A 46906-nucleotide genomic window follows, 5' to 3' on the forward strand; every position below is an offset into this window, starting at 1 on the left:
ATTAGAAAAAGCCAGCAACTCAATGCCACCTATCAAGCCTATAAAGTAAATAGCAATACCATTGCAATCAATCAAGGCCTAAACACACCTGGAATTCGAATCGTAAGAAACGGTGAAGGCTTTCAAGTTGTGAGCAATTTAACCGCTAATGCCACTCCTTCAAATACAGCTAAAGAAAAAAATCTAATAACGACCTTAGATGCATTAAAGTCAGCGCTGCAAACACTTTGCAAGCAAGTAAAAGAAGAAGTTAAAAACGACAAACAAAAGGAAAATTGCTTAATTCAATAAGCTGTTTGCTCTCTATTTCAAGGCCGTGCTGTAGCACGGCTTATCATTATATAGCAATAGGCGCTTTAATGCCTGGATGAGCTTGATAATTTATAAAGCTAAAATCTTCATATTTGTAATCAAACAAGGTCTCTGGCCTGCGATTAATGATTAATTGCGGTAAAGAAAAGGGCTCTCTTGTTAACTGCGTGCGCGCCTGCTCTAAATGATTTTTGTATAAATGACAATCACCTCCCGTCCAGATAAAATCACCTACCTCAAGATCACATTGCTGGGCAATCATATAGGTTAGTAGCGAATAGGAAGCTATATTAAATGGGACACCTAAAAAAACATCAGCAGAGCGTTGATATAATTGGCAGGATAGTTTTCCTTGCGCAACATAAAATTGAAAAAGCGCATGGCAAGGCATTAATGCCATCTTATCAAGTTCACCGACATTCCAAGCACTGACTAAAAGCCGCCTTGAGTCCGGGTTAGTTTTAATCTGCTTTAATACGTCAGTTAATTGGTCGATAGTGTGACCATCAGAAGCCAGCCAACTGCGCCATTGCTTGCCATAAATAGGCCCTAAATTACCCTGGCTATCAGCCCATTCATCCCAAATGGTAACGCCATTTTCATTTAAATAAGCAATATTAGTATCGCCACGTAAAAACCATAATAATTCATGAATAATACTACGTACATGCAGCTTTTTTGTAGTCACTAATGGAAAACCTGCCGCTAAATTAAAGCGCATCTGGTAACCAAATATTGATAATGTACCCGTGCCAGTCCTATCGGTCTTATCAACACCGAATTGTAAGATATGTTCTAAGAATGCTAAATATGTTTGCATCGTTTATTCCACCATAACCAAAAGCCCGCAGCAAGCATAGGAATGGATAATAGCTGTCCCATGGTTAGCCAATTAAAAGCAATAAACCCGATTTGCGCATCCGGTTCCCGAAAAAATTCAATAATTAAGCGACTACATGCATAACCAATTAAAAAAATCGCAGAAACACAGCCAGCAGGCCGCGGCTTTGCTGCATACCACCAAACTAAAATAAATAAGGCAATGCCTTCTAATCCAAATTCATATAATTGAGAAGGGTGACGCGGCAAGCCATCTGAGTGTGGAAATACCATGGCCCAAGGTGCATCGGTAACCCGTCCCCATAATTCACCATTGATAAAATTACCAAGCCTACCCGCAGCCAAGCCTAAGGGAACTAAGGGCGCTACAAAATCGCCAACTTCTAAAAATGGCTTTTTTATTTTACGCGCATATAATGTCAATGCGATAGCAACACCTAGTAATCCGCCATGAAAAGACATCCCACCTTCCCATAATTTAAAAAACATGAGGGGATTACTGATAAATTGCTGCGTGTTATAAAAGAGCATATAACCTAATCGGCCACCTAAAATCACACCTAAGGCGGCATAAAAAATAAGATCGCTAATCTGCTCACTTGTCCAATTTAATTTGTAATGCTTGGCACGCCACTGCGCTAATCCCCAAGCAATAGTAATTCCAACTAAATACATCAAGCCATACCAGTGTACTTTCAATGGCCCGATAGAAAATGCAACTGGGTCAATGGCAGGATAAGTTAACATGTTCTTGCCTCAATTTATTTATAAATAATGCCGTCATTTAACTATTTATAAACACTCAAATTATAATAATAAATGAAGACTCGTTATAAGCAAAACAATAATAAAAATATATTCTAATTGTTTTTGTGATAATACATAAGTCAGTTTAACCCCCCAAGAAACACCGATAACACTGGGAATGGCAATCGCTAACACTGCTGGCCAGTAAATATAACCAGTCGTATAAGCAGGTAAGTTAGCTTGGTAAAGGCCCGTTATCATAAACATGATTGTCCCAACCACTGCGACTGTCATAATACATAATGCTGAAACAGGTAGAATCTTTTTCATTTCTAGGCCACAAGAAGCTAAGTAAGGCACAATAAATATACCGCCGCCTATCCCTAATAAACCAGAACTCAACCCAATCAAAAAACTAATGACTTTATTTAACAAGGGCGAAGGATTAAACTGGCCAACCTTAAAATTAAACATCATTCTAGCAGCTAGAATCAGCAGAAAAACAGCCAATATCCTTTGCAACCACAGGGCGGGTAAGTAATTAGCTAATAAAACACCAAAGAAGGTTCCTAAAAAAATGCCAACCGCTAAACGGCGATAAACAGACCATAAAATATGGCCTTGTCGGTAATGAGCGCGAACCGCTGCCTGCGAGGTCAACATGATAATGGCTAATGATGTTCCTGAAGCCAGGTGAATAGCAAGGGGTGCCGGTAAATTCACCACATGTTGAAAAATAATCAATAAAGCAGGAACAATAATAACACCCCCGCCAATGCCTACCATGCCAGACATTAATCCAGCTATAACACCAGCAAGGCTATAGAGAATACCATTCGTGACCAACGCAAGCGATATCATATTCGCCCAGCTCTAATTAAACCACCTAAGCCTTCATCTTCAAGTGCTTTTTGCAAATAGAGTCTTATTTCAACCGCATGCTCTAATTCCAAGACATCAGCAAGTACTTTACGCGCCTTAGCTAAAGATACATTACGAATAACCCATTTCACGCGTGGTAAACTGGTTGAGTTCATACTTAAAGTGTCATAACCCATGGCAATTAATAAAACAACAGCCAGTGGATCACTTGCCATTTCACCACAAATACTCACTTCAATGCCTGCTGAATGACCGCCTTCCACAATTTTTATTAACGAGCGTAACATGGCTGGGTGAAAAGCATCATATAAATTAGCGACGCGCGAATTATTTCTATCAACAGCTAATAAATATTGTGTTAAATCATTGCTGCCTACGGACAGAAAATCAACGCGCTTTGCCAAGTCGCGCGCTAAATAAACAGCAGCAGGGACCTCAATCATCACGCCAAGCTTAGGTTTTTCAATCTGGCAGCCTTCTTCTAATAATTCCTGAAAGGCTTGTTCAATTAGCAAAGAGGCTTCTTCAACCTCACTTAAGCTGGTAATCATGGGTAACATGATACGTAAATTATTTAAATCTTCGCTTGCCCGCATCATGGCCCGAACTTGAATTAGAAAGACATCAGGATGATCAAGTGTTACGCGAATACCACGCCATCCTAGATAGGGATTATCTTCTTGTACCGGAAAATAGGGCAAAATTTTATCACCGCCAATATCTAATGTACGCATAGTGACTAGGCGGGGAGCAAACGCTTTTAAGATCTGGCGATAAATAATGTGCTGCTCATCTTCAGAAGGGAAACGATCCCTGCTCATAAAGGGAACTTCTGAACGATAAAGGCCGACTCCTTCTGCACCAACGCTCATAGATAGGCCCGCATCCATAGCAAGCCCCGTATTGACCTGCAATGATACTTTATAGTTATCCAGTGTTTCTGCAGGCTTATCGCGTAAAACCTCAAGGCTTTGGTTTAATTCCAGTTCCTCGCGGGCAAGCTTCTTAAATTCCGCAAGTAACGTCCGAGAAGGTGATACATAAACATGACCCAGAAAGCCATCTACGATCACCGCTCGATTAACTAAAGACTCTAATTTAAGGCCACGCACACCCATAATTGTAGGCACACCTAACGCGCGAGCTAAAATAGCGACATGCGAATTATTAGAGCCTTTGGCAGAGATAATACCAACTAATTGACCTTCAGGAACTTCTGCTAAAGCAGACGCGGTGATTTCTTCACCAATTAATACGGTGCGCCGCGGATAGGTAATTTCTACGCGCTGTGAAAGTTGTAATTCAGCAAGCACACGTCGGCCTAAATCACGGAAATCACTGGCGCGTTCCTGCAGGTAGTCATCTTCCATATTTTCAAATTGCTGAACATGCCTGCGAATCACCACGGATAATGCAGCTTGGGCACTTAATTGCTCAGCCTGAATAACAGCGATGACTTCAGCGCCTAGGCTTTCTTTATCTAAAATACGTATGTAAACATCAAATAAAGCTTGTTCATCTTCAGCAACGGTTGCTTTCATCCGTCTGCTTAAGCGTTGCATGTCTTCGCGGGCAGACTGTAGCGCTTTTAAAAAAATATCTATTTCTGATTCAATATCCTCAGCAACATGACGTGGCACCGAATCAATATCAGCTGGCGCATAAATAACAACAGCGCGCCCAATACCGACACCCGGCACACAACCAATCCCATTTAACGCAATAGGTGATGAGGGTGGGGCTTTTTTCGTACCGATTGGTTTCGGCTGCGTCAGCTGATTTAATTCACCAGTTGCTTCTGCATGCGCAATAATGCCACCTAATTGAGCAGCCAGCGTGATTAAGAAGGCTTCCTCAGCATCATCAAAATAACGTTGTTCGACTTGCTGAACAGTAATAACACCATATAATTTACGATGTTGAATAATAGGCACACCTAAAAATGCATTTAGGTGCTCTTCACCTAAAATAGGGTTTTTATGAAAATCAGGGTGCAAGGGCGCATTAATAATGTTAATCGGTTCTTCACGCCGGCCAATTAAGCCTATGATACCGCTATCTAAACCTACTCTAACTTTTGATTCCGCATATTTATTTAAGCCCTCAGTAGCAATTAGAACATATTCAGCATGTTTATTGTCTATAAGATACACAGAGACAGCGTCTGCTGCCAATGCCTTGTGCAAGCGCTGCACAAGAATAGATAAGGCTTCAGTTAAATGATTAGCGGTTGTAACGTCTTGTACAATTCGTTTTAAAATTTTTAACATTTATGAACTATGATTACCTCGCTTGCGACGCATACCAAAAGGTGTGCGCCGTTTTTTTAACAGGTGCTCTAATTCCTTCATGGCCTGAGCATAGACTTGCCTTTTAAAAAAAATAACCTGTTCCTGAGGTTCGTGATAATCAATCCAGCGCCAACTATCAAATTCTGGTGAGTCACTTAAATCAAGACGCACCTTCTGTTCACAAGCAGTTAACCTCAGTAAATACCATTTTTGTTTCTGACCAATGACTAACGGCTCACTACCATGCCGTAAATATTGCTTGGGCAAGCGATACTTTAACCACCGTTTAGTCACACCTATAATTTCTACATCGTCCTTATCTAAACCAATTTCCTCACGTAATTCACGATACATTGCCTCAAGTGGCGTCTCGCCTGCGATTAAACCGCCTTGCGGAAACTGCCAAGCATCGTGCCCATTACGTCTTCCCCAGAAAACTCGCCCAGAATCATTAACTAGGATAATGCCAACATTAAGCCTATAGCCGGCTCTGTCAATAACCATTTCATTTCTATTTACACTTAAGCCATTAATTCGTGATTTTTCCATAAAGTGCAAGACTTTGGCAATTATTCTCTTGTTTAATTTAAGCATAACGCAAAATATTGTTGGCTGTTAGAAATAATCGCGGTATTTTCAAACATGCTCTAACGATTAAATTTACAGTTTTGTAACAACTTATTGAACATATTTGTTTCAAACAAAATAATTCTTTGCTATGATGCCGAGGATTTTTTCAAATCATATGGAGAATAATAATGGCATTAATAAACAGAAGAACCATTCAAAACAATTGGAAACTTTGGGCAGCATTGGGCTTAACTGGCTTAGCTGCACTTGGTGTTGGCTTAACTTGTGCTTTTTTCCCACCTGCAATTCCAGCTATCGCTGGCATTAGCATTTTTGGCTTTAAAGCGTTTGCTGGTTTAACGACCATGTCGGTTGTTGCTGCATCTTTCTCAGGTGCGGGAATTGCTGCTGCTGCAACGCTTATTGGAGCTGGTCTTATTAATGGGTTAACTAAGGTTTCTAACCTGTTTGATAACTTATTTAAAACTAAGAAAACGCACGTTACTGATATGGCGCGTGAGTCTATCGTACCTACTTTTGATCCACGTGAAAGTAGTTCTACAAAACTTTATGGTCATACACATCTAAAACGTAATACGCACCGTCATGAATCTAAGCATGAGGCAGCAAATGATGAGGCACCTAGAGTTGAGGTAACTAGCGCTCAGGGCAGCACTGTATCTCCTTTAAGAATACCAGAGCAGCCAACAACAGCAGCAGTAACTACTAACTCTCAATATGTTGAGCCTGTTAGAGCAGTTAAAAAACACAATCTTACTACTACCACTCTCACAACTGATAAACCAGAAATTGAAGTTGTTGATGAAAATCAACGTGGGTTTGGCATGTAACTCTATTATCCAGTATATGTTGAGCTTGCCTCAACATATACTGTTTTTCCTCACTTCCCTTCTTTTAATTCTTACTACCCCCTAACAATTAGTAATTTAAGAACCTTAAGCAAGCATTTTGCTAATAAATACATTATAATTTGTCACTTTCTTAACTACTTAGGTTTAGACACAGATGACTCGCAAATTAGTGGTTACCAGCGCCCTGCCTTATGCTAATGGCCCCTTGCACTTAGGGCATTTAGTTGAGCATATCCAAACGGATGTGTGGGTTCGTACCCATAAAATGCTTGGCCATGCATGTATTAGTGTGTGCGGTGATGACGCCCATGGCACGCCTATTATGTTAAAAGCAGAGCAATTAGGCATAAGCCCTGAGGAATTAACCGCTCAAATGAAGCAAAGCCATGAACAAGATTTTCGTGATTTTGCTATTCATTATGATTACTACCACACCACGCATTCTGCTGAAAACCAAACACTTGCTAATCATATTTATCAACAATTAGAAGCTAATGGTGATATTGTTAAAAAGACCATACGACAAGCGTACGATCCCGTTAAAAATATGTTTTTACCCGATCGCTACGTTAAAGGTACTTGCCCTAAGTGTAAGACCCCTGACCAATATGGTGATAATTGTGAAGCATGTGGCGCAACTTATGCGACCACCGATTTAATTGATGCAATTTCTGCGATTTCTGGCGCCAAACCTATTGAAAAAGATTCTGAGCATTACTTTTTTGACTTACCTAAGTATGAGCAATTATTAAAAGAATGGACGAGCCAAGATCATTTGCAAGTGGAAGTCAGTAATAAGCTTGACGAATGGTTTGCAGCAGGTTTAAAACAATGGGATATTTCGCGTGATGCGCCCTACTTTGGGTTTCCTATCCCAGGGACGGTGGATAAGTTTTTTTATGTCTGGCTAGATGCACCCATCGGCTACATGGCAAGTTTTAAAAAATATTGTGATTTAAATCAATTATCCTTTGAGGAATATTGGGGTAAACAGTCAACGGCTGAGCTATATCATTTTGTAGGCAAAGACATTGTTTATTTTCATGCCCTATTTTGGCCTGCTATGCTCGCAGGCAGTAATTATCGCCTGCCAACTGCCATTTTCACCCATGGTTTTTTAACCGTAAATGGCCAGAAAATGTCTAAGTCACGCGGCACCTTTATTGAAGCACGAACTTACCTTAATCATCTGCATCCTGAGTACTTACGTTATTATTTTGCTGCCAAATTAAATGGCCGCGTTGATGATTTGGATTTAAATTTTGATGATTTTATTAATCGGATTAATGCGGATTTAGTGGGTAAAGTCGTTAATATCGCTAGCCGCTGTGCCGGCTTTATTAATAAACGTTTTGATAATCAGTTAGCAGAGACATTAAGTGAGCCTACGCTTTATCAAGACATTTTATCTGTGCGTGGCGACATTATTAGTGCTTACCTTAACCGCGACTATGCCAAAGCAATTCGGCAAATTATGGAATGCGCTGATCGCATTAACCAATACATTGATGCCAAAAAACCCTGGGTATTAGCAAAAAATTCTGAGCAACTGCCGGAAGTACAAGCCATTTGTACCATGGGCTTAAATTTATTTCGCATTTTAATGACTTATCTTAAGCCCGTACTGCCCTTAATGGCAGCACAAACTGAAGTATTTTTAAATTGTGAGCCCCTGACCTGGGCTAACTTAGATACCCCGTTAGTTAATCGAGCAATTAAACCTTTCACGCCACTGATGGTGCGGGTAGAGCGCGATAAAGTGACAGCATTACTTGCAGAAACTGCAGAAAATAAGGCAAATTTAACCATGACTAAACAACCAGAATCAGCTTCATTACTACCTGAAGCAGAACCCATTAGCATTGATGATTTTAGTAAAATAGATTTACGAGTTGCTAAAATTATTGCTGCTGAAGCAGTAGAAGGTGCTGATAAATTATTGCGTTTACAGCTCGATTTAGGTAGTAGTCAAAGACAAGTTTTTGCGGGTATAAAATCAGCCTATGCCCCAGAAAACCTTATTGGCCGTTTAACAATTGTTGTTGCAAATTTAGCACCACGAACCATGCGTTTTGGTGTATCCGAAGGAATGGTGTTAGCCGCAGGTGATGGTAAGGGAATTTTCTTATTACAGCCTGATACAGGCGCAATACCTGGTATGAAAGTAAAATGACCGTTTCGATAGACAAGCTTGACGCAGTACTACCTCAAACACAATGTGGTGAATGTGGTTTTTCTGGATGTATGCCCTATGCAGAAGCATTAATACAGGGTAGTGCGCCTATTAATTTGTGCCCACCAGGCGGTGAGCAAACGGTGATAGCGTTAGCTAATTTATTACAAATTGACGCAACACCTTACCTGGACGCAGCTAAAGCGAATAAGCGCGCGCCAAGTGTTGCTCAAATTCATGAAGCAGATTGCGTAGGCTGTACAAAATGCATTCAAGCCTGTCCCGTTGATGCAATTGCTGGAAGTGCAAAATTAATGCATGTTATATTAACAACCGAATGTACCGGCTGTGGCTTATGTGTTGAACCGTGCCCGGTAGATTGTATTGAAATGCAAGTTATCGATAAACCAACTTATGACCGCAATCTGGCTCGTGAGCGCTTTCAAGCTAAAAAAGTAAGAGAGCTACGTGAGCAACATGAACAACAACAGCATTATCGAGAAAAAAAACAATTGGCGCAAAGAACGCAATTAACACAAGAAATAGAAGCAAAACAGAATTATATTTTACAAGCCCTTAATCGCGTTAACGATAAAAAAAAGAATCATGGATAATTTAACTCGCCGCGAAATTTTTGAACGTTTTCAAGCGGCTAACCCAAATCCAACGACCGAATTACATTTTAACTCCTCCTTTGAGCTATTAATCGCTGTTATTTTATCTGCACAAGCAACTGACGTCAGTGTGAATAAAGCAACAGATAAGCTCTATCCTATTGCCAATACACCACAAACCTTATTGGAGTTAGGTGAGGAAAGATTACAAGAATATGTTAATAAAATTAATTTATATCGCGGCAAAGCTAGAAATATTATTAAAACCTGTCAAATGTTAATTGATAAGCACGCAGGCGAAGTACCTACTACCCGAGAAGAGTTAGAAGCATTACCAGGTGTTGGTCGTAAAACAGCAAATGTGGTTCTTAATACTGCTTTCAAACAACCAACGATGGCAGTCGACACTCATATTTTTCGCGTAGCCAATCGCACGGGCATTGCGCCTGGCAAGAATCCCTTGGAAGTTGAACTAAATTTACTAAAAGTCGTCGATGAAGAATTTATTCTCAATGCTCATCACTGGCTACTTTTGCATGGCCGATATGTTTGCGTAGCACGCAAGCCCCACTGTGGCGTTTGTTGCATTCGTGATTTATGTGAATACAAAGAAAAAACGCTATAAATTTATCGCTCGCCAAGACAAATCTCTTCATAGCAAAAGCCGCCCGTCATTGCGAATCTTTACGAAGTAAAGGTGAAGCAATCCAGATCGTTGCTACTTACAACACCTGACCTGGATTGCTTCGCTTTGCTCGCAAAGACGAGGTTTAAATATTTCTAAAGCTACAGAATTGAATAGAAAGTCACTCAAATTAAAATAATTAAATTTTATCAACAAAATGTCTAGAAATTAATGTGTTTTCCTCCTAGAATAAAAATTCCACTTAAGCAGGAGGCGTTATGAGTTGGTGGGAAACAATAAAAGGATGGGGCAGCGCTTTATGGCACAATCAAACAGTTACTCAAACTACACAGCATATTAGTAGCTTTACCTATAACACCATTTTAAAATCAGTTGAACTTGCACCCGCAACGGTTAAAACAGTTGCATCAGGAATCATGCACCCGCCTACTAGGCAAATAGCTTACCATATAGGCCGTATTTTCGTTGAAGACATCATTCCTTCAATAGCTGTTAATTATGTGTTTGACACGTTAAAGAAATACGCAGAAGATGAGCTAATAGACGAAGAAGCGAGCTGGATAAGTGCAAGCACTCTTTTACAAACTTCATTATTATTACTGCAAATGGGTGTATGGACTTATAACGTACGGAGAAATACACAAGCGACCGTACGCATGGCAATCGTAACCCTTGAAGCTGCAAAATCACTCAATTTAGTTAACACTGAGCTTCCTAAACAAGTTTGCATTGATGAAAAATGTGATTTATTACGCTATGTAAGAGGTAATTTTCGCGATCTCACCACCTTTTGGGCAACTGAAGCAGCCCTATCTTTAGTAGGGTATGTTCGTTATGGTAATACAATTGCCGCTGTTTTATCCGTATTTCATCGCGGGCGCTATGCCTTAACCATGGTTTTACCGGACTTATGTCAACGCCACCAAGTAGAGTACTTAAAAGAAAATGCTGAACTTCCTGTGGCACTGGGTATTCATCAGTTAGTATCAACATTTCTAGTAAGCTATGGCATTCAAGCATTGACTAGTTTACCTGCACAATACTTCGGTATTGAAACATTTACTGGTATACCAATACAGTATTATCAACCTTTTATAGCCCAAGCCATGCTCTTAACACAGATTAGTGTGGCAGCGCATGTACATTTACCACCACCTATTAACCAATCACAACGAAGAGTTATTGATCCGGTAGGTGCTTACCAAAGCTTGATTGGCTTTATTTTTGATATCATTGCATCTGGACTTAAAAAACAAATTCCAATTTTACTTAAGGGGCCTCCTAATAATATTCCTTGGAAAAAAATATATAATCTCGCTAGAGAGGTACAACAACATCCCTATACACAGAAGGTAGGAACGATTGTTTTACCACGTATGCTACACAGCCCAGAAGCATTTGTTGTTGACCCTGTCATTCAACCTTATTGGCGCTATTTACGTGAGCGCTCAATCATTGCTTTAAAAGCACTGGAAGATAGAAGCGAAAGCTTTTTAGTGCGTGCAGCCACTTATGACCCTAAAAAAGCCGCGAAACTGTTATGGTTATTATTTGGGATACCAAAATCCTTAGCGCGGGAAGCATTAACTTTGCTGGGTAATCAAGATTTTATACTTGATGTGGGTTCGATGCGCAGACGATTAGAAGCATTAGAAGTTAAGCAATCACTTAAAGAAGTAGACCCAACGCCTCTGGCTATAGAATTAAGACAGCCAGAACCTAAAGAATGTCCAGCACCATTATTGGCTTTAGAAGATAATGAAAAAAAGGTAGATGCTAAAGCAATTATTAAACCTTTAAGAAATCCTAATAACCCTAGTCCTGCAAAAAATATTATTATTACAGTACCAAGGCGTACTGTAATTAAACCTATTCAATATGAGCAGGCTAGCCAACTAAGCCCTAAACTTCCTGTAAAATCTGCGACCTTAACACGGAGGTTAGGTGTATTTAAGTCTGAAGAAAAGCCTCCTATGGAACAAGAACAAGCAAATTCTATGGATAGATTCGATATATCTTATTAATGGCTATATTGCTGCAATTTCTTTATTAGGCACAAATTAGTTAATCAAGCTACTAAATTGTGCCTATTTGCAGTTTGCGACTAAATAAAGGAAGCCAGCAGATAGATGCAACCGTTAAATTTGACATCAGATAAATTTGCCAAATAAATAATGAAAGTGGTATATTGCCGAGCAATTAAACTAGTTTAGATACTAGACTAGTTTAGCAACGCTTCGAATAAAATCTTTATATCCAATGATTAGTCTTTTATTTAAGTGTTTAAAGTAGAGCTTAATTAACTCTCCTAATTCAAGAAAATTTATCAAATGTAATTTGCAATAAAATGGCTTGTAACATGACTTTAATTGCTACTCCCCTTCCGCCTCGAAGTTATATGCCTCTTACGGTGGCAATGGTAATTTGCCTTATTCTTTTGATTAATGTTTCTTTCAAAATAATTGTCATTCAAGGATTATATTTTACAGCCAACAGCATACTGTGTTCTTTTGTTGCTGGATTATATCTTTTAGTTTTAAAAAATTGTAATTTGCAACAACAACGTCAAGTTTTAAATCAATCGCTACTCGCTTTATATTTATTTTCTATTGGCATCTACCTTTTGTTGAATTTACCTTCGACAGAAAATATGCGTAATACAATTGCTTATCAAATTGTTTGCGAAGAAATTCCACGTAAATTCTTTTCTTCAACAACTGCCTTTGGCCTTAGTTTTTATTTGCCCCACTTTTTCTTTTCTTCGCGCTACCCTAAAATTTTTAACTCACCGCATAAGTGTATGTTACTGGCATTATTAGGTGGCTTTTCTTTTTTTTCTATAGATTTTTTATTACTGTTTGCTGATCCATATACTAAGAATTTTGGTTTAATTTATATGGATTCATTACTTATCGATTCTAGTATTCTTTTACTTATAGGAATTAGTTATTTAATTTACTTATTACCTAGGCAAAATAAAGAGATTAAGTTTAAGAAAAAACCTGATTATTTTTTTAATCCTCAGTATCATTATTTAACGGGTTTTTCGGTCATTATTTTATTAATTTGCTTAGCCTGCGAATACCGTTTAGTGTCTTTTAGTGAGCATTGGATTATCGTCGCCAGTGGTATTTTTTTTCCTTTCACTATGCTCGTAAGTAATTTAGTAGGTGAATTATTTGGATATAAAGCTAATTTACGCTTAACAGGTGTTATGGTATTAGCTGAATTAACGTTTAATTTATTATTAATATCTACTATTTTATTGCCTTCTCCTGACTTTTTTAATTTAAATCCTTTCTACTCATTTATTATGCCAAGGCATATTCCAGCCGCCACATTGGCAATTCTAGTGGCCTTCAGTAGTAATGCCTTTTTACTTGAGAAATTTAAAAATAGTATGTATGGCACTAATCGCGCTGTGCGTATTTTTGCGGCTAATGTTCTAGCAAATACCCTGTTATGCATTATTAATTATACTATTTTATTTACGGGTATTTACCCTTATGAAGAGATTTTTAATTTATGCTTAGGCGGGTGGATTTATAAATTTATCATTACCGTAATCAGCCTTCCTTTAGTACTACGCTTATATAATAACTTACACAAAAAACAACCAAAACTTGCTGCAATTTAGTGTGTTTAGAAATTTTAAATAACTATATTTTATTGTCATCCCGCGCGGCACTGTTGCGCAGATCAACTAAGTGGCCGATATTATTAATTAAACGTTAAACCACCTAGTCAGCTTGGCCTTTTAAAACCGCCAGTTGTTTTAACCCATTTGCTCGTCTTTGCGAGCGCAGCGAAGCAATCCAGGTCGGATACTGTAAGTAGCACCGCTCTGGATTGCTTCACCTTTACAGTGTAAAGGTTCGCAATGACGGGGAGTTGTAGCAAGCTACAAGGCCACTTTAACCGCTTAGTTTATCCACGCAACATTGCCACACGGGAATAACAATATTTAATAGGTAGTGAGCCAATAAACTTATTGCGTTAGTTTATACTGAATCTTATTTAAAAAAATAATATATTATCAACAACTTGAAATATATAAAATGATGCTCGCAGGCATTAGTAGGACTCATAATGCCTTAGTCATTTACACAGTAATTAAAAAAAGTTGCACCTATTTATAAGGATTGATAATGCGATATTTATTTAAGTTCATAACAAAGGGAGTTCAAGGCTATGTGTATTTTGCAGACATAGAAGCTAATAATATTTTAAAAATACAGTTAGATGATAAACCTTGGCACGAATTATCTATAGAGTACATTGTCATGTCTAAGCATTTCGGAGAAAAGCACATTCACTTAGATAGAAATAATCTTGGTTGCGAACACATGTATATCCCTTCAACCTCTTTAGAAGACGAATTTCCCTGCATTTATATAAACAAAAGAATGTTTGCTCTAGAAAATTTAGATATTAAGGAATTTAAATTTGATGAAGATAATAATCCTATACCGCCACCTAGTTCCATAGAGCATCATGCTACTTTAGAAAATTATTATGATTTTGATGGCTTTAAGCATTGGATGGAAAAAAATCTAAGTCGCTATGAAGTCGATTTTTCATCAAATATTTTTGAGCACACGATGATGCAATTAGCAGGCATCAAATTTCCTTTTTATGGTAGATATAAGCGCTACGGTGACACCTATACGCCACATTCCTTCTTTATCAAATTAGACTTATTTAAAGAAACTACCGCAGCCTTGGCCCATTATTTTAACCAAACCTATGGGGAGGGCATAGCTGAATATGACCCTGGTTTAAATAGGGTTAGGTTTCCCATTAAAGTATTTATGGAAAAAATCTTACCTGATTTTGAAAAAAAACTAGCAGAGACCTTCTTGGTGCCCAGAATACAAGAAATTTATCAAAAGCCATATAAGCGCTTAGATAAAGCCTTAAAAAATGTTTTGGTAACTAGATTCCCTCCTGTTGATCAATATAGCTTTGACAATCTTGTAGAATACCTTAGATTAATTTTGCAGAAATATAAGATTACGCTTGCCTCAGATGTTATTGAACACACCATGTTGCAATTAGCAGGAATCACCGCCTTTCCCTTTGATGGCAAGTATATTATCGATCAGAGCGCCCAAGCTCCAGAGTACTTACGTCTGAATTTAAGTATATCTCAAGAAAAAATGATTACATTTATTAATTATTTTAATCAAAACTATGGCGCGGGAACCGTTGAGCTTACGCCGCAATTTGATAATGAAAGCGCCCTTGCTGTTCAGTTTCCAGTAAAGGCATTCTTTGAAAAGATCCTACCCGATTTAGAAGATAAATTTGCTGATATTTTCTCAGATATTAAAATGCAAGAAGCTTATCAAAAACCATTCAAATACTTAGATAATAACTTAAAGCGACATTTGTTAAATAAATTTTCTACTTCCACAAATTGGCTTTCCTTTAGTTTATGGGGCGAAGAAAATAAAAACCTCCCGCAGGAAGAAGCCGTTAATAACACGTATCAATCAGGAAGCTGGTGTAATTTGATATAAATAATCACCTTTTAAATACTTAATTGAATTTCAGTCAGCCCATTCTTTCCAAGAATGGGCAACTCATAGTTAGAATTTACCCTTGCTCTAATGGCAGCTTTATTCTTCTTTCTTAACAGGCCTCTTCCAGCCCAAAATTGTTTTTTGTCGGCTTTCACATAACGTTAGCTCACCAGCTGGGACGTTTTTACGAATCGTACTGCCAGCACCGATTGTTGCATAAGCCCCTACCGTCACTGGTGCAACTAATTGCGTATCAGAGCCTATAAACACCCCATCTTCAACGATGGTTTCATGCTTATTTACGCCATCATAATTGCAGGTAATAGTACCCGCGCCAACATTAACTTGCTTCCCTAAGGTTACATCACCTAAATAACTTAGATGATTGGCTTTGCTGCCCTCAGCAAACACAGCTTTTTTCGTTTCAACAAAATTACCTATTTTACAGTAAGGACCTAGCTCTGTGCCTGGGCGTAAACGAGCAAAAGGACCTATTTGACAAGACTTACCAATCTTACACTCTTCAAGCACGCTATGGGCATACACGTCAGTGCCTGCATCTAATGTTACGTTTGACAGGAGACAATTAGGGCCAATAGAGCATCCTTCGCCTACTATTACTTTACCAATAAAAACACAATTAACATCAATAAACACATCCTTACCACAAATCAATTCACCACGGATATCAATTCGACTAGCATCAGCAATAGACACACCTTGCAGCAATAATTGCTCCGCTTGCCGTTGTTGCCAAGCCCGCTCCAATTGCTGTAATTGCAGCCGTGTGTTCACACCTTGAATTTCCAAAATATCATCCACAGTAAGCGAAGTAAGGCGATACCCTTCTGCAACAGCAAATGAAATGATTTCTGTAAAATAATATTCCTTTTGAGCATTATTATTACTTACTAACGGCAACCAGCGTGCTAAATCTGCTCCTTCTACACAGCAAATACCAGAGTAAATTTCATTGATTTGTTTCTGTTCTGTATTCGCATCTTTTTCTTCCACGATAGCGCGTATTGCACCTGTTTCATCGCGAATAATACGACCTAGCCCAGTTGGATTAGCTAATTTAGCAACTAAAAGTGCTAAGGAAGTTGATTGTTGTGAATTGCCCTGAGAATCTTCTACTAATTTTTGTAACGTGTTTACCTGAATTAAAGGAACATCCCCTAAGAGGATTAAAACCTGTGAATTGAGTGAAATATAAGGCAGCGCTTGCTTGACCGCATGGCCTGTACCCAATTGCTCTTCTTGTAAAATCCAAGTGACATCTAAGTGGCCTAATTCTTGCTTCACTTGTTCGCCGCCGTGGCCATAAATGACATAAATGGCATCAGGATTTAATTGTTGCGCCACATTAATAACGCGCGCTAGCATAGGCTGACCCGCAACTGTATGAAGCACTTTAGGTTTATTAGAATACATTCGCTTTCCAAGCCCTGCGGCAAGAATAATAATTTGTAAGGCCATAATTTTTGTAATTTCCTTAAGCTAATTGGCATCATCCTAGCTGGTAGATACCGGAATTAAGCAGTCTGATTTGATGTTGATTATATTAGAATTACTGATATCATAAAAAAATTGCGCCACAAGGAGTAGTGAAAAATGACTATTTTTTTAAAAATAATTCGCGATTACTTAACTAATGAATTAACAGACTATATAGGCACTTCATCGTCTTCAGATAAGTCGGTTATAAATTACCTTTCTCAAACATTATATGCAGGAAGAGAAAAGCAACTCTCTAACCAAAAGCGAGCCATTGCTAGCGAATTAATTCAGGAGTTAAAGACATTTAAACTGCCTGAGCTTGCTTTACCCAAAGAAGATAGCTCGGAAGGAGAAGGTGCTAATAAAGACAATGACTTAGACGTAGAAAACGATAAAGGCAAAGAGAAAGAAGTGGCAGAGCTTGCAGAAGAGGTCAAGCTTCCCACTACCTCAAACGCTTCGGACACGTCTATAGCTACAGAAATAGCCCAACCTTCTCAGGATTATCTTAATACGAATCAAATTATTAGCCTATTGCTTGCGGCAAAAGCAGCGGCAAAAAAAGAAAGTGATGCACTCAATTACGACGAAGGAACGTTTGGTCCATTAATAATTGACATGATCAAAGTAATAAATAATTTTCTAGGAAAACTAAAGGACATGCAGCTACAAGATATACCTGATGATAACGATCCCTACAATAAACTTTGTTATTATCTTGCTACCTACCTCTTTAAGAATACCTTAGGAGAACTACATCCAAGTGCGCTTGCAAGAATAACTACTAATCCTAAAATTACTAATTCGCGTAAATTAACCCGAGAAAAAGAATTACTTGTTAAAGAGAGAATTATTGCTTGTAAAGAAGACCTAGAAACCTTAGATATACACCATACTAAATATCATCAGACAAGAAGAAGCCGCGTATTAGCTCATATACATGAGTTAAAAGAGCTAAATCAAGGAAAAGTTAATGAGTATGGCTTAAATATTACTATACCTATTACTTTAGCATTCTTTTCTACCCTCAAAATCAATGGCCCTAAACTAGGACCTGAAGCAGGAATGCTCAATGATTGCTTAACTGAAGCTCAAAATGCTATAAAAAAGGAAAACTTAGAGCACGTTGTAGAGCAAATCTCTTCGGTAACTTTAACATAGCACCTTACAACGCACTAAGCTCACCACAAAGATTAGTTTCCATTAATTTTTTTATGTGGGTGGGCTTAAGATTCTTACTTAATAAGTAGAGTAGCTTACAATGAGCAGCTTCAGGCGTCATATCTCGCCCACTAATTAAGCCTGCCTGCTTTAAACCATGGCTTGTGGCATATTGTCCCATTTCTACTGAGCCTTGCTGACATTGGGTACAATTAACAATAATAATGCCGCGCTCACACGCTTTCGCTAACAGCGTTAAAAACGTCTGCTCATTATTCGGCGCATTTCCAGCCCCATATGTTTCTAACACCAGCCCATGCAATGGCTGCTGCAGCAAATAAGCTAGAATATCTGTTAAAAACCCTGGGAATAAGCGAATATTAGCAATAAAATGCGGTGAAATAGTTTGTAATTTTAATTCCTCTGCAGGTAAAGGAAGTAATAAATGGCGATGGATATTAATAGCAATACCAATACTTGCTAGATGTGGGTAATTAGGCGAATCAAAAGCCTTAAAGCGTTGTGCACTGATTTTTTGGGCCCGATTACCACGCAATAAATGCTGATTAAAATAAATGCATACTTCATGAATAGGTGTATGCGCACATAACCATAATGAAGTAATAATATTATCGATTGCATCATTTCTTACTTCGGATAAAGGAATTTGCGAACCAGTTAAGATAACAGGCTTAGCAAGATGTTCTAACATAAAAGATAAGGCTGAAGCGGTGTAAGCCATGGTATCTGTGCCATGAAAAACAACAAATCCATCATAAGCCTGATAGTTTTCAAATATATCTGCAGCTATTTGATTCCAATCATTCATGGTCATATTAGAAGAATCAAGTAACGGCTCATACTCTTTAATATCATAGCTAGGCATATCAGCATGATTTAAAGCAGGGATTTGAGCTAATGCCTTATGAATATACCCAAGCTCAGGCTCATAACCATAACTTGTTTTAACACTACTAATAGTGCCGCCGGTATTGATAATTAATACACGTTTTTTCATCTTTTTAATTAATGCTTTTAAAAGCTTATCAGTTTATCATATTGGCCTATTTTTTTGACTGTATTCGGATAGTAATTAAACAAGTTTTTATCTACTAATGCTTGAATTTATACAAGTAAATTGCAGTTAAATGACAGGTAAAAACTGTTAAATTTTCACACAAATTGCTAATATGAAAATTTATTTTCCAAATCTATTGACAAAAAATAAAACATAGTGTTTTAATATATTTCATATAGAGAATAATTGAATAGGGATGCAAGAAGAGATAAAAAAAATTATAACCTTAACTAAAAGTAAATTAGGTTACAAAAATGTAAAGCTTCACCCTCAATTCTTGTTTCCCAAATGCATATTATGATATAAAAAAAATCATATTGAACGATAATAAATTACATAAAATTCAATATCATTAGATTAACTTTAGGCGCTGAGGTGTGCTATGGGCAATGATATCCTTCTTGGGAGTCAATTATTAGGCCAGGGAGGAATAGAAAGGGCAGACGTATTAAATGGATTAGATGCAAGTATAAAAGAGCTGTACTTAAACTCAAGTTTAGACACCCTTCACCATTTACGAAAACAATTGCCTACAGTAGCAAATTATTACAGCAGCCAATTAGCTCAAACTAATCCTGCTTACTTTAAATTTTTAAATCCCAAACAACGGCAAGCGTTAGAAGACAAATTATTATTCGCATTTTATATTCTTTCTTTAGAACACAAACGCCATACTATGGCCCAACGAAAAGCTAAAATTGCTGAATTAGAAGCAAACTTACAACACTGTAGTCTTTTATTAAGTAAACTTAGAGCAAGCGCCGATCCTTTGTCACCCCAAAATCAATTAAATGCAGAACTTAATGAATCACCCAAATACTTAAAATTCTTTGGCTACGTTATTGTAGCGCCTTATATCGTGCAACAAATAATGGCATTTGTTGATAATAAGGCACAGAGCATTAACAATGCTAAGACTGGCACTATTATTGAGTCTTTATCTAATATCAATGAAGCAAGGCTCTTTTGGGTATGGGCAGGTGGCATGCTAACCAGCATTTTTGAAATGCTGCCAGATAGCTTTTACAATAACCAACAAGCAAAAGATCATATTGGTGATGCTGCACCTATCACCGGCTACATGAGTTTTGTTCTTTATTACACACGCTTTGCTATTAATTTTTTACTGCTTTTAAAGCATACCTTTAAAGGCCCGTGGATGAGTGAAGAAGAAAAAAGTCTCAATCTCTCAACGTGGGAAAGGTTTAAAACCCAATGGAATCAGCGTAAATTCGCTTTATTAAATGATTTAATCTGGGCTTCAGCGAATATGGCCTGCTTTTTCTGGCTTAAAGGTACGGGGCAGCTAGGTTATATAGGTAATGTTGTTACCGCTGGTTTACTGGTAATGGATTTGGTATTAACAATTTGGCGTTTTTGGGAAGAAAATACGGTGCATAATAAGCAGATACAGGCATTAAAACAAGCCCAAGCAGAACTAAAAGCACAGCACGAACGTTTAGAAAAAAGATTTAGCGCGTTATGTAAGATTAAACAATTATCTGACGAAGACGCTTTAGAGAAGCAGAAATTATTACAGCAATTGCAATCATTAGAATATAAGATAAATGACAATCTTAAACTAGAAGAAGAAATGAATTTTGATTGGAAATATAAGCGCTATAGTCACATTAATAATATCGTTTATGCTGCGGGCTTATTATCATCGTTTGCATTGATGTGTTGTTGCTTTGTGCCAGCAACGCTAATAGCGCCTGCTCTTGCAATGACTCTTGGTCTTGTTGGTGCAGCTTTATGCTTTGTTTTAACAACAGTCTATGCGGCAACTAACTTTGCTATTGAAGTAAGTAAATTAACTGAATCAAAGCGCCTCATTGAAAAAGAGAGAGAACGACTCTACCAAGAATTTAAAAATTTACTAAGCGGTGATCAAACTAAAGAAATAAAAGATCAGCAAAGATTAATTTACTTACAGATTGTAGGCTTAGATGCAGACTCTGAATACAAACAACGTTTGATTGCCTTTGAGCGCATTAAATTAGCTAAATCTATTTTAGTAGACGCGTTAATTCCGGCGATTGTTTTTGTGAGTCTAGTTTTTATACCAACAGCAGGAATAGGTATTGGTGTTCTAGCTGCTGGTATTGCGTTAACCTTGCTGATTAATACCTTAATTAATCGAATGGGACCTAAAGAAGCTAAGGCACCTGAATTTGATGACAACGCCTTTGTAGCATTTAAGGAAGAAGCATTAGCTCCCCCGGTTATTCCGAAAAAAACAGGAATCAGCAACCCCTTTAGATTCTTGGGTGATTGGAGGAAGGCAAAAGAGCAAGAAGAGCGGGACGCTCTATTAGCGCATGACCCTTTTGCACAAGTTCCAGTTTAGTAATAGGCGCTGTTATAAAGCCGTCGCTAAATCCTCTTAAAATTAGCCAACTGTGCGCAAACTAGTCCTCCTAGTTCTGCGCCTTTTATCTATTATTATCTTAAACCTTAAGACGTTAAGCATTTTATAGGTAAAATAAAACTCAGTTAAATTAATTGACTATACTGCTAGAAAGATTATTAAATACAAATTTTCTTAAATGGCTAAGGAGCAGCTCATGTGTGGTCGATTCGTTTTAGACATTGATGCAGAAGCCTTAAAAAAACAATTTGACATTGTGGCTGATGAATCATTAGCACAAGGTTATAATATAGCGCCAACAGAACAAGTTCTATGCTTAAAGCAAACTGATAAAGGCTTGGTAGCCGTTAATATGAAATGGGGTATTACAGCCTGGTATCCAACTAAAAAAAGTACTTTATTATTTAATGCTCGCCAAGAGAGTGTTGCTGAAAAGCCAACGTTTCGTCAAAGTTTTAAACATCGACGCTGTTTAATGATCATGAGTGGCTTTTTTGAATGGCAGCATACAACACAAGCAAATACGGCTAAAAAGCAGCCCTTTTATATTACCAGAGCCGATCAAAAACTGATTGCAGTCGCTGCCATTTGGCAACAAGACCAAACAAATACAGCTTCACCCCCGGCTTGCTGCTTACTAACCACAGATGCTAATGATGTAATAAAAAAGCTTCACAATCGCATGCCCTGGATTTTAAATGAAGACCAGCAAGAACAATGGTTGCAGCCTAAGCCTTTCGATTTAACCGACCTTGAAATCATTAAACAGCTTAATCAACCCCTAGAATTAAACTACTTTCCAGTAAGTACAGCCACTAATAATGCCCGCTATAAATCAAAAGATACGATACAGCCTTTATAAGCTATAGTAAAAATAATTTAGATTTCTCTCTAGTTGCTCGCGCTCATTCTGCATAATTTATTTTCAATTAATAATTTCTTAATATTTTTACTGTATCTTATCCAAGAGAGCCAATTTTTTTGATGTTAATAAATTGGCCTAATTAAAATTGTGTAAGATGCTTAAAATCACTAATCCTGGAGAATTAAAATGAGAAAGCTTATCGAATTAAATACTGCAAAAGAAAACACTATCCCCACTAAAAAAGAAATCCGTCAACCTCATTACCAGGACTATCTTTTTAGCAACTAATCCACCATCCGCATGTCCCTTTCATACTACAATTATCGATAACAGCCACCCTACTAGTCAGTGTCAGCCAGAGGGGCAAGATCCCGGCGCATTATTAGATGAGTTAAATTATCAATTCCTTTCGATTCATCAATCAACATCTCAATTGAAAAGCAAAGCGATAGACTATGTTCTTGTTTATATAGGTAATGACTTATCCTTATGGCAAAAAAATAATGAAAATCAGTATAAAAAAATAAAAAATGCAACCACACCCGCTGCTCAAGGTCAATATACTCGCCTCAAACAAATTAGCCATATTCCTTTAACTATCCAAGCATTAATTAAAAACTACCGAAAAAGCGATGAAACAGAGGAAAAATTTGTTAATCAATTAAGTCAAATGCACGCGAAGTTAAATACTATCCTAGCAAGTATTGAGAAGGTGCTGATGAATAAAGGCTTGATAGCAACACAGCAAGCAATTCTTGAAAAATCAATTAACTTACTTGCAGCACTGATTAAGCAGCCAGAGCCTGCTCAGGCAAAGCAATTATTAGCGGCTTATCTAGCTTCTCTTGGACCTTATCTAAAACAAAATATGTTAGACAGTACCAAAGCTCAGGTTCATGAAATTGACCAACTGCTAGAGGGCTGGGGATTAAAAAATACCTCCGTTTTGAAAAATACAAGAGTACTGGTAGTGGGTCCACATGGGCCAAGACAAGGCCAAGTAGATATGCAATATTATACTAAGTTATATCAAACGGTTGGCGAGCAGCAACCTGATGATATAGAAAATAATTATCTGTATTATATCGAGATGCTACCTTGGCAGATGCAAAATTTGGACATAGAAAAACACTTAATACAAAACTTTCTAATGGGTTCTGAGTACAATAAAACCATAGGTAAGAAAGTTCTAAATAACCGGTATGGCATGTTCAGAGATATACTTGAAAAAAGTGCGCCAGAAGCGATTGATGAAGTCCTTTTAAATAAGAATTAATAAGGTCATGCAATCATGCTGTAATTATAAAAGGCAGGTGATATGAGGTATTTTTCACTCTACTCTGCCTGATTTAACGTATTTAACCTGCTATTCCATTACTCAAATTGGCAGGATGCAAAGAAATTAGTTATTAAATATGAGTTGCCTCATCAACAGTTTTAATTATTCCTTTGTCCACATATACCGGCGCTGCAATGCGGCGGATTGCAGGAAGCTTTTGTATATACCAACCTAGAGCTAATAATAAGATTATTGCAGCAATACCAAACGCTATCATCACATTAAAAACACTGCCTACTAGACCATAAAATAATGTACTACCAATAGGAATAGTGCCAAAACTTACCATGGTTATAATACCTATTACACGACCTTGAAATTCGGCAGGTACGAGTTGTTGGATAAACACCATGCCTGCTGTTAAAGTTAGCATTAAACCAAGGTCAATAAAAAATAACATTGGCATTGCCCAAAGGATTGAACGACAGAAAGCAAGCCCTAGCATACTTATTATCAGAATGGCAGTTGCAATGATGAAAATACGATTTAATCCTAATACCGATTTCCGTGCTGACATATAAAATGCTCCAAGCGTCCCACCTATCCCACCTACAGCCAATAATAATCCTAACGTACCTGGCGTACCGCCTAAATAATAGCGATTAACAACTGGGACTAAAAATAGATAAGGCCATCCTAATAGCCCTATGATGCCTAAAAGTATAACAATAATAAAAACAGGTAATGAATTTTTAACATAAACTAAACCTGCTTTCATTTCTTCGAGAACCGACTTTTTAGTTTCAGTTATCGTCGCTTTATTGTGAACAGCTAATAAGCAAACAAAACTTGCTAAAAATAGCAGTGCATTAAACCAGTAGGTCGCCCCTTCACTACAGTAACTAATTAAAAACCCTCCTAATCCATAACCAAAAAACATAACCACGCGATTGGTAGAATTAATTAAGCTGGTAGCATTTCCTATGGTATTTTGATCAGGAATAATATCTGCTACATTCGTCACGATGGCGGGAAAGTAAAAGCATTGGCTAAAACCATAGATTAAAACTAAAAATAGCATAACCCAGAAATTTGGCCAGCCAAATAATAATATTATTGCCATCGCTAGTGCCGCAGCGAATCCTGATAGCGAGACTATCCTCATAATTATTGGACGTGAATACCTATCTACAATCGCCCCGCTTAAAGGACCTAATAGCATCGGTAAATTAAAGCCAAAACCAATCAAGCCGGCATAAAATGGTGAGTTACCTTTAATATGAGTAACGATTAAGCCAAAAACCATCCCCGCCATCCATACTGATGTAAAAAAAAATAGTTCTGAGGCGTATAAAAAACGAAATTCTTTGTAAGTAAATGGCTTTATAAAAGGCAGGTGCGCAAATTTCATAAATTTACTCTTAATAATTAGCGTAACTGCTGCTGTTAAATAAATGTTATCCTGTAAACATGCATTAATTACAGAAGCTAGATTAAAATTAATTACCCCTGTTTTAATCTAATCTTAGCAGCTTTAAAACGCAATTTCTGACCAAGAAAAATCAAAATAGATTACTTTGCTTCGCTTCGCTCACAAAGATGAGTAAATGTGTACTAAATTAAATTGCTGCTTATGGCAAAGGAATAAAGAGAATATTTATAAATTAGCTAAATTGCTCTTATAAATAAAATGTGTATAAATTTATTAATACTTGTATTGAATGAAATTTTTTTAAGTTAACTTGTTGATATTAAATGATTATTAAATAATCCTATCTGTGGATAAATTGTGAATATCATTGTGAATAATATGATTAAGCAATCATGGATATGGTTTTACAATTAGAAAGACAGCTCGTGCTCACTATTGGTTAATGAACACGAAACAAACTATAAGCTATTTTTTTACTTAAGACTTTGTCTTAATTTTTGGATAGCGCGAATCTGAGCTACAGCACGTGCTAATTCGGTCGCGGCCAAAGCGTAATTTAGTTCAGCATTTTTATTAGTCATTGCTTCTTCTGCACGAGCTTTAGCTGCAAGCGCTGCTGCTTCATCTAAATCTTCAGCACGCTCAACAACATCTGCTAAAACAGAAACGTGATAGGGCTGAACCTCAAGCATACCACCAGAGACATAATAAATATCTTGCCCACCGCCTGGATGAGTGATTCTAATTTCTCCAGGCTTTAATACGGTAAGTAATGGTGCATGTCCAGGTGTAATACCTATTTCACCTAGCTCACCGGTAGCTATCACCATTTCAACACAGCCTGAAAAAATTTCTTGTTCTGCGCTGACAATATCCAAGCGAGTTGTATTTGCCATACTATCACCTTGCCTCATAATGTTTTTGCTTTAGCGACCGCTTCTTCAATACTACCAACCATATAGAAAGCTTGCTCAGGTAAATCATCATATTCACCAGCAAGAATACCTTGGAATCCTTTAATAGTATCTTTTAGTGAAACGTATTTTCCTGGTGAACCTGTGAATACTTCAGCAACAAAGAATGGTTGTGAAAGAAATCGTTGAATCTTTCGGGCACGAGTAACGATACGCTTATCTTCTTCAGATAATTCATCCATACCTAAAATAGCAATAATATCTTTTAATTCTTTGTAGCGCTGTAACGTTTGTTGAACCCGACGAGCTGTGTCGTAGTGTTCTTGGCCAACAACTAATGGATCTAACTGGCGTGATGTAGAGTCTAATGGATCAACCGCAGGATAAATACCTAGTTCAGCAATCTGACGTGATAACACCACAGTTGCATCTAAGTGAGCAAACGTTGTTGCAGGCGATGGATCAGTTAAATCGTCCGCTGGCACGTAAACAGCTTGTATTGAGGTAATAGAACCCGTTTTAGTAGAAGTAATACGTTCTTGCAACATACCCATTTCTTCTGCAAGCGTAGGCTGATAACCTACAGCAGAAGGCATACGACCTAATAAAGCAGATACTTCTACACCCGCTAGAGTATAACGATAAATATTATCAATAAAGAGTAATACGTCTCGGCCTTCATCACGGAATTTTTCAGCCATGGTCAAGCCTGTTAAGGCAACGCGTAGACGATTTCCAGGTGGCTCATTCATCTGGCCGTAAACGAGTGATACTTTATCAAGTACATTGGAATCTTTCATTTCATGGTAGAAGTCATTACCTTCCCGGGTACGCTCCCCAACGCCTGCAAATACTGAATAACCACTGTGCTCAATAGCAATATTACGGATTAATTCCATCATATTAACTGTTTTGCCTACACCAGCACCACCGAAGAGACCAACTTTACCACCTTTCGCAAATGGGCAAAGCAAGTCAATAACCTTAATGCCTGTTTCTAATAACTCTTGACTACCGGCTTGATCTTCATAACTTGGGGCTTTGCGATGAATTGGTAAATATTCTTCCGCATCGATTGGGCCCATTTCGTCTATTGGACGGCCTAATACGTCCATAATACGACCTAATGTCTTTTTACCCACAGGCACTTGAATGGGTTTACCTGAGTTAGTAGCCTGAACGCCACGTTTAAGCCCTTCAGTCGAACCCATAGCAATCGTACGAACGACGCCATCGCCTAATTGTTGCTGTACTTCAAGCACTAGCTCGTTATTTAATTGCAGTGCATCATTAACTTTAGGGACGTTATCACGATCAAATTCAACGTCTACCACTGCACCAATTACTTCAACCACAGTACCTAAACTCATAAAATTTACCCTCTTATAAAGCCGATGCGCCACCGACAATTTCTGCTAACTCTTGTGTAATGGCAGCTTGTCGAGCTTTGTTATAGGCCAATTGGAATTGTTTAATTAATTCACCAGCATTGTCAGTCGCGCTTTTCATTGCAATCATTTTTGCTGCTTGCTCACAAGCAATATTCTCTACAACAGCTTGATAGGCTTGTAATTCAAGATAGCGTCCTAATAGAGCATCCAATAACTCTTTAGCATCGGGCTCATAAATATAATCCCAGTAGTGACCTAGTCTTTGATTATCTTCTTCTGCAATAGGAAGAGGCAGGAGCTGTTTAACTAGAGGCTTTTGAGTCATTGTATTGATGAATTCATTATATACAATGTGCAAAGCATCAATCTGACCGTTGTAGAAAGCATCTAACATGACTTTAACTACACCGATTAAGTCTTTCACTCCTGGCTTGTCACCTAAATGATCGACAGAAGCAATAATATTACCACCTACACGTTTGAAAAAAGCCTTACCTTTGCGACCAATGACGCCTAGATCTATCTCTTTATTTTCAGATTGCCACTGGCGCATGATACGTACTGTTTCACGCAATAAATTCGCATTTAAACCACCCACTAAACCTCTATCAGAAGTAACAACGATTAAACCAACTCGTTTAATCTCCCGGGCAGTCATAAATGGATGCCTATATTCAGAATTAGCACGCGCAATATGTTTTACAACATCATATATTTTAGTGGCATAAGGTTTAGATGCTCGCATCCTATCCTGCGTTTTACGCATTTTACTTGCTGCAACCATTTCCATCGCTCGCGTGATTTTTTGCGTGTTTTTTGTACTCGCAATTTTCGAACGAATCTCTTTTGCTCCAGGCATATCATCACCTTAATCTATTTGTTGGGCTTTTTTAGCCCATCTGCACACTTAAAATGTTTTACCAGCTACCAGTACGCTTGAATTCTTCTACGGCATTTTTTAACTCTGCTTCGATATCATTATCATAAGCACCAGTTTCATTAATTTTATTAATTAAAGATGCATAAGAAGAGCTCATAAACCCTCTCAACGCTGCTTCAAAACTGCCAATCTCAGCTAAAGGAATATCATCTAAGTAACCTTTTTCAACAACAAATAAAGAGATACTCATTTCAGCCACAGACAGTGGGGAATATTGCTTTTGCTTCATGATTTCAGTAATCCGTTGCCCTCGCTCTAATTGTTTGCGAGTTGCATCATCTAAGTCTGAAGCAAATTGAGAAAATGCTTCTAATTCACGAAACTGAGCTAATGCTAAACGTGTACCACCACCGAGTTTTTTCATAATTTTAGTCTGAGCAGCACCACCTACACGCGATACAGAAAGACCTGAGTTAATTGCAGGACGAACGCCTGAGTTAAATAAATCCACATCAAGAAATATCTGACCATCGGTAATTGAAATGACGTTGGTAGGTACGAAAGCGGAAACGTCGCCTGCTTGCGTTTCAATAATTGGCAACGCAGTCAATGAACCTGTTTTCCCTTTTACTTCGCCATTCGTTAAACGCTCAACCTCTTCAGCATTAATACGTGAAGCACGCTCTAATAAACGTGAATGTAAATAGAAAATATCCCCAGGGTAAGCTTCACGACCTGGAGGACGTCTTAATAGTAGAGAAATTTGGCGATAAGCCCAAGCTTGTTTAGTTAAGTCATCATAAACAATTAAGGCATCCTCACCACGCTCCATAAAATATTCACCCATAGCACATCCGGCATAAGGTGCAATAAATTGTAAAGCTGCAGAATCAGAAGCACTCGCCACAACGACAATGGTATGCTCCATTGCCCCATGCTCTTCAAGCTTACGTACTGTATTAGCAATAGAAGAGGCTTTTTGGCCAATAGCCACATAAATACATTTAATACCAGTGCCTTTTTGATTGATAATGGCATCAATAGCAATAGCAGATTTACCTGTTTGACGGTCACCAATAATCAGCTCTCGCTGACCACGACCTACTGGAATCATAGCATCAATTGCTTTTAATCCAGTTTGTACAGGCTGATCAACTGATTGACGAGCAATAACGCCTGGGGCTACTTTTTCAATAGGTGACATTTTTTTAGCATTAATTGGGCCCTTGCCATCAATAGGATTACCTAAAGCATCAACAACGCGGCCTAATAATGCTTCGCCTACGGGCACTTCAAGAATACGACCTGTACATTTGCCCTTTTGGCCCTCTGATAAACTTGAAGCGTCTCCAAGAATAACAGCACCAACCGAATCGCGCTCTAAGTTAAGTGCTAAACCATAGATGCCACCAGGGAATTCTATCATTTCACCCTGCATTACATCCGCTAAACCATGAAGGCGAATAATTCCATCTCGTAAGCTAACAATTGTACCTTCATTTCGAGCTTCTGAAGCAACATTAAATTGTTCAATTTTCTGCTTAATTAGTTCGCTAATTTCAGATGGGTTTAATGCAACTTGTTCTGACATGAAATCTATCCTCTTAATTTATGCGGCCAAACTGGTGCTAAGTTTATCTAATTTGCCACGAACCGAGCCATCTATCACTAAGTCGCCAGCAAGAATCACAGCACCACCTATCAGCTTTTTATCAATAGTAATTTGCAGAGTTACTTTGCGCTGCAAGCGACCGCTTAGTGTATTAATCAATTTCTGCTGCTGATCTTTAGACAATTCTGAATAGCTAATAACATTTGCTATGAGTGTTTTTTCTTGTTCTGCACGCATTGCTTCAAATAAATTGTAAATATCAGGCAAAGCCATTAAACGTTTATTCTCAGCCAGTAGCGTTATAAAATTTTTTAGGTAAACTGCATCCTCAGAAGCAATTTTATTAGCACTCATTAATAATTCAACGTGCTGCTCTACTGTGGACGCAGGGTTATTAATAAAGTTTGCTGCGTTTTTATCTAACACTACTAATGCTAAATTGTGCAAGTATTCTGACCCCTGGCGTAATTTCCCAGCATCAAAGGCATATTTAAAAATAGCTTTGGCATAAGGCCTAGCAATTGTTACGCTCTCAGACATGTCCAATCTCTTTATTTAATATTAAATTTCTTCAATCAAGCTATCTAATAATTGATTATTTGTCTTTTCATCAATGTTTCGCTGAAGAATTACCTCAGCTCCCGCTACTGCAAGCTGAGCTACTTGTTTACGCAAGCTATCTCGCGCCTGATTAATTTCTTGTTGAAGTTTCTCATGCGCTATTTTAGCTTGTCGCTCCGCCTCAAGCTTTGCTTCTTCTCTGGCTTCTTCAATTAACTGTGTGGCACGTTTAGTCGCTTTTTCAACGATTTCTGAAGCTTGCGCTTTAGCATGCTTTAGTTCATCTTTGACACGATATTGTGCTAACTCTAACTCTTTACGGCCTCGTTCAGCCGCAGCTAGTCCGTCTGCAATTTTATTTTGACGCTCTTCCATAGCTTTTGCCAGAGGAGGCCAAACAAATTTCATCGTAAACCAAACAAACACTGCAAACACAAGCATCTGTATAATTAGTGTAAAATTAATATCCAATGCTGTCTCCCATAGCTTTTAAAATGCAAAGGCACCTTTTATGTTATCAAGCACCTAAATTACTTAGGAAAGGGTTAGCAAAGGTAAAGAATAAGGCAATACCCACACCAATCATCGTTACCGCATCAAGTAAGCCCGCAACAATAAACATTTTTACCTGTAACATAGGTACCATTTCAGGTTGACGTGCAGAACCTTCAAGAAATTTACCACCCAAAAGTCCAAAACCTATTGCTGTACCTAAAGCACCAAGGCCAATTAATAATGCGACTGCAATAACAGTCATACCTTGAACTTGCGCGATTAAATTTGCAGCTTGCATAGAAATCCCCTTAAATGAACAATGATGTTAAAATGAACTAATGATCCTCATGAGCTAAACTAAGGTAAACAATCGTTAAGACCATAAAGATAAATGCTTGTAAGGTAATGACCAATATATGAAAAATTGACCAGCCAAGCGATAAAAGAAATTGCGCCACGCCTAATGTTGCAGTGCCTGCTATCGATGACTGGGCTGTCACATTCAGTGTGAGTAAAGCAATTAAAATAAAGATTAACTCGCCTGCATATAAATTTCCAAATAGTCGCAATGCTAGTGAAATAGGTTTTGCAATTAACCCAACTAGCTCTAATAGCATATTAAAAGGAATAAACAATGGATGATTAAAAGGCTGCAAGGTTAATTCTTTAACAAAGCCTTTCATACCTTTAATTTTAATGCTGTAGAAAATTATTAAGAAGAATACTGATAATGCTAACCCTAGCGTTAAATTTAAGTCATTGGTCGGGACAACTTTAAGATAGTGGATACCAAGTGATTTAGCCATAATCGGTAAAACATCAACCGGTACAATATCCATAAAATTCATTAAAAATACCCAGGTAAAAATGGTGAGCGCTAATGGCCCAATCAATTTATTTTTACCATGAAAACAATCTTTTACTTGGTTATCAGCAAACTCAAGCATAAGCTCGGCAAAGTTTTGTAATTTACCAGGGATGCCTGTAGTAATCTTACGGGTAGCAAAATATAAAAGCCCTAAAACGGTAAATCCTAAAACCACGGAGAAAAATAACGTATCAAGATTAATGGTCCAAAAACCACCTGAAGACCCTAAAGTCATGGTTTTTAGATCATAGGTCAGATAAGTTAGATGGTGTTTAATATAATCTGTACTTGATGCCATTTCAGTCACTTTTAGGCCTATTCTGTCTATTATCAACGAGCAATGGTGAAAACCAATGTATCATAACCACTACTATATATGTTAAAAAAAACGCCAGAGGAGTTACCTCAAAATATACAAAAACCAAGGTAAACAGCGCGATTGATGATATTATTTTTAGAAATTCTCCAAGATAAAAACTTCTAATTATTTGTCTTGCTGCTCTTGCGCCCTGATATTGAAATAACTTTCTTGCAAATATCAGCGAGGGCAAGAAGGCGACTAAACCACCTAATAATGCAGAAAGAGCTGCTTGCTTACCAGCGGTAATGAGCATCCCTAGCGCAATTAAAGCACCAACTATTAGCTGAGCTAACAGCAAGCGCCAAACCGGGCGCAAACTACGATCATCTTTCACGAGTATACCTATCTTTACAGGCGCGGATTATAAAGTAATCAATTTGGATAAGCAACGCCAATTTATAGTTTTGCTAGCCTTTACTATAAATTATTACCTTGCTTAACCAGAAAGGGTGGTAAATTCAGATCAAATTGCCTATATTTTAAATTGAGGTTGTTATTTTTAAGGCCATTGAAACTACTCACTTAATTCAAAATAGATGTTAAGTTTGTGTTTATGATGGCAACTTTAATTAATCTCATAGATAGGAATAAGTTATGTCTGAAAAGCAACAAGGTACAGCGTACAGCATGCGCGAAAAAATGCTCAACCGTTACGGTGATAGTATATACCATAAACACAATAAAAACCACCATCCCTACCGTAAACATTCTAAATCCCACCCAGTTCGACAAGAAGAACTTCTAATCGAAGAAGCAGATCAAGATTCTACTGGCCTGCCACGTACAATTAAATTAAGAAAAATGCGTAAACGACTGGATAAAGGTCGTTACCATTGATAAAGTTAGCATTAACCTCCAGGTTAGCCACTTCCTGGTTTGGGTCGGTTGCCCTGTGGCCTTTAGATAGGCCACAGATCTTAACCGGCAGGTGTCTCGCTTAAATTTAAATAACGCATCAGCTTTACCACACGTACGACCCCTTCTGTATTCCTAGCTATACTCAAAACTTGATCGGCTTGTTTAGGCCTTACATCCCCCATAATATACACGATTTTATCTATAGTAATAATTTTAAATGCGTTAGGGTCAATGTCTGCATCTGCAAGAATTTGGCTCCTTATTTTAGTCGTTAACCAAGTGTCAATTAGATCATTTGCTTGCCCTGAATAAACGGCAACTTGAAAAAATATCTCACGATAGCCTGTTAATGATTTTAGGCGCATATGTGCTAGATGACGCAGTTTCTTTGAGGGTAAATGACCCGCTAATAAAATATCGCCTTTAAATACAGCTAAATCCAGGTAGCATCCCTCTTGTTTCAACATTCTGTCTTGAAATAATAAATGATTTGCCTGTACAGCAAGTTGATAATCATAGAATTTTTTATAAACATTGTGACGATCGTAGACGAGGGTTGCACCAGTCCATAAGCTGCTAATGCAACCATTTAACATAAAGATTGGAATTAGGAATAATACATAAAGCTTTGATCGATACATATTTAGTAAATCCTTTACTTTAAAGTACCAGCTAGCTTTTAATTCAAGAGAATTAAGTAATGTACCGAAATACTTTAACTACTTTGCGAACATCAGTTACATGTCTTGCTACATCGACCGCAAGATACGCCTGCTCATGAGTTACAGTTCCCATTAAGTAAACAGTTGCATTTTCAGTAACCACTCGAATTGAGCCTGACTCTAAATCTTTTCGACCAAGCATATAGCTACGAACTTGCCCGGTAATAAAAGTATCTTGTGTCTTTTGCTTAAGCGATAAGGGAAGTCCTATGGTTAATTCATTATACACCCGCCGAACTGCAGGAGTATTTTGGGCAATCTTCTCAGCAGCAACGCGCAAAGAAGGAGACGTAGTTTGGCCTACTAATAAAACGACCTGATTAAAGCTAATGACTTCTATGTGCGATCCTCTAAAACGAGCGTCTTCAACCAGCGCTTTATGGATAAGGTGAAATATACGCGCATCACTTTCCATTGTCTTTAACGTTCTACGATCATAAACAATCATTCCTGCAGCAGCACCAGCGACTACTACAGCTACACAACTACACAGCAAACTACTAATTAACACATACACCAAAGCACGATACTTCATTATTACTCCAACATCTGTCCAAACAAAGATTGATCGATTAAATCGCAAAAACAATGCAAGATAAATAAATGAGTCTGGCGAATTAAAGCTGTATTATCAGCAATTACTCTAATTTCAATATCCTCAGGGCCTAAGTGGTTTGCTAAAACACCTCCGTCGCGGCCACTTAATGCAATTGTATCCATTCCTCTATCGTTCGCTGCATTAACAGCATTTAAAATACTATCAGCATTCCCCGAAGTGGAGATAACTAACAAGATATCTCCCTCTTGGCCCAACGCTTGTATTTGACGAGCAAAAACATGCTCATAGTGGCTATCATTTGCTATTGCGGTAACAGATGATGTATCACCAGTAAGTACAAATACAGGTAAAGCAGGTCTTTCGACCACAAAATGATTTAGCATGGCAGCAGAAAAATGATGGCAATTAGCAGCAGAGCCACCATTGCCACATAATAATATTTTGCCATCATTTAATAAGCAATTGACTAAACGAGCACCTGCTTTTGCTATGAGTGCTGATAAAGAATCTGCAGCAGAGATCTGTGTTTCAATACTCATGCCAAAAAGCTGTTTTACTCTTTCTTCCATCTGTGACATAACGAATGATTCCAACGTTTATACATCGTAACCGACTTTTAATTTTTTTAACAAGCGCATTTTACGGGATAAAGGCATTCTTAATCCACTCAATGTTTTGTAAACGGCTATCAATGCCAACTACATCAAACCGAACAGGGTATTTATCGCCCCATTTTTTAGTTAGAATAAAATGGTTTGCTGTCTTTATAATCTTTTGCTGTTTTGTAAGTGTAATACTTGCAAAAGGACCGCCAAACATAGATGAACTGCGCGCTCTTACTTCGATAAAGACTAAATAATTACCATCTTTCATAATTAAATCTATTTCACCCCAGCGGCAACGATAATTATTAACAAGCAATGATAAACCTTGCTTGAGAAGATAGTGGCAAGCCTGTTGTTCTGCAGCAAAACCTAATTGTTGTGACATAAACTTTCCAGGATAATTTAAATTAGAAAAATTAGCTGCAGCCATTTACATAATCCATTCGCTCGTCTTTCCGATATTGCGTGGATAAACTAAAATGTAGCTCAGGCGCAGGCCCATAGGACCAAAACCCGGGTTTCACTTCGTTTCACCCAGGCTACAAAGTCATTTTGATCACTTATTCTATCCGCGCAACCATGCCTTGTGAGCAAGGCAAAGCGTACTAGGAGTTTGATTGCTTTTTCCAGCTTTAAGCATCACTAATTTTTTGGGCAATACCATGCTTAAATTTACCCCAACTTAAGACGCGCGAAATTTGCTGGGCATTGTTTAAATAAAGTAAACCACTATTGTTATTAATTGGCTTTTGTGGCGACGAAACAAGCTGGTTTAATTGGGCTGATAGCGCGTAGGCATCTGTACCTAAGGCATAAAGACGACTATAGCTATTAAATTGCTCAGGCCAATTTTTATTGGTTAAGTGGTGTTGAAAAACCCAGGGCATATCACAAAAAATTAAGCCATCTAAATCCTTATCCATTTTCTGATTTTTAGTTCCCGCATAAACACTGGAGGTAGCATAAACAGGAATATCGCCGGCAAAATAATATTTTAATAAAGGCATTATTTGGCGAGCCTTAGATGGATAAGCAAGCAAAAAGATCATATCAAAATCTTGCCTGCGTTTACTTATAACCAAGCCTTCCTCCCCGGGTTTAACCTTAAATTGCTTTTCTTTAGCGGCTTGCTCAGAAACATGTAGAAACTTGCGAACCGCTTGATTTAAATCAGTCGTATTATCATAAACTAATTGTTCAATTAAGCTGCCACCATTAGCTTCCCATTGGCTTATAAAAGCTGACGCTATTTCGCTGCCCCAAGCGCCAGCAGGTGCAATGATTAAAGCTTTGGTTAAGCTATTTTTACTGGCTTTAACCGCAACCTGCTTAGCTTCATCTAGGGGTGATAAGCTAAAATGATAAATGTTATTTCGATTGTTCTTAATGGTTAACCCTGATTCATTGATATCGTTTAGTAGTAGTGTGGGAACAGGATGCTCTAAAGCCGCGACTTTTAAAACATCTGTTTTTGTCAAAGGGCCTACGACATAATCAGCACCATCTGCTAACGCTTTTTGATAAAGCTCTGTTACATCTTCTGCAGCTGTATCATAGACACGAAGGCCCACTTCATTATCAAGTTTGCTGTTATTATAAGCTGCCATAAATCCATCACGTATCGCCCCACCGGGGCCCGCTAAGGGTCCGGTAACCGGTAAAAGCAATGCCATTTGCTGCGGCGCGGTATAAGCTGTCATCCTTGTTGTTAATTTATAACTTGCTGCCATTTGAGAAGCTAGAATAGTATTCGCTGGGTGCGTTGGGTAATCTTGCTGCCATCCATTTAGCTCATGCGATAAGCTGGTATTATCTTTAGCTGTTTGCCTAGCTATTAATGCTAACTTCAACCAACCTTGTAATTCGGTACCCTCTTTCGCTTCTATAGTGAGTGTATTTAATTCTGCAACAGGTAGCTTATTTAATACCAACCAAATAAGCTTGCGATTCTGCTGTCGGCTTGCAAAATCAGTTAACAAATGCTCAAGTTTTATACGTTCATTGGCTGCATAAACAATCTTATCTAAAGCCTCATAAGACTTAGCTAATGTCTCATGGAATTGAGCTTGATAAAACATAGGTAGCTCACTCGGATGCTTTACGCTAGAAAGTTTTGCAATAGCCTCTTTAGGCTGCTGGTGTATTAAATCAATTTTAGCTAGAAAAATCTTTTTAATATATGCTTGAGTAGCTGATAATTTTGCAGTTTGCGCTAAAATAGCAGCTGTTTGCTGCCAATTACCATCGAAAAAAGAACGGCCTGCAGCCATAATTAGCATATTTTGCTTTTCACTTCCCTCTTGATTTTCTGCCCTAGCTAGATAAGCTGCAGCTGACATAGTATAAGGTGTAGATTTTGATAAAGTAGTCCTGGCAGTGCTTTCAGAAATAGTGGTGCAACGTGAGAAAAAAACGACTGAAATAATGATACAACTTAGTTTTAAAACCAAGAATTTTGGTAGCATATAAAAAGTCCAGAGGGCGAGAACGCAATAGGATAAACTATGGAAAATGCTTCAGCAACTAATTATGGCACACTTTATATTGTAGCGACGCCAATAGGTAATTTAGCAGATATTAGCGAGCGGGCTATCAATAGCTTAAAAAGTGTTGATACCATTTTAGCTGAAGATACGCGTCATTCACGGCCTTTACTAACTGCGCTTGGGATTAGTAAGCCTTTACTTTCTTTACATGCTCATAATGAAAGTGAAAAAAGTGAAGCGATCATTAACGCTCTAAAAAACGGACAAAACATGGCGCTAATTAGTGATGCTGGCACACCCTTAATTAGTGACCCAGGGTATGTCTTAGTAAAGTTAGCAAGACAAACTGGCATAAGAGTCACACCTATCCCCGGCCCCTGTGCATTAATCACTGCGCTGTGCGCGGCCGGCGTGCCTTGTGATAGTTTTTTATTTATTGGTTTTTTACCTGCTAAACAACAAGCTCGCTTAACTCAATTAACCTTGTTAGCAGCTAGCGAATACACTTCTGTACTTTATGAATCTACGCATCGCATACTTGCGTGCGTTGAAGATATTATAACAATTTACGGCCATGATTATGAATTTGTGCTAGCTAAAGAGTTAACCAAAACGTTTGAGACGTTTATTCAAGCATCAGGGGATAAAATTAAAGCGTGGCTACTTAATGATTTATCGCATGTTAAAGGAGAATTTGTAATTATTCTGCCCGTACAACCTGTAGTTAAATCAGATGAAGATGATAAAAAATTATTATCTGTGTTGCTTAAAGAAGTTCCCTTAAAACAAGCTGTTAAAATTGCAAGTGCCCTTTCCTCAACTACCAAAAATGATCTGTATAAGTTAGCGTTAAGTTTGCAGAAAAAATAACTTACGTCAAAGTGCTATTTGCTATACTTTATAAATAAAAATTAATGGATTAAGCTATGTCGCTGCTAAAAAAAACATCTTTTTTGCTTATTTTTTTATTAGTGCTACTCCCTTTTATTGGTTATGCATTGGGTGGTATTTATAATTTTTTAGCTATCGTTATGTTACTCACCATTGTTCCTATTGTTGACTACCTTGTGCAAGATTCTTCTAATCCTAATACGAAACAAGAGCAGCAGCTTAAAAAAGACAGTTATTTTAAAGCAATTACCCTCCTTTATGTCCCGGTACAAATTATTTTTCTTACCACGGCCCTTTATATGGTTAGCACGCATCACTTAGTATGGTATGAATGGCTAGGTTTTTGTTTTTCTATTGGCTTCCTAACGGGCGGCGTTGGCATTAATTTAGCTCATGAATTAATACATAAAAATACTGCTTTAGAACAACTCTTAAGCAAAGTATTATTGAGTATGGTTTTTTATGGTCATTTTACCATAGAGCATGTGCGCGGCCATCACATTTGGGTAGGCACACCTCATGATCCAGCAACTGCTAAATTAGGTGAAAGTTTTTATCGATACTTACCAAGAGCTGTTATAGATTCATTTACTTCTGCCCTGCACTTAGAAAAAAAACGCCTAGAGAAAAAAGATTATTCTTTTTATAGCTATCATAATCAATTTTGGTGGATTATCTTTGCACCTTTAACCATAAGTTTATTTTGTTATTTATTAGGCGGTTGGCTTACATTAATTTTCTTTCTAGGTCAGGCTATAGTGGCGTTTACTATATTAGAATTAGTCAATTACATTGAGCACTATGGGTTAGAGAGGGAAAAATTACCAAGTGGCCATTATGAAAAGGTTTCTTTTAAACACTCATGGAATGCCAACCATTGGCTAAGTAATGTTTTACTTTTTCACCTGCAACGACATGCCGATCATCACCTTTATGGCGCTAAGCCCTATCAACTCTTAAAACATGTAGAAGAAAGCCCGCAGCTCCCATCAGGCTATTTAGGCATGATGCTTTTAGCCTTAATACCGCCGCTTTGGCATAAGGTTATGGATAAACGAGTTTTAGATTATAGAGAAAAATACGAAAATAGCGTGTTGGCCTAAGGCGAAAGGCACATTGAAAACTTAACCTCAGTTTGGAATATTTAGCCCGTGTTTACTTGTCTTTAAGGCTTTTTCCAAACATGCTATACACATCTATGTTGCTCGATGAAGGACATCCATGTTCTTCAACGGCTAAGTAAAATTAGCTAACCAAAGCAGGCAATAGGAGAATACCCTCCCTCGTATTGCTCTTCGGTTTCCTCATCATCATAATCGCTATCATTTCCTTCCGTATTACCATCTTTTAATATGGGCTTTTGCTCATCAGATTGCTGCGGTAATTGAGCTTGCGCTTGCTTTTCAGCGTGTTTTTGATAGGCGCGCCATACTTCATAAGTAAGATAGACAGCCGCTAAAACTAACGCAGCTTCCCAACATATAGCAAAGGTTGCGACCATAAGACTTGGTAATACTATGTTTTTAACCATGGTAAAGATAAATTCATTGCGGGCTGCCTCATATTCCTTACGCGCTTTTGCAATGTCTTCACTGCTTGCATTACTTACTTGAGCTTGGGTGAATCTTAATTCTTTTTCTTTATACTCGTTATAAGCTGACGCTGATAAATACATAGCCACAGCAATGGTGCAGGCAGCGTAAGCCACAGGAATCAATACTGGCGAACCAACAATCATAGAAGCACTAAAACCTGCGGCTAATAGCAAGGCTGCGCTGGTATTAAAGTACAGAGTAGCACTAGTTGCTTGCCATTTTATTTCGAGCTCTTTTTGCAGTTCCTCGGTTAAATCACATTGTGCTTGCAATAAAGCGATTTTTTGCTCGTCATGACTCTTAATGGCCTCATCTAACAACTGCTTATAGTGTTTTAAGTCAGCTTCGTATTCTGCTTTTTTTAATAAATAATCTTGCTTAGCAAGATGATGACGCCAAAGCATTAAGGCTACGTCAAACACGAGAAAGCCTGCAGTTATCCATCCTGCGGCAGCAGCAGAGAGATGAAAGAAATCAGCGTAATTGGTTACACCATTTACCACGCCCCAAGTAATATCATTTAAAAATTCCACATGTCGCTTAGACATTTCTTTCTTAAACCGTGCCCATGCTTTTAAGCCTTTAACCTCATCTTCTTCATCCAGAGAAGGCGCGATGGTATGCTTAAGTACCATGGCAGCATTAATAAGAAAGCGCGCTGCAAAAAACCCAACACTTAAACCTCGGAAAACCTCACCAAAGGTTTCTAACTGCTTAATAATATGTTCGGAATCAACAGGCCTACTTAATAACTGACTTAATTGCTCTAGCCAATTCGTATTTTGGGCAATATGACGCAGTGAATGAGTAAGGGTTAGACGACAAAAGATCCAATAAATCCGATACACATTATAAAGGGCAATGTGATTACGTAATTTAGAAGTATGGATAGCACATCCAGCAAGATCACTTACCCCATCTTTTAATTGTTTACCTAACTCGGCAATGAAACTTGGCGAAGGCTCTTCAGGATGTATAATGCCGCGGCGCTTCTCTAGTTCAAGCCAAATTTGGTGGCGTAACTTTTGATATTGTTCAACTTTAGCTGGTTGGTCATAAGCTATGTAATAATTTTCTAGCATTAAACAGTAGTAATAACATAGCAGCCAAAATTCATCTCTCCTTGCCTTGTCTGTACTTAAAACTTGATAAAGGTGGAGAAATTTTTGCTCTATAAGCATTTGATTTTCGGACAACGTCTTAAAATCTTTTTCATTGGCTAAGCGCTCTACCATTTCCATCGAATCTTTAGAAATTTGCCCTGGAATAGTTTGAAAAAAAGTATACCCATCAGTGCGAAACGCTTTAGATTGTTTTGGAAAAGTCATAATTAAACCTAAGAAAAAGATACAAAAAATCAACAATACAAACTTAACATCCTTTATAACAGGAAACAATAATTTTTTGTATTTTTTTCCCCCACATTGATTTATTGATAACAAATACTTATTAAATATTGAATTTTATTCAAAAAAATAATCATATTGTATATTTTTTAAATAATTTAAATAGGTATTACGCTATTTGCCAATACAGAAACTAGAAAAGATTTTTCCTAGTAAATCATCAGGGGTGAATTCACCAGTAATTTCACTTAAGCATTGATGAGCCAGACGTAAATCATCAGCGAGTAACTCGCCCGCGCGAGCATTTATGAGCTGCATTTGCCCTGTTAATAAAAACTCTTTAGCTCTGTCTAAGGCATCTAGGTGTCTTCTGCGTGCTAAAAATTGGCCTTCGGTTGGGTGAAAGCCTACTAGCGCTTTAATCTTAGTAAGTAATAAATCAATGCCGGCACCTGATTTTGCTGAGAGATAGATTGCATCCTCTTCACACTTCGGTTTTTCGTTAATAGTATCAATTTTATTAAAAACTTTAAGCAGAGGAGTGCCTGTTGGTAATGAGCTTAAAATTGCTTCGTCAAGCTCATTGGGTTGGTTTTTTTGCTGAACATCTGCTAACAATAACACACAATCAGCCTTCCTGATTTCTTGCCAAGCTCGTTTAATTCCTTCTTGCTCGACTATATCATTACTCTCCCGTAAGCCCGCCGTATCAATAAGATGGACAGGGAGCCCATCTAATAGGACATATTCACGCATGACATCTCGAGTTGTTCCAGCGATATCCGTTACAATAGCTACTTCACGACAAGCTAAGCAATTTATTAAGGTAGACTTGCCTGTATTAGGCTCCCCGGCAATAACAATTGTTAACCCTTCGCGTAACATAACGCCTTGAGTAGCATTTTGACGTAGAATATCAAGATTGTTAACAATTTCCGTTAACTGCACTGCAACCTTACCATCACTTAAAAAATCAATTTCCTCTTCAGGGAAATCAATAGCAGCTTCAACGTATAAGCGTAAATTAATAATTTTTTCATTAAGCTCTGCTATTTTATGGGAAAAATCTCCTTGCAACGAACGCACTGCCATACGCGCTGCTGTTAAGGAACTTGCATGAATTAAATCGGCAATTGCTTCAGCTTGGGCTAAATCAATTTTATCATTTAGAAAAGCTCGCTCTGAAAACTCACCAGGCCTGGCAAGACGTGCGCCATAAGCAATGCATTCTTGTACTAAATAATCTAAAATAACTGGCGCACCATGCCCTTGTAGCTCAATAACATCTTCGCCTGTAAAGGAATGCGGTGCCTTAAAATAAAGCACTAGGCCCTTATCAATTAATTTATTTTGCTTATCAAAAAAAGCTGTATAAACAGCATGACGTGGTGTCAAATCCATTTGCTTAGTTAGCTGTTTCGTAATTAAATAGGCTGATGGGCCAGAAAGTCTGATAATCCCTACTCCACCTCGGCCAGGTGGAGTAGCAATAGCAACAATTGTCTCTTCTGCAAGACTCATTTTGCCGTCATGAGTTGTTTCTTAGAAGCTGGTCTATCATCGCTGTATTTGCGTGTAATATACCATTGTTGCAAAATAGATAAGGTGTTATTCACAATCCAATAAAGCACTAAGCCTGAGGGAAAATTCCAAAAGAGCGCTGTAAAGACAATTGGTAACAACATCATAATTTTCGCTTGCGTCGGATCAGGCGGCGCAGGATTTAAACGCTGTTGAATTAGCATGGTCACACCCATAATAATTGGCAGCACATGGTAAGGATCTGCAGCAGCTAAATCTTTAATCCAAAATATAAATGGCGCTTGCCTTAATTCCACACTCTCTAATAACACCCAATACAAGGCTATAAATACAGGAATTTGCACTAAAATAGGTAAACAACCGCCTAATGGATTAACTTTTTCTTGCTTGTAAAGCTCCATCGTAGCTTGGCTGATTTTTGCTTTATCATCACCATAACGCTCTCTTAAAGCTTGCAATTTTGGCTGTAATTTTCGCATGTTGGCCATGGATTTATAACTAGTAGCAGACAAGCGAAAGAATGCAAGCTTAATAAGGACGGTTACTAGGATAATGGACCAACCCCAATTCCCGACGACAGAGTGAATCGCTTTCATCAATGAAAATAAAGCTGACGATACAAACCATAGCCAGCCATAATCCACAGTCAAATCTAGCCCGGGAGATATCGCTTTTAAATTGCTAGTTATCTCTGGGCCAATATACAATTTAGCGCCTGTTTCTTTAACTTCACCAGGTTTAATAACGAGCGGTTGGCTAATTGTGCCGATGGTATAGTCGTTATTGGCGTTACGCGTATACATTAAATTCTTACTCTTAGCGGGTGGCACCCAAGCGCTAAGAAAATAATGCTGTTGCATAGCTATCCAGCCGCCAGTGACATCAACATTAAGATTAGCTTTATTCATATCGGTAAAACTAACTTTTTTATAACGACTGTGCTCTGGATTTGAATAAGAGGCACCAGTATAAGAACCTATGTGAAATAAACTAGATTGATCTTCAGTGGGCAATGTGCGAACCAGTTGGGTGTTCATGTAGCCACGCCATTCCTGCTGTCCTTTATTGGCAATTTGATAATTAACACCAATTAGATAGCTGCCACGTGTGAAAATGAAGTTCTTAGCTACGTCTAACCCATTATCTGTTTGTCCCTTTAAGGTAACGACTAATTGTTGCTCATTAGGATCTAGGAAATAAGTTTGCTTTAAGCTCGTGTAATTAATTTTCAGGTTATCAACTGTGCCATTGGTATTCATAACTAGGCTACTATTGGCTGTATAACGCTGATTAGGTTTATCATAAAGTAACGTAATTGGTGTTTGGCGTTCTTCAACACTAACGGGATAATTTAGCAGTCGCGCTTGTACAATATCACCAAAATTATTATCAATAGTTACAGCAAGCACATCTGTTTTAACTTGAATAGGCTGCGAACTCTGGGACACTGTCTGTGGGGTAGTTATTTGATTAGAGTCTGTTGTAGCAGCTGAATTACTAGCCTCTATATTAGGCAGTAAGCGGTTGTCATTATTATTAATATTGCTGCTAGACGTTGTGGCTGTTATTGGCGTTGACGGATAGTCCTGTTGCCAAGCAGACCACAAAGAATAAATAATTAGCGCAAGCGCTGAATATAATATAACACGTCGAATATCCATTAAGATTTCTCTTCTTTACGTAACACAGGATCGTAACCTCCTGCTGACCATGGATGGCAACGGAGCAAACGACAACACATTAACTTTATACCTTTGAAGATTCCAAAATGATTAATTGCTGATAATGCATATTCAGAACAACTTGGATAATAGCGGCAACTTGGCCTTAGCAGAGGACGAACAAATAATCGATACAAGATTATTGGAAAACTAGTCAATCGACGTAGAAAGTATTTAACTTTTTCCATGCATTACCTAAATGTGCAATAATTGAACTATTTTCTACTTTTGCTGCCCCATGCCTTGCTAAAAAAACAATATCTACCGCAGGTAGATTCTGAGTACGAAAGCTCTCACGCACTATACGCTTTAACCTATTTCGTTGACACGCTTTTGCTATTCTCTTTTTTGACAAAGAAAGGCCAAGTCTCGCGTAACCTAAGCAATTTGATCGATATAAAATCACAAATTCCGGGGTTAAAATTTTTTTGCCTTGAGCAAACACATAATCATACTCACTTTTAGTGATTAAGCGTCGTGTTTTGTCAAATTCATACACTAAGCTGATAAACGCTTACGACCTTTTGCACGCCGACGTTTTAATACTAATCGTCCACCTCGCGTTGCCATACGTTGGCGAAACCCATGATCGCGTTTGCGTTTTAGCTTACTAGGTTGATAAGTACGTTTCATTTTAGACCTATTGAAATTTAATTTTAAGGTGGGCAATGATAGAAAACTTTACAAGTTCTGTCAAACTGTCTTACGAGTTGCCAAGCCCTTTTTCCTTAATTTTAAATGACTGTGAAGGCATGCCTAAGCTTTCTAAATAAGAAAAAACGATTTCGCAGTTAATTTATACCAACCTTTTAAACAGGTTCATTACAAACCTGACGGTAAAGTACTAAGCAATTACGTAGTTCTTTGTTCCTAAATCGCTGTGCACCAAAGCGTTGCTGCATTCCCGCATCTAATCAAGCTTAATGAATAAATTTAAAAGAAATTGTTTTTAGCCAGTATAATAATAATTAAATTAATTTAAATAATATATGTTTATTATTAGCTTTATTTTTTCTGGGGATAACTATAAAAAGAAATTTAAAAACAAATAGATACGTTTAATTTAAAGCTGTTAAGAGTTCGTGTTCTTCTTGGTTAAGAGCTTAAGATAATATTTATAATAAAGCAAAACTAACTTAGCTATACACAATATTTACTAAAGTAATAAAGCCTTCTTTACACAAATTATTAGCCTAGAAAAATTGTTTAAATTTTATACTTAAGCTTGCTTACATAATAATAACAATAAAATAATATATTTATTTTGTTATGTTTATTATGATCAGTTTTTCTGTTGAAAACTTAAGAAACTATTTATTTAATAATAACTTAACTCAAAAAAAACCTGGTGATAGATAGTTCTTAACACGTAGCTGCTTTAGGTAATAAAGTGTTCTAATTAATTATAATTCACTTTTAACTTAAGATTATCCCCAAGATGGATTTAGTTTGTTAAGCGATATTTCTACGATTTAATGGGCTTATAAACAATCATTATCACCATTCTTAAGTTAAATGAAAAAATGTTGGTGCCCTAGAACACGCCTTGCATTATTTTTCACCTAATTTTGTTCCGGTAATAATAGTGGGAGAGACGCCTTGCCGCCTTACCTATTCTTTGACGCACTTATTTTCAGTGAGACATGCACAATTAATAACGATTTAAAGCAAAATTTTTAATTTTCATGAAGAGGATAGCTTTATCTCTTAACTTTTTTGATATACATTATTCTTAAACATACTTCTTGCCACTCAAATGAGAGGCTTTATGCGACTTAGGTGTCTTAAGAGGCTATTTGAAAGTGAGCTGTGGTAAGCTCTATAGCAAATTTCAAACAGACCCCTAGATCACAAGGAAAAGCATAAGTTTTGTCCCTTCAATGGTTAGGAGGTATGGAAAAACGTATTTTACCTATATGGATATAGAGTAGTTTTCATTTGCATAATTAGTTCTTTGTATATTCTTTTTTAAATAACTAATTTTGTTGAATTAGATTAACAGACCTCATATTAATAATAATTTATTTGACTTTTATCTTTAAATTTTGAATATTTAAAGTCCAATTTAATCAATTTTTGGGCATACTTGCTGTAATATACGGAAAAGTCGAACCTAGGAACTATATTTTTATTCTTTGCCAGGTATAATGATCGACCCGCCTATGATTGTTTTATTAAAGTATGACTATTTGCTTTATCAAAGCGGTTTTAGGAAAAGTGGCGCTTTAATTAATTTAAATAAATGCGTCACTAGCAAGCTGATATGCTTGCTGGCTTCGGTGGCAGTATTTAACTTTATTGGTTGTTTCAATGGCAACCATTGTTGCTTGAGGAGTTTTTT

General features: G+C 37.6%; 43 protein-coding genes (1 of these 43 cut by a window edge). 15 read left to right on the forward strand and 28 right to left on the reverse strand.

Annotated elements, in window-relative coordinates; all coding sequences use genetic code 11:
- Positions 1–291, forward strand: the 3' portion of a protein-coding gene (locus DYE47_RS13820) for a hypothetical protein (RefSeq protein WP_115303924.1). The gene continues 588 nt to the left of window position 1, outside the view; 291 of the gene's 879 nt are visible here — the last part of the coding sequence; its start codon lies beyond the left edge, outside the window; its stop codon occupies positions 289–291.
- 46 nt (positions 292–337) lie between these two features.
- On the opposite strand, the gene thyA is transcribed toward DYE47_RS13820, so the two are convergent.
- The 5 genes from thyA to DYE47_RS13845 are packed head-to-tail and all read right to left on the reverse strand — an operon-like array spanning position 338 to position 5576.
- Complete coding sequence (gene thyA / locus DYE47_RS13825; protein ID WP_115303925.1) at positions 338–1132, reverse strand: thymidylate synthase; 795 nt, start codon at positions 1130–1132, stop codon at positions 338–340.
- Entirely contained in the window at positions 1117–1899 is a 783-nt protein-coding gene (gene lgt / locus DYE47_RS13830; protein ID WP_115303926.1) for a prolipoprotein diacylglyceryl transferase, read from the reverse strand. The genes thyA and lgt overlap by 16 nt, the downstream gene beginning before the upstream one ends.
- A 60-nt stretch (positions 1900–1959) precedes the next feature.
- Positions 1960–2760, reverse strand: a complete 801-nt coding sequence (locus DYE47_RS13835; RefSeq protein ID WP_115303927.1) for a sulfite exporter TauE/SafE family protein — start codon at positions 2758–2760, stop codon at positions 1960–1962.
- Positions 2757–5051, reverse strand: a complete 2295-nt coding sequence (ptsP, locus tag DYE47_RS13840) for a phosphoenolpyruvate--protein phosphotransferase (RefSeq protein ID WP_115303928.1) — start codon at positions 5049–5051, stop codon at positions 2757–2759. Before ptsP ends, DYE47_RS13835 begins: the two co-directional genes overlap by 4 nt.
- Positions 5052–5576 (reverse strand): RNA pyrophosphohydrolase, encoded by a 525-nt coding sequence (locus tag DYE47_RS13845; RefSeq protein WP_115304100.1) that lies wholly within the window; start codon positions 5574–5576, stop codon positions 5052–5054.
- Between the two features lie 254 nt (positions 5577–5830).
- Here DYE47_RS13845 and DYE47_RS13850 point away from each other — a divergent pair, with 254 nt between their 5' ends.
- The 7 genes from DYE47_RS13850 (at position 5831) to DYE47_RS13880 (ending at position 15469) form a co-directional block, all read left to right on the forward strand.
- Positions 5831–6493: a US12 family protein gene (locus DYE47_RS13850; RefSeq protein ID WP_115303929.1), complete on the forward strand. Its 663-nt coding sequence runs from the start codon at positions 5831–5833 to the stop codon at positions 6491–6493.
- Positions 6494–6668: 175 nt separating this feature from the next.
- A complete protein-coding gene (gene metG / locus DYE47_RS13855; RefSeq protein WP_115303930.1) occupies positions 6669–8687 on the forward strand; it encodes a methionine--tRNA ligase in 2019 nt (672 codons plus the stop codon).
- Positions 8684–9301: an RnfABCDGE type electron transport complex subunit B gene (locus DYE47_RS13860; RefSeq protein WP_115303931.1), complete on the forward strand. Its 618-nt coding sequence runs from the start codon at positions 8684–8686 to the stop codon at positions 9299–9301. The genes metG and DYE47_RS13860 overlap by 4 nt, the downstream gene beginning before the upstream one ends.
- Positions 9294–9926 carry an endonuclease III gene (gene nth, locus DYE47_RS13865; RefSeq protein WP_115303932.1) on the forward strand — a complete coding sequence of 211 codons (633 nt, stop codon included), beginning with the start codon at positions 9294–9296 and terminating at the stop codon, positions 9924–9926. The genes DYE47_RS13860 and nth overlap by 8 nt, the downstream gene beginning before the upstream one ends.
- Before the next feature lie 278 nt (positions 9927–10204).
- Entirely contained in the window at positions 10205–11971 is a 1767-nt protein-coding gene (locus DYE47_RS13870) for a hypothetical protein (RefSeq protein ID WP_115303933.1), read from the forward strand.
- Between the two features lie 335 nt (positions 11972–12306).
- Positions 12307–13584 (forward strand): VUT family protein, encoded by a 1278-nt coding sequence (locus tag DYE47_RS13875; RefSeq protein WP_115303934.1) that lies wholly within the window; start codon positions 12307–12309, stop codon positions 13582–13584.
- Between the two features lie 511 nt (positions 13585–14095).
- Positions 14096–15469 (forward strand): hypothetical protein, encoded by a 1374-nt coding sequence (locus DYE47_RS13880; RefSeq protein WP_115303935.1) that lies wholly within the window; start codon positions 14096–14098, stop codon positions 15467–15469.
- Positions 15470–15568: 99 nt separating this feature from the next.
- Here DYE47_RS13880 and glmU read toward each other — a convergent pair whose 3' ends face one another.
- Positions 15569–16951 carry a bifunctional UDP-N-acetylglucosamine diphosphorylase/glucosamine-1-phosphate N-acetyltransferase GlmU gene (gene glmU / locus DYE47_RS13885; protein ID WP_115303936.1) on the reverse strand — a complete coding sequence of 461 codons (1383 nt, stop codon included), beginning with the start codon at positions 16949–16951 and terminating at the stop codon, positions 15569–15571.
- A 135-nt stretch (positions 16952–17086) separates the two neighbouring features.
- On the opposite strand from glmU, the gene DYE47_RS13890 reads away from it, so the two are divergent.
- Positions 17087–18133: a hypothetical protein gene (locus tag DYE47_RS13890; protein ID WP_115303937.1), complete on the forward strand. Its 1047-nt coding sequence runs from the start codon at positions 17087–17089 to the stop codon at positions 18131–18133.
- 4 nt (positions 18134–18137) lie between these two features.
- Here the strand turns inward: DYE47_RS13890 and ansA are convergent, their stop codons facing one another.
- Complete coding sequence (gene ansA / locus DYE47_RS13895) at positions 18138–19151, reverse strand: asparaginase (RefSeq protein WP_115303938.1); 1014 nt, start codon at positions 19149–19151, stop codon at positions 18138–18140.
- Between the two features lie 442 nt (positions 19152–19593).
- Between ansA and DYE47_RS13900 the strand changes: the two genes are divergently transcribed.
- The 3 genes from DYE47_RS13900 to DYE47_RS13910 all read left to right on the forward strand — a co-directional run bounded on the left by DYE47_RS13900 (position 19594) and on the right by DYE47_RS13910 (position 23723).
- Entirely contained in the window at positions 19594–21561 is a 1968-nt protein-coding gene (locus DYE47_RS13900; RefSeq protein ID WP_115303939.1) for a hypothetical protein, read from the forward strand.
- Between the two features lie 217 nt (positions 21562–21778).
- Entirely contained in the window at positions 21779–22444 is a 666-nt protein-coding gene (locus DYE47_RS13905) for an SOS response-associated peptidase (RefSeq protein WP_160149907.1), read from the forward strand.
- A 436-nt stretch (positions 22445–22880) separates the two neighbouring features.
- Positions 22881–23723: a hypothetical protein gene (locus tag DYE47_RS13910; protein ID WP_115303941.1), complete on the forward strand. Its 843-nt coding sequence runs from the start codon at positions 22881–22883 to the stop codon at positions 23721–23723.
- A 133-nt stretch (positions 23724–23856) separates the two neighbouring features.
- On the opposite strand, the gene DYE47_RS13915 is transcribed toward DYE47_RS13910, so the two are convergent.
- The 10 genes from DYE47_RS13915 to DYE47_RS13960 form a co-directional block, all read right to left on the reverse strand.
- Positions 23857–25137: an MFS transporter gene (locus tag DYE47_RS13915; protein WP_115303942.1), complete on the reverse strand. Its 1281-nt coding sequence runs from the start codon at positions 25135–25137 to the stop codon at positions 23857–23859.
- 494 nt (positions 25138–25631) lie between these two features.
- Positions 25632–26054, reverse strand: a complete 423-nt coding sequence (locus DYE47_RS13920) for a F0F1 ATP synthase subunit epsilon (RefSeq protein WP_115304101.1) — start codon at positions 26052–26054, stop codon at positions 25632–25634.
- 14 nt (positions 26055–26068) lie between these two features.
- Positions 26069–27442, reverse strand: a complete 1374-nt coding sequence (gene atpD / locus DYE47_RS13925; RefSeq protein ID WP_115303943.1) for a F0F1 ATP synthase subunit beta — start codon at positions 27440–27442, stop codon at positions 26069–26071.
- Positions 27443–27455: 13 nt separating this feature from the next.
- Positions 27456–28322 (reverse strand): F0F1 ATP synthase subunit gamma, encoded by an 867-nt coding sequence (atpG, locus tag DYE47_RS13930; protein WP_115303944.1) that lies wholly within the window; start codon positions 28320–28322, stop codon positions 27456–27458.
- Positions 28323–28380: 58 nt separating this feature from the next.
- Positions 28381–29934 (reverse strand): F0F1 ATP synthase subunit alpha, encoded by a 1554-nt coding sequence (atpA, locus tag DYE47_RS13935; protein ID WP_115303945.1) that lies wholly within the window; start codon positions 29932–29934, stop codon positions 28381–28383.
- Between the two features lie 18 nt (positions 29935–29952).
- Entirely contained in the window at positions 29953–30495 is a 543-nt protein-coding gene (locus tag DYE47_RS13940; protein WP_115303946.1) for a F0F1 ATP synthase subunit delta, read from the reverse strand.
- Positions 30496–30516: 21 nt separating this feature from the next.
- Complete coding sequence (locus DYE47_RS13945; RefSeq protein WP_115303947.1) at positions 30517–30987, reverse strand: F0F1 ATP synthase subunit B; 471 nt, start codon at positions 30985–30987, stop codon at positions 30517–30519.
- Between the two features lie 46 nt (positions 30988–31033).
- The gene (gene atpE / locus DYE47_RS13950; RefSeq protein WP_115303948.1) at positions 31034–31309 is read right to left on the reverse strand and encodes a F0F1 ATP synthase subunit C; all 276 of its coding nucleotides are present in this window, start codon (positions 31307–31309) and stop codon (positions 31034–31036) included.
- A 37-nt stretch (positions 31310–31346) separates the two neighbouring features.
- Positions 31347–32177: a F0F1 ATP synthase subunit A gene (gene atpB / locus DYE47_RS13955; RefSeq protein WP_115303949.1), complete on the reverse strand. Its 831-nt coding sequence runs from the start codon at positions 32175–32177 to the stop codon at positions 31347–31349.
- Between the two features lies 1 nt (position 32178).
- A complete protein-coding gene (locus tag DYE47_RS13960; protein ID WP_115303950.1) occupies positions 32179–32574 on the reverse strand; it encodes a F0F1 ATP synthase subunit I in 396 nt (131 codons plus the stop codon).
- Positions 32575–32834: 260 nt separating this feature from the next.
- Between DYE47_RS13960 and DYE47_RS13965 the strand changes: the two genes are divergently transcribed.
- The gene (locus DYE47_RS13965) at positions 32835–33077 is read left to right on the forward strand and encodes a hypothetical protein (RefSeq protein WP_115303951.1); all 243 of its coding nucleotides are present in this window, start codon (positions 32835–32837) and stop codon (positions 33075–33077) included.
- Between the two features lie 80 nt (positions 33078–33157).
- On the opposite strand, the gene DYE47_RS13970 is transcribed toward DYE47_RS13965, so the two are convergent.
- From DYE47_RS13970 to DYE47_RS13990, 5 genes are all read right to left on the reverse strand, one after another.
- The gene (locus DYE47_RS13970) at positions 33158–33739 is read right to left on the reverse strand and encodes a BON domain-containing protein (RefSeq protein WP_115303952.1); all 582 of its coding nucleotides are present in this window, start codon (positions 33737–33739) and stop codon (positions 33158–33160) included.
- A gap of 52 nt (positions 33740–33791) precedes the next feature.
- Complete coding sequence (locus tag DYE47_RS13975; RefSeq protein ID WP_115303953.1) at positions 33792–34355, reverse strand: BON domain-containing protein; 564 nt, start codon at positions 34353–34355, stop codon at positions 33792–33794.
- A gap of 2 nt (positions 34356–34357) precedes the next feature.
- Positions 34358–34957 carry a D-sedoheptulose-7-phosphate isomerase gene (locus DYE47_RS13980; protein ID WP_115303954.1) on the reverse strand — a complete coding sequence of 200 codons (600 nt, stop codon included), beginning with the start codon at positions 34955–34957 and terminating at the stop codon, positions 34358–34360.
- Between the two features lie 61 nt (positions 34958–35018).
- Positions 35019–35369 (reverse strand): YraN family protein, encoded by a 351-nt coding sequence (locus DYE47_RS13985; RefSeq protein WP_115304102.1) that lies wholly within the window; start codon positions 35367–35369, stop codon positions 35019–35021.
- Positions 35370–35616: 247 nt separating this feature from the next.
- On the reverse strand, positions 35617–37449 hold the full coding sequence (locus tag DYE47_RS13990; protein WP_115303955.1) for a penicillin-binding protein activator: 1833 nt from the start codon (positions 37447–37449) through the stop codon (positions 35617–35619).
- A gap of 39 nt (positions 37450–37488) precedes the next feature.
- Here DYE47_RS13990 and rsmI point away from each other — a divergent pair, with 39 nt between their 5' ends.
- Both rsmI and DYE47_RS14000 read left to right on the forward strand, forming a co-directional pair.
- Positions 37489–38340 carry a 16S rRNA (cytidine(1402)-2'-O)-methyltransferase gene (rsmI, locus tag DYE47_RS13995; protein ID WP_115303956.1) on the forward strand — a complete coding sequence of 284 codons (852 nt, stop codon included), beginning with the start codon at positions 37489–37491 and terminating at the stop codon, positions 38338–38340.
- Positions 38341–38396: 56 nt separating this feature from the next.
- On the forward strand, positions 38397–39464 hold the full coding sequence (locus tag DYE47_RS14000) for an alkane 1-monooxygenase (protein WP_115303957.1): 1068 nt from the start codon (positions 38397–38399) through the stop codon (positions 39462–39464).
- A gap of 146 nt (positions 39465–39610) precedes the next feature.
- On the opposite strand, the gene DYE47_RS14005 is transcribed toward DYE47_RS14000, so the two are convergent.
- The 6 genes from DYE47_RS14005 to rpmH all read right to left on the reverse strand — a co-directional run bounded on the left by DYE47_RS14005 (position 39611) and on the right by rpmH (position 45198).
- Positions 39611–41284, reverse strand: a complete 1674-nt coding sequence (locus DYE47_RS14005; RefSeq protein WP_115303958.1) for a hypothetical protein — start codon at positions 41282–41284, stop codon at positions 39611–39613.
- A 192-nt stretch (positions 41285–41476) separates the two neighbouring features.
- Positions 41477–42823, reverse strand: a complete 1347-nt coding sequence (gene mnmE, locus DYE47_RS14010) for a tRNA uridine-5-carboxymethylaminomethyl(34) synthesis GTPase MnmE (RefSeq protein WP_115303959.1) — start codon at positions 42821–42823, stop codon at positions 41477–41479.
- Complete coding sequence (yidC, locus tag DYE47_RS14015) at positions 42820–44505, reverse strand: membrane protein insertase YidC (RefSeq protein ID WP_115303960.1); 1686 nt, start codon at positions 44503–44505, stop codon at positions 42820–42822. Before yidC ends, mnmE begins: the two co-directional genes overlap by 4 nt.
- Positions 44505–44753, reverse strand: coding sequence for a membrane protein insertion efficiency factor YidD (yidD, locus tag DYE47_RS14020; RefSeq protein ID WP_115303961.1), 249 nt, complete (start codon positions 44751–44753; stop codon positions 44505–44507). The genes yidC and yidD overlap by 1 nt, the downstream gene beginning before the upstream one ends.
- Positions 44720–45064 (reverse strand): ribonuclease P protein component, encoded by a 345-nt coding sequence (gene rnpA, locus DYE47_RS14025; RefSeq protein ID WP_115303962.1) that lies wholly within the window; start codon positions 45062–45064, stop codon positions 44720–44722. The genes yidD and rnpA overlap by 34 nt, the downstream gene beginning before the upstream one ends.
- Positions 45064–45198 carry a 50S ribosomal protein L34 gene (rpmH, locus tag DYE47_RS14030; protein ID WP_115303963.1) on the reverse strand — a complete coding sequence of 45 codons (135 nt, stop codon included), beginning with the start codon at positions 45196–45198 and terminating at the stop codon, positions 45064–45066. The genes rnpA and rpmH overlap by 1 nt, the downstream gene beginning before the upstream one ends.
- Positions 45199–46906: the final 1708 nt, after the last annotated feature.

The organism is Legionella beliardensis (assembly GCF_900452395.1).
Classification (GTDB): domain Bacteria; phylum Pseudomonadota; class Gammaproteobacteria; order Legionellales; family Legionellaceae; genus Legionella_C; species Legionella_C beliardensis.

What these genes read in the sequence shown, in the direction of transcription:
- DYE47_RS13965 (WP_115303951.1), top strand. Translation starts at nt 32,835, where the DNA reads ATGTCTGAAAAGCAACAAGGTACAGCGTACAGCATGCGCGAAAAAATG.
- atpB (WP_115303949.1), bottom strand. Translation starts at nt 32,177, where the DNA reads ATGGCATCAAGTACAGATTATATTAAACACCATCTAACTTATCTGACC.
- ansA (WP_115303938.1), bottom strand. Translation starts at nt 19,151, where the DNA reads ATGAAAAAACGTGTATTAATTATCAATACCGGCGGCACTATTAGTAGT.
- DYE47_RS13985 (WP_115304102.1), bottom strand. Translation starts at nt 35,369, where the DNA reads ATGTCACAACAATTAGGTTTTGCTGCAGAACAACAGGCTTGCCACTAT.
- DYE47_RS13990 (WP_115303955.1), bottom strand. Translation starts at nt 37,449, where the DNA reads ATGCTACCAAAATTCTTGGTTTTAAAACTAAGTTGTATCATTATTTCA.
- DYE47_RS13920 (WP_115304101.1), bottom strand. Translation starts at nt 26,054, where the DNA reads ATGGCAAATACAACTCGCTTGGATATTGTCAGCGCAGAACAAGAAATT.
- yidD (WP_115303961.1), bottom strand. Translation starts at nt 44,753, where the DNA reads ATGGAAAAAGTTAAATACTTTCTACGTCGATTGACTAGTTTTCCAATA.
- atpA (WP_115303945.1), bottom strand. Translation starts at nt 29,934, where the DNA reads ATGTCAGAACAAGTTGCATTAAACCCATCTGAAATTAGCGAACTAATT.
- yidC (WP_115303960.1), bottom strand. Translation starts at nt 44,505, where the DNA reads ATGGATATTCGACGTGTTATATTATATTCAGCGCTTGCGCTAATTATT.
- DYE47_RS13975 (WP_115303953.1), bottom strand. Translation starts at nt 34,355, where the DNA reads ATGAAGTATCGTGCTTTGGTGTATGTGTTAATTAGTAGTTTGCTGTGT.
- atpD (WP_115303943.1), bottom strand. Translation starts at nt 27,442, where the DNA reads ATGAGTTTAGGTACTGTGGTTGAAGTAATTGGTGCAGTGGTAGACGTT.
- mnmE (WP_115303959.1), bottom strand. Translation starts at nt 42,823, where the DNA reads ATGAGTCTTGCAGAAGAGACAATTGTTGCTATTGCTACTCCACCTGGC.
- DYE47_RS14000 (WP_115303957.1), top strand. Translation starts at nt 38,397, where the DNA reads ATGTCGCTGCTAAAAAAAACATCTTTTTTGCTTATTTTTTTATTAGTG.
- nth (WP_115303932.1), top strand. Translation starts at nt 9,294, where the DNA reads ATGGATAATTTAACTCGCCGCGAAATTTTTGAACGTTTTCAAGCGGCT.
- DYE47_RS14005 (WP_115303958.1), bottom strand. Translation starts at nt 41,284, where the DNA reads ATGACTTTTCCAAAACAATCTAAAGCGTTTCGCACTGATGGGTATACT.
- atpE (WP_115303948.1), bottom strand. Translation starts at nt 31,309, where the DNA reads ATGCAAGCTGCAAATTTAATCGCGCAAGTTCAAGGTATGACTGTTATT.
- DYE47_RS13835 (WP_115303927.1), bottom strand. Translation starts at nt 2,760, where the DNA reads ATGATATCGCTTGCGTTGGTCACGAATGGTATTCTCTATAGCCTTGCT.
- DYE47_RS13905 (WP_160149907.1), top strand. Translation starts at nt 21,779, where the DNA reads ATGTGTGGTCGATTCGTTTTAGACATTGATGCAGAAGCCTTAAAAAAA.
- DYE47_RS13850 (WP_115303929.1), top strand. Translation starts at nt 5,831, where the DNA reads ATGGCATTAATAAACAGAAGAACCATTCAAAACAATTGGAAACTTTGG.
- DYE47_RS13900 (WP_115303939.1), top strand. Translation starts at nt 19,594, where the DNA reads ATGGGCAATGATATCCTTCTTGGGAGTCAATTATTAGGCCAGGGAGGA.
- DYE47_RS13980 (WP_115303954.1), bottom strand. Translation starts at nt 34,957, where the DNA reads ATGTCACAGATGGAAGAAAGAGTAAAACAGCTTTTTGGCATGAGTATT.
- metG (WP_115303930.1), top strand. Translation starts at nt 6,669, where the DNA reads ATGACTCGCAAATTAGTGGTTACCAGCGCCCTGCCTTATGCTAATGGC.
- atpG (WP_115303944.1), bottom strand. Translation starts at nt 28,322, where the DNA reads ATGCCTGGAGCAAAAGAGATTCGTTCGAAAATTGCGAGTACAAAAAAC.
- glmU (WP_115303936.1), bottom strand. Translation starts at nt 16,951, where the DNA reads ATGGCCTTACAAATTATTATTCTTGCCGCAGGGCTTGGAAAGCGAATG.
- rpmH (WP_115303963.1), bottom strand. Translation starts at nt 45,198, where the DNA reads ATGAAACGTACTTATCAACCTAGTAAGCTAAAACGCAAACGCGATCAT.
- DYE47_RS13860 (WP_115303931.1), top strand. Translation starts at nt 8,684, where the DNA reads ATGACCGTTTCGATAGACAAGCTTGACGCAGTACTACCTCAAACACAA.
- DYE47_RS13875 (WP_115303934.1), top strand. Translation starts at nt 12,307, where the DNA reads ATGACTTTAATTGCTACTCCCCTTCCGCCTCGAAGTTATATGCCTCTT.
- DYE47_RS13890 (WP_115303937.1), top strand. Translation starts at nt 17,087, where the DNA reads ATGACTATTTTTTTAAAAATAATTCGCGATTACTTAACTAATGAATTA.
- DYE47_RS13845 (WP_115304100.1), bottom strand. Translation starts at nt 5,576, where the DNA reads ATGGTTATTGACAGAGCCGGCTATAGGCTTAATGTTGGCATTATCCTA.
- DYE47_RS13870 (WP_115303933.1), top strand. Translation starts at nt 10,205, where the DNA reads ATGAGTTGGTGGGAAACAATAAAAGGATGGGGCAGCGCTTTATGGCAC.
- lgt (WP_115303926.1), bottom strand. Translation starts at nt 1,899, where the DNA reads ATGTTAACTTATCCTGCCATTGACCCAGTTGCATTTTCTATCGGGCCA.
- DYE47_RS13915 (WP_115303942.1), bottom strand. Translation starts at nt 25,137, where the DNA reads ATGAAATTTGCGCACCTGCCTTTTATAAAGCCATTTACTTACAAAGAA.
- thyA (WP_115303925.1), bottom strand. Translation starts at nt 1,132, where the DNA reads ATGCAAACATATTTAGCATTCTTAGAACATATCTTACAATTCGGTGTT.
- rsmI (WP_115303956.1), top strand. Translation starts at nt 37,489, where the DNA reads ATGGAAAATGCTTCAGCAACTAATTATGGCACACTTTATATTGTAGCG.
- DYE47_RS13880 (WP_115303935.1), top strand. Translation starts at nt 14,096, where the DNA reads ATGCGATATTTATTTAAGTTCATAACAAAGGGAGTTCAAGGCTATGTG.
- DYE47_RS13970 (WP_115303952.1), bottom strand. Translation starts at nt 33,739, where the DNA reads ATGTATCGATCAAAGCTTTATGTATTATTCCTAATTCCAATCTTTATG.
- ptsP (WP_115303928.1), bottom strand. Translation starts at nt 5,051, where the DNA reads ATGTTAAAAATTTTAAAACGAATTGTACAAGACGTTACAACCGCTAAT.
- DYE47_RS13940 (WP_115303946.1), bottom strand. Translation starts at nt 30,495, where the DNA reads ATGTCTGAGAGCGTAACAATTGCTAGGCCTTATGCCAAAGCTATTTTT.